Source organism: Cytobacillus solani (assembly GCF_006704205.1).
Classification (GTDB): Bacteria; Bacillota; Bacilli; order Bacillales; family Cytobacillaceae; genus Cytobacillus; species Cytobacillus solani.
Genome location: NZ_CP041305.1, coordinates 2825905 through 2883575 on the forward strand (window position 1 = coordinate 2825905; position 57671 = coordinate 2883575).

At 34.4% G+C, this 57671-nt stretch carries 63 protein-coding genes, 8 pseudogenes and 1 riboswitch (2 of these 72 only partly in view); of the genes and pseudogenes, 47 read left to right on the forward strand and 24 right to left on the reverse strand.

The features are described 5' to 3' along the window. Window positions 1-393, reverse strand: a pseudogene (locus FI644_RS14085) (DUF3231 family protein) (it extends 615 nt beyond the left edge of the window). 94 nt (window positions 394-487) lie between these two features. On the opposite strand from FI644_RS14085, the pseudogene FI644_RS26870 reads away from it, so the two are divergent. Next, window positions 488-646 (forward strand): annotated as a pseudogene (locus FI644_RS26870) (metallophosphoesterase family protein); the annotation flags it as partial. Between the two features lie 546 nt (window positions 647-1192). Beyond that, complete coding sequence (locus FI644_RS14100; RefSeq protein ID WP_380000281.1) at window positions 1193-2065, forward strand: alpha/beta fold hydrolase; 873 nt, start codon at window positions 1193-1195, stop codon at window positions 2063-2065. 113 nt (window positions 2066-2178) lie between these two features. Here the strand turns inward: FI644_RS14100 and FI644_RS14105 are convergent, their stop codons facing one another. Continuing rightward, a complete protein-coding gene (locus FI644_RS14105; RefSeq protein WP_142108525.1) occupies window positions 2179-2553 on the reverse strand; it encodes a TetR-like C-terminal domain-containing protein in 375 nt (124 codons plus the stop codon). A gap of 638 nt (window positions 2554-3191) precedes the next feature. On the opposite strand from FI644_RS14105, the gene FI644_RS14110 reads away from it, so the two are divergent. The 4 genes from FI644_RS14110 to FI644_RS14125 all read left to right on the forward strand — a co-directional run bounded on the left by FI644_RS14110 (window position 3192) and on the right by FI644_RS14125 (window position 7756). Further along, window positions 3192-4022: a glycerophosphodiester phosphodiesterase gene (locus FI644_RS14110; RefSeq protein WP_053474550.1), complete on the forward strand. Its 831-nt coding sequence runs from the start codon at window positions 3192-3194 to the stop codon at window positions 4020-4022. A 682-nt stretch (window positions 4023-4704) separates the two neighbouring features. Continuing rightward, complete coding sequence (gene ltrA, locus FI644_RS14115) at window positions 4705-6033, forward strand: group II intron reverse transcriptase/maturase (RefSeq protein ID WP_142108526.1); 1329 nt, start codon at window positions 4705-4707, stop codon at window positions 6031-6033. Window positions 6034-6264: 231 nt separating this feature from the next. Continuing rightward, window positions 6265-6495 (forward strand): hypothetical protein, encoded by a 231-nt coding sequence (locus FI644_RS14120; protein WP_142108527.1) that lies wholly within the window; start codon window positions 6265-6267, stop codon window positions 6493-6495. Between the two features lie 340 nt (window positions 6496-6835). Next, window positions 6836-7756, forward strand: coding sequence for a phosphotransferase family protein (locus tag FI644_RS14125; RefSeq protein ID WP_053478227.1), 921 nt, complete (start codon window positions 6836-6838; stop codon window positions 7754-7756). 154 nt (window positions 7757-7910) lie between these two features. Here the strand turns inward: FI644_RS14125 and FI644_RS14130 are convergent, their stop codons facing one another. Next, a complete protein-coding gene (locus FI644_RS14130; protein WP_181758122.1) occupies window positions 7911-8795 on the reverse strand; it encodes an IS3 family transposase in 885 nt (294 codons plus the stop codon). Continuing rightward, on the reverse strand, window positions 8792-9082 hold the full coding sequence (locus FI644_RS14135; protein ID WP_142108529.1) for a helix-turn-helix domain-containing protein: 291 nt from the start codon (window positions 9080-9082) through the stop codon (window positions 8792-8794). The genes FI644_RS14130 and FI644_RS14135 overlap by 4 nt, the downstream gene beginning before the upstream one ends. Before the next feature lie 829 nt (window positions 9083-9911). Here FI644_RS14135 and FI644_RS14140 point away from each other — a divergent pair. After that, a complete protein-coding gene (locus FI644_RS14140) occupies window positions 9912-11357 on the forward strand; it encodes an alpha/beta hydrolase (RefSeq protein WP_053474552.1) in 1446 nt (481 codons plus the stop codon). Window positions 11358-11562: 205 nt separating this feature from the next. After that, window positions 11563-11718: a hypothetical protein gene (locus FI644_RS26340; RefSeq protein ID WP_181758123.1), complete on the forward strand. Its 156-nt coding sequence runs from the start codon at window positions 11563-11565 to the stop codon at window positions 11716-11718. Between the two features lie 377 nt (window positions 11719-12095). Here the strand turns inward: FI644_RS26340 and FI644_RS14145 are convergent, their stop codons facing one another. Continuing rightward, window positions 12096-12953, reverse strand: coding sequence for a TetR/AcrR family transcriptional regulator (locus FI644_RS14145; RefSeq protein ID WP_053474553.1), 858 nt, complete (start codon window positions 12951-12953; stop codon window positions 12096-12098). Between the two features lie 120 nt (window positions 12954-13073). Between FI644_RS14145 and FI644_RS14150 the strand changes: the two genes are divergently transcribed. The 9 genes from FI644_RS14150 to FI644_RS14185 all read left to right on the forward strand — a co-directional run bounded on the left by FI644_RS14150 (window position 13074) and on the right by FI644_RS14185 (window position 21342). Beyond that, on the forward strand, window positions 13074-14510 hold the full coding sequence (locus FI644_RS14150; RefSeq protein ID WP_053474554.1) for an MDR family MFS transporter: 1437 nt from the start codon (window positions 13074-13076) through the stop codon (window positions 14508-14510). Window positions 14511-15002: 492 nt separating this feature from the next. Beyond that, a complete protein-coding gene (locus FI644_RS14155; protein ID WP_053474555.1) occupies window positions 15003-15197 on the forward strand; it encodes a DUF4017 family protein in 195 nt (64 codons plus the stop codon). A 113-nt stretch (window positions 15198-15310) separates the two neighbouring features. Continuing rightward, a complete protein-coding gene (locus FI644_RS14160; RefSeq protein ID WP_053474556.1) occupies window positions 15311-15553 on the forward strand; it encodes a histidine phosphatase family protein in 243 nt (80 codons plus the stop codon). Window positions 15554-15781: 228 nt separating this feature from the next. Then, entirely contained in the window at window positions 15782-16624 is an 843-nt protein-coding gene (locus tag FI644_RS14165) for a metallophosphoesterase family protein (RefSeq protein ID WP_053474557.1), read from the forward strand. A 597-nt stretch (window positions 16625-17221) separates the two neighbouring features. Then, window positions 17222-17584: a reverse transcriptase family protein gene (locus tag FI644_RS26875; protein WP_246066943.1), complete on the forward strand. Its 363-nt coding sequence runs from the start codon at window positions 17222-17224 to the stop codon at window positions 17582-17584. Continuing rightward, window positions 17535-18551: a reverse transcriptase domain-containing protein gene (locus FI644_RS14170; RefSeq protein WP_246066950.1), complete on the forward strand. Its 1017-nt coding sequence runs from the start codon at window positions 17535-17537 to the stop codon at window positions 18549-18551. The genes FI644_RS26875 and FI644_RS14170 overlap by 50 nt, the downstream gene beginning before the upstream one ends. A gap of 341 nt (window positions 18552-18892) precedes the next feature. Beyond that, a complete protein-coding gene (locus tag FI644_RS14175) occupies window positions 18893-19093 on the forward strand; it encodes a cold-shock protein (protein ID WP_053474558.1) in 201 nt (66 codons plus the stop codon). A gap of 562 nt (window positions 19094-19655) precedes the next feature. Then, entirely contained in the window at window positions 19656-20252 is a 597-nt protein-coding gene (locus FI644_RS14180) for a TetR/AcrR family transcriptional regulator (protein ID WP_142108530.1), read from the forward strand. 13 nt (window positions 20253-20265) lie between these two features. Continuing rightward, window positions 20266-21342: an alpha/beta fold hydrolase gene (locus tag FI644_RS14185; protein ID WP_142108531.1), complete on the forward strand. Its 1077-nt coding sequence runs from the start codon at window positions 20266-20268 to the stop codon at window positions 21340-21342. A 397-nt stretch (window positions 21343-21739) separates the two neighbouring features. Here the strand turns inward: FI644_RS14185 and FI644_RS14190 are convergent, their stop codons facing one another. Then, entirely contained in the window at window positions 21740-22081 is a 342-nt protein-coding gene (locus tag FI644_RS14190) for a DoxX family protein (protein ID WP_053474560.1), read from the reverse strand. A gap of 117 nt (window positions 22082-22198) precedes the next feature. Between FI644_RS14190 and FI644_RS14195 the strand changes: the two genes are divergently transcribed. After that, window positions 22199-22912, forward strand: coding sequence for a Crp/Fnr family transcriptional regulator (locus FI644_RS14195; protein ID WP_053474561.1), 714 nt, complete (start codon window positions 22199-22201; stop codon window positions 22910-22912). 497 nt (window positions 22913-23409) lie between these two features. On the opposite strand, the pseudogene FI644_RS14200 reads toward FI644_RS14195, so the two are convergent. Beyond that, window positions 23410-24581 (reverse strand): annotated as a pseudogene (locus FI644_RS14200) (IS110 family RNA-guided transposase). A 547-nt stretch (window positions 24582-25128) separates the two neighbouring features. Continuing rightward, window positions 25129-25297: riboswitch (M-box (ykoK) riboswitch) on the forward strand. Between the two features lie 1025 nt (window positions 25298-26322). Next, complete coding sequence (locus tag FI644_RS14205; protein ID WP_053474562.1) at window positions 26323-26760, reverse strand: MerR family transcriptional regulator; 438 nt, start codon at window positions 26758-26760, stop codon at window positions 26323-26325. Window positions 26761-27131: 371 nt separating this feature from the next. On the opposite strand from FI644_RS14205, the gene FI644_RS14215 reads away from it, so the two are divergent. Beyond that, complete coding sequence (locus FI644_RS14215; RefSeq protein ID WP_053474563.1) at window positions 27132-28319, forward strand: MFS transporter; 1188 nt, start codon at window positions 27132-27134, stop codon at window positions 28317-28319. A 530-nt stretch (window positions 28320-28849) separates the two neighbouring features. Here the strand turns inward: FI644_RS14215 and FI644_RS14220 are convergent. After that, on the reverse strand, window positions 28850-30223 hold the full coding sequence (locus FI644_RS14220; protein WP_142108532.1) for an IS1182 family transposase: 1374 nt from the start codon (window positions 30221-30223) through the stop codon (window positions 28850-28852). 321 nt (window positions 30224-30544) lie between these two features. On the opposite strand from FI644_RS14220, the gene FI644_RS14225 reads away from it, so the two are divergent. Further along, on the forward strand, window positions 30545-31072 hold the full coding sequence (locus tag FI644_RS14225) for a dihydrofolate reductase family protein (RefSeq protein ID WP_053474564.1): 528 nt from the start codon (window positions 30545-30547) through the stop codon (window positions 31070-31072). 664 nt (window positions 31073-31736) lie between these two features. On the opposite strand, the gene FI644_RS14230 is transcribed toward FI644_RS14225, so the two are convergent. Further along, window positions 31737-32066, reverse strand: a complete 330-nt coding sequence (locus FI644_RS14230) for a hypothetical protein (RefSeq protein ID WP_053474565.1) — start codon at window positions 32064-32066, stop codon at window positions 31737-31739. A gap of 393 nt (window positions 32067-32459) precedes the next feature. Here FI644_RS14230 and FI644_RS14235 point away from each other — a divergent pair, with 393 nt between their 5' ends. After that, entirely contained in the window at window positions 32460-32993 is a 534-nt protein-coding gene (locus FI644_RS14235) for a helix-turn-helix domain-containing protein (protein WP_053474566.1), read from the forward strand. Between the two features lie 66 nt (window positions 32994-33059). Beyond that, complete coding sequence (locus tag FI644_RS14240; protein ID WP_286676681.1) at window positions 33060-33341, forward strand: tetratricopeptide repeat protein; 282 nt, start codon at window positions 33060-33062, stop codon at window positions 33339-33341. A gap of 149 nt (window positions 33342-33490) precedes the next feature. Here FI644_RS14240 and FI644_RS26345 read toward each other — a convergent pair whose 3' ends face one another. After that, window positions 33491-33634, reverse strand: coding sequence for a hypothetical protein (locus FI644_RS26345; protein WP_156319078.1), 144 nt, complete (start codon window positions 33632-33634; stop codon window positions 33491-33493). Window positions 33635-33738: 104 nt separating this feature from the next. Between FI644_RS26345 and FI644_RS27385 the strand changes: the two are divergent. Beyond that, a pseudogene (locus FI644_RS27385) lies at window positions 33739-34293 on the forward strand (recombinase family protein); the annotation flags it as partial. Window positions 34294-35234: 941 nt separating this feature from the next. Here FI644_RS27385 and FI644_RS26350 read toward each other — a convergent pair. The 3 genes from FI644_RS26350 to FI644_RS27240 form a co-directional block, all read right to left on the reverse strand. Then, a complete protein-coding gene (locus FI644_RS26350; protein WP_172797667.1) occupies window positions 35235-35399 on the reverse strand; it encodes a hypothetical protein in 165 nt (54 codons plus the stop codon). A 130-nt stretch (window positions 35400-35529) separates the two neighbouring features. Next, entirely contained in the window at window positions 35530-35688 is a 159-nt protein-coding gene (locus FI644_RS27150; protein ID WP_075209213.1) for an aspartyl-phosphate phosphatase Spo0E family protein, read from the reverse strand. A gap of 459 nt (window positions 35689-36147) precedes the next feature. Continuing rightward, window positions 36148-36477: a CBO0543 family protein gene (locus tag FI644_RS27240; RefSeq protein ID WP_281176515.1), complete on the reverse strand. Its 330-nt coding sequence runs from the start codon at window positions 36475-36477 to the stop codon at window positions 36148-36150. 283 nt (window positions 36478-36760) lie between these two features. On the opposite strand from FI644_RS27240, the gene FI644_RS14260 reads away from it, so the two are divergent. Then, window positions 36761-37045, forward strand: a complete 285-nt coding sequence (locus tag FI644_RS14260; RefSeq protein ID WP_053474568.1) for a hypothetical protein — start codon at window positions 36761-36763, stop codon at window positions 37043-37045. A gap of 65 nt (window positions 37046-37110) precedes the next feature. Here the strand turns inward: FI644_RS14260 and FI644_RS14265 are convergent, their stop codons facing one another. Then, window positions 37111-37623 carry a DUF3231 family protein gene (locus FI644_RS14265; RefSeq protein WP_053474569.1) on the reverse strand — a complete coding sequence of 171 codons (513 nt, stop codon included), beginning with the start codon at window positions 37621-37623 and terminating at the stop codon, window positions 37111-37113. A 152-nt stretch (window positions 37624-37775) separates the two neighbouring features. On the opposite strand from FI644_RS14265, the gene FI644_RS26355 reads away from it, so the two are divergent. The 4 genes from FI644_RS26355 (at window position 37776) to FI644_RS14275 (ending at window position 39728) form a co-directional block, all read left to right on the forward strand. After that, window positions 37776-37946 (forward strand): hypothetical protein, encoded by a 171-nt coding sequence (locus tag FI644_RS26355; protein WP_156319079.1) that lies wholly within the window; start codon window positions 37776-37778, stop codon window positions 37944-37946. Window positions 37947-37958: 12 nt separating this feature from the next. Further along, window positions 37959-38276, forward strand: coding sequence for a hypothetical protein (locus tag FI644_RS26895; protein WP_246066952.1), 318 nt, complete (start codon window positions 37959-37961; stop codon window positions 38274-38276). Between the two features lie 94 nt (window positions 38277-38370). Further along, window positions 38371-38619: a group II intron maturase-specific domain-containing protein gene (locus tag FI644_RS26900; protein WP_231690019.1), complete on the forward strand. Its 249-nt coding sequence runs from the start codon at window positions 38371-38373 to the stop codon at window positions 38617-38619. A gap of 188 nt (window positions 38620-38807) precedes the next feature. Then, window positions 38808-39728, forward strand: a complete 921-nt coding sequence (locus tag FI644_RS14275; RefSeq protein ID WP_142108534.1) for a phosphotransferase family protein — start codon at window positions 38808-38810, stop codon at window positions 39726-39728. Window positions 39729-39964: 236 nt separating this feature from the next. Here the strand turns inward: FI644_RS14275 and FI644_RS14280 are convergent. Further along, window positions 39965-41204, reverse strand: a pseudogene (locus tag FI644_RS14280) (IS110 family RNA-guided transposase). 655 nt (window positions 41205-41859) lie between these two features. Beyond that, complete coding sequence (locus FI644_RS14285; protein WP_142108535.1) at window positions 41860-43050, reverse strand: multidrug effflux MFS transporter; 1191 nt, start codon at window positions 43048-43050, stop codon at window positions 41860-41862. Window positions 43051-43811: 761 nt separating this feature from the next. On the opposite strand from FI644_RS14285, the gene FI644_RS14290 reads away from it, so the two are divergent. The 5 genes and pseudogenes from FI644_RS14290 (at window position 43812) to FI644_RS14310 (ending at window position 47782) form a co-directional block, all read left to right on the forward strand. Beyond that, window positions 43812-43997 carry a DUF6011 domain-containing protein gene (locus FI644_RS14290; protein ID WP_142108536.1) on the forward strand — a complete coding sequence of 62 codons (186 nt, stop codon included), beginning with the start codon at window positions 43812-43814 and terminating at the stop codon, window positions 43995-43997. After that, window positions 43987-44346 (forward strand): annotated as a pseudogene (locus FI644_RS14295) (DUF1064 domain-containing protein); the annotation flags it as partial. The gene FI644_RS14290 and the pseudogene FI644_RS14295, both read left to right, overlap by 11 nt. Before the next feature lie 269 nt (window positions 44347-44615). Continuing rightward, window positions 44616-45158, forward strand: coding sequence for a site-specific integrase (locus FI644_RS14300; RefSeq protein ID WP_142108537.1), 543 nt, complete (start codon window positions 44616-44618; stop codon window positions 45156-45158). A gap of 39 nt (window positions 45159-45197) precedes the next feature. After that, window positions 45198-45404 (forward strand): hypothetical protein, encoded by a 207-nt coding sequence (locus FI644_RS14305; protein ID WP_142108538.1) that lies wholly within the window; start codon window positions 45198-45200, stop codon window positions 45402-45404. 2177 nt (window positions 45405-47581) lie between these two features. Next, a complete protein-coding gene (locus FI644_RS14310) occupies window positions 47582-47782 on the forward strand; it encodes a hypothetical protein (protein ID WP_053474578.1) in 201 nt (66 codons plus the stop codon). A 108-nt stretch (window positions 47783-47890) separates the two neighbouring features. Here the strand turns inward: FI644_RS14310 and FI644_RS27155 are convergent, their stop codons facing one another. After that, window positions 47891-48019 (reverse strand): hypothetical protein, encoded by a 129-nt coding sequence (locus FI644_RS27155; protein WP_256376261.1) that lies wholly within the window; start codon window positions 48017-48019, stop codon window positions 47891-47893. Between the two features lie 143 nt (window positions 48020-48162). On the opposite strand from FI644_RS27155, the gene FI644_RS14315 reads away from it, so the two are divergent. Next, window positions 48163-48366: a hypothetical protein gene (locus FI644_RS14315; protein ID WP_053474579.1), complete on the forward strand. Its 204-nt coding sequence runs from the start codon at window positions 48163-48165 to the stop codon at window positions 48364-48366. An 81-nt stretch (window positions 48367-48447) separates the two neighbouring features. Here FI644_RS14315 and FI644_RS26360 read toward each other — a convergent pair whose 3' ends face one another. Continuing rightward, window positions 48448-48612, reverse strand: coding sequence for a hypothetical protein (locus tag FI644_RS26360; RefSeq protein WP_156319080.1), 165 nt, complete (start codon window positions 48610-48612; stop codon window positions 48448-48450). 276 nt (window positions 48613-48888) lie between these two features. Between FI644_RS26360 and FI644_RS26365 the strand changes: the two genes are divergently transcribed. After that, on the forward strand, window positions 48889-49524 hold the full coding sequence (locus FI644_RS26365; protein WP_053474580.1) for a hypothetical protein: 636 nt from the start codon (window positions 48889-48891) through the stop codon (window positions 49522-49524). A 190-nt stretch (window positions 49525-49714) separates the two neighbouring features. Next, on the forward strand, window positions 49715-49930 hold the full coding sequence (locus tag FI644_RS14325) for a hypothetical protein (RefSeq protein ID WP_053474581.1): 216 nt from the start codon (window positions 49715-49717) through the stop codon (window positions 49928-49930). 17 nt (window positions 49931-49947) lie between these two features. On the opposite strand, the gene FI644_RS26905 is transcribed toward FI644_RS14325, so the two are convergent. Continuing rightward, window positions 49948-50076, reverse strand: coding sequence for a DUF8096 family protein (locus FI644_RS26905; RefSeq protein WP_231690020.1), 129 nt, complete (start codon window positions 50074-50076; stop codon window positions 49948-49950). A gap of 119 nt (window positions 50077-50195) precedes the next feature. Between FI644_RS26905 and FI644_RS14335 the strand changes: the two genes are divergently transcribed. From FI644_RS14335 to FI644_RS14355, 6 genes and pseudogenes are all read left to right on the forward strand, one after another. Continuing rightward, the gene (locus tag FI644_RS14335) at window positions 50196-50579 is read left to right on the forward strand and encodes a sigma-70 family RNA polymerase sigma factor (protein ID WP_246066954.1); all 384 of its coding nucleotides are present in this window, start codon (window positions 50196-50198) and stop codon (window positions 50577-50579) included. A 199-nt stretch (window positions 50580-50778) separates the two neighbouring features. Then, the gene (locus FI644_RS14340; RefSeq protein ID WP_142108539.1) at window positions 50779-50958 is read left to right on the forward strand and encodes a hypothetical protein; all 180 of its coding nucleotides are present in this window, start codon (window positions 50779-50781) and stop codon (window positions 50956-50958) included. Window positions 50959-51018: 60 nt separating this feature from the next. Then, on the forward strand, window positions 51019-51159 hold the full coding sequence (locus FI644_RS26370) for a hypothetical protein (protein ID WP_181758124.1): 141 nt from the start codon (window positions 51019-51021) through the stop codon (window positions 51157-51159). A gap of 55 nt (window positions 51160-51214) precedes the next feature. Then, window positions 51215-51694 (forward strand): DUF2321 domain-containing protein, encoded by a 480-nt coding sequence (locus FI644_RS14345; RefSeq protein ID WP_142108540.1) that lies wholly within the window; start codon window positions 51215-51217, stop codon window positions 51692-51694. 314 nt (window positions 51695-52008) lie between these two features. Then, a complete protein-coding gene (locus FI644_RS14350) occupies window positions 52009-52401 on the forward strand; it encodes a hypothetical protein (protein WP_142108541.1) in 393 nt (130 codons plus the stop codon). A 61-nt stretch (window positions 52402-52462) separates the two neighbouring features. Further along, window positions 52463-52843: pseudogene (locus FI644_RS14355) on the forward strand (terminase gpP N-terminus-related DNA-binding protein); the annotation flags it as partial. On the opposite strand, the pseudogene FI644_RS14360 reads toward FI644_RS14355, so the two are convergent. Together FI644_RS14360 and FI644_RS14365 are read right to left on the reverse strand one after the other, a co-directional pair. Continuing rightward, window positions 52844-52966 (reverse strand): annotated as a pseudogene (locus tag FI644_RS14360) (hypothetical protein); the annotation flags it as partial. An 11-nt stretch (window positions 52967-52977) separates the two neighbouring features. Continuing rightward, window positions 52978-53307: a YolD-like family protein gene (locus FI644_RS14365; RefSeq protein WP_053474587.1), complete on the reverse strand. Its 330-nt coding sequence runs from the start codon at window positions 53305-53307 to the stop codon at window positions 52978-52980. 104 nt (window positions 53308-53411) lie between these two features. On the opposite strand from FI644_RS14365, the gene FI644_RS14370 reads away from it, so the two are divergent. The 3 genes from FI644_RS14370 (at window position 53412) to FI644_RS14380 (ending at window position 54712) form a co-directional block, all read left to right on the forward strand. Further along, window positions 53412-53630 carry a hypothetical protein gene (locus FI644_RS14370; protein WP_053474588.1) on the forward strand — a complete coding sequence of 73 codons (219 nt, stop codon included), beginning with the start codon at window positions 53412-53414 and terminating at the stop codon, window positions 53628-53630. 2 nt (window positions 53631-53632) lie between these two features. Continuing rightward, the gene (locus FI644_RS14375; protein ID WP_142108542.1) at window positions 53633-53872 is read left to right on the forward strand and encodes a YolD-like family protein; all 240 of its coding nucleotides are present in this window, start codon (window positions 53633-53635) and stop codon (window positions 53870-53872) included. A gap of 552 nt (window positions 53873-54424) precedes the next feature. Then, window positions 54425-54712 carry a hypothetical protein gene (locus FI644_RS14380; protein ID WP_053474590.1) on the forward strand — a complete coding sequence of 96 codons (288 nt, stop codon included), beginning with the start codon at window positions 54425-54427 and terminating at the stop codon, window positions 54710-54712. Between the two features lie 527 nt (window positions 54713-55239). Here FI644_RS14380 and FI644_RS14385 read toward each other — a convergent pair. Beyond that, a complete protein-coding gene (locus FI644_RS14385; protein WP_142108543.1) occupies window positions 55240-56394 on the reverse strand; it encodes a tyrosine-type recombinase/integrase in 1155 nt (384 codons plus the stop codon). A gap of 17 nt (window positions 56395-56411) precedes the next feature. Further along, entirely contained in the window at window positions 56412-57059 is a 648-nt protein-coding gene (locus FI644_RS14390; protein WP_142108544.1) for a helix-turn-helix domain-containing protein, read from the reverse strand. 163 nt (window positions 57060-57222) lie between these two features. Between FI644_RS14390 and FI644_RS14395 the strand changes: the two genes are divergently transcribed. Together FI644_RS14395 and FI644_RS14400 are read left to right on the forward strand one after the other, a co-directional pair. Beyond that, window positions 57223-57411: a helix-turn-helix domain-containing protein gene (locus FI644_RS14395; RefSeq protein WP_142108545.1), complete on the forward strand. Its 189-nt coding sequence runs from the start codon at window positions 57223-57225 to the stop codon at window positions 57409-57411. Between the two features lie 78 nt (window positions 57412-57489). Next, on the forward strand, window positions 57490-57671 hold the 5' portion of the coding sequence (locus tag FI644_RS14400; RefSeq protein WP_142108546.1) for a hypothetical protein. The gene runs 1 nt beyond the window's last position; 182 of the gene's 183 nt are visible here — the first part of the coding sequence; it begins with the start codon at window positions 57490-57492; only part of the stop codon is in view: it crosses the right edge, with 2 bases visible at window positions 57670-57671.

The following is a 57671-nucleotide window of genomic DNA, read 5'->3' on the forward strand; positions in this document are numbered from 1 at the left end:
GGAAGTTAAACACTTAGAGAAGAAGGAGCGAATATCTTCGCGGGCAACATTAGAAATTAGCATACTATAGGTCATTAAACCCATACGGCTCATCCCGTAAACGTAGCTTACAGGAAATAAATCAAAAAACAAAGGTGGAGCTGAAAGATCAATGTCTTCATCGGAAAATCCGTTAGGAATAGGGAAATTCTCCTTTTCAAAAATATTCTTGATTTCATCAATATGTTTTTGTGATATATCTAATGTTAGTTTAATTATGGGTTTAACTTCTTCATTGTTAGACTGTTGCAGGAAATGCTTAGAGAGACAGATTGACAAGCTATCGTTTAAATAAGTAGCCCATAATCCTGCAATTTCTGTTGATGATAAACCTACAGTATGTTTTGTATTCATTTAAAATCTCCTCTTAAAACTGGATTTTCTAATTTAAGTATTACTCATACCAAAACAACTTATTCTTCAATTCATATTTCTGCAGAATAAGCGAAAGAAAGAAAAGTTACGTTCTGACCTTCGAGCTCAATATGCAATTCTTGAAATTGATGAGACGGGGATTGCTGAAGTGAGATTTAAAAAATTTTCCTATGGTGTAAAAAAGAAATTAAAAAACGCTATTAGTAATAAACTTGCTTATATTGACTTATAACGAGAAATGCTTGAGACAGGAAAACGATAAAAGTAAAAAATGGGATTTGGGAGTGGGTAAGGCACTTCTTATTGCGATAATAATAGCTTTTATTATTCGAGCTTTTTTTTACACACATTGTAGTTGATCTTCTTCAATGGAACCCACTTTACAAGACCAAGATCGTATGATTGTAACAAAAATTGGAGAACCGAATAGATCTATTATAGGGCACTATCCTTGAACAAGGATAAGTGCCTATTTTTATTTTAGTGTCAGATTGTTGGATAACATTTTCAAATGTTGGTCTAAGTTTAATGCAGGTCCGAAAGGCTCCAGGATAAACTTAAACTATAATTAAACTTTCCTTAAATAAGATTTTAAAAAAGAGATATAAAATGTTAAATAGTTATTGAAAAAAAACGGTATATCTGATATTACTACTTATTACAGAAAGAGGCGGAAATAGTGAGAACATGGAAAAAGGTAAGATTTTGGCTTTTTATAAGAAATGTTTTATTAATTGTTACAGCGATATTTTGTATTTGGATTATATTTAATCAGATTATGATTGCATATGAACAAAATAAATATCTTCCGTTAGGTCAATTAGTTGAGGTGGACGGTGAGAAAATGCATGTATATACAAAGGGGGAAGGTAAAAACACCATAGTCTTATTAAGTGGCGCCGGTACCGCAGCACCTGCATTGGATTATGAACCTTTAATGAATGAAATGGCGAAGAATAATAGAATAGTAGTGGTAGAGACTTTCGGATACGGATGGAGTGATACCACCAATAAGGAACGAACAGTTGAAAACATCGTAGAGGAAATAAGAGAAGCACTTAATAAAGCCAATATAGAAGGACCATACATATTAATGCCCCACTCCGTTTCTGGCATTTACAGTATGTATTATGCCAATAAATACCCTAATGAAATTAAAGCCATCATAGGAATTGATTGCACTTTGCCTCAAGTGGTGGAGTATTTTAACGAATCTGTCCCAACCATGCCTCAATATTTGAGCATGTTAGCCCCCACTGGAATTGCAAGGTTAGCAGTATATATGAATCCAGAGGAGTACCTTCCAAATGCGAATAAAGGGATTTATTCTGATGAAAATTTAAAGATAACTAAAAGTATTTCTGCCTGGAAATTAGGTAACAAAAATATAGTTGATGAAGTTAATGAAATAAATCATAATATCGAAAAAACGATTGAAATGTCATTTCCTCCAGAGATCCCTGTTATGATATTTACTGAGAAAGATGACAAAGTGACGGAAGATGGGAAAACCATTTTATCTTTTTATCGGACGCAATTAAGCCATGTACCTTCTAATAAGCTCATTGTCCTAGAGGGACATCACTATCTACATTGGTCTCATTCTGAGGAAATAAGCCAAAACGTTAATGATTTTTTAAATGCTTTTTAATGAGTTGAATGTTTAAATATTATTATTGGGTAAGTTTAGGTTGAAAAAATATTATTAAAAAAGGACAATTCCTATTTTTATGGTGTTGTCCTTTATTCTGACTTACTTACTTTTCAAAGCAGCTGCAAAGAGGGGATCATTTTACTGTAATGGTCGATAGTATACGAGCCATGTCTTGAGGAGACTCTTTCCTGCCACATTCTAACCACTACTAAATCGCCCTGATATGGGCAGATGCAATATAAGATGCTAAATAAATCTTCTTCCCTAATAATTGAATTTGGCCTCTCCTTAAATATTGTTTTCCACAAGAAGTTCTTTATTCTTGATTGAAAAGTTAAATTTCCTTTTGGACCAAACATAGCTTTCATAAATCCGTGATTTTTATTTATATACTCAAGCATTGAAATTGCAAATGGGTTTGGTGCTAGAGTTGGTTTATTGGATTCAACTGCCGCCATAAGTCCTGGAAAGTTTTGTTTAGCCATTCGGGTCGGATCAAATAATGAAATTGTAAATTAAATTCGATGTTAAAAAATGTTTAATTTTAGAGATAAGTTATTCGACAATCGGGCGCTATCCTTGAATTAAGTGTAGTGCTCATTTTCCATTTAAGGGCCAGTTTCATGTATGATAAATAATACTTTGGGTTACACTCAGGTCCAAAACCTTCAGATGAACAAAATGTCCAAGCATACCATAAAGGTCGGTATCAAGCAGCCAGGGAAATCGAGATAGAAAATCATAATGAAAAATTAGGTTGAATATTATCGACGATATGAGTGACACAAATTTCTTCTTTTGATTTGGCTGTTCCTGATAAAATAATCTTATTTGATGAAAATAATTACTGCTTAAGAGGAAAAAGCTTCACTCAATTGAGAAGCTTTATACATGAATTTGTCATGATGTTTTATATCACATGTACTATTATTGAGTAAAATGGTGTAGTAGAGTATTTCTATTCTATAAATTCCATTAGTAGATTTGTAAAAAAACGTAAGGAAAAAGATCGGATTTTGTTAACACAATCTTTATTAAGCTATAAATATATCTTCATACTGGTTCAACATTCCTTTCCTAGAATATATTTGAATACATATTTTTTAGATAGGAGATGGAGAAAATGAGCAAAAAATTATTAATTGGTACTGGGGTGGCCTTTTCGTTGTTATTCAGTCCATTCAGTCAGGCGTTTGCAGAAGAACCAACAGTGGGCGAAAGAAAGCAAGTGGATAATGTAGCACACCGTGGTGCAACAGGGTACGCACCTGAAAATACAATTGCTGGTTTTGATCTAGCAGTTGAGATGAAAGCCGATTATATTGAAATCGATGTTCAAAGAAGTAAAGATGGTGAAATAGTAGTAATCCATGATACAACAGTAGATCGTACAACAGATGGAACGGGAAAAGTAGGGGATTTAACATTTGAACAGCTTAGAAGTCTTGATGCAGGTAGTTGGAAAGGGGAACAATTTGCAGGAGAACCAATTCCAACATTTGAAGAGATTCTTGATCGTTACCATGGAAAAGTTGGAATTTTAATAGAATTAAAAGCCCCAGAGCTTTACCCTGGTATTGAAAAACAAGTGGCAGAAGCATTAAAAGAACGAAATCTCGATAAACCGCAAAATGAAAAAATCATTATTCAATCTTTTAACTTTGAATCGATGAAAAAAATGGACCAGCTTCTTCCTAAAGTTCCAATCGGTGTATTAACTTCTAACCTTAAAGATACAACAACGGAAGCTTTACAAGAATTTTCAACCTATGCGGATTGGTTTAACCCAAGCTATGGAATTGTGACAGAAGAATTAGTGAATCAAGTTCACTCTCTTGGTATGCAAATTGGATCATGGACGGTACGAAGTCAAGAAGCAGCAGACTTTCTATTCGATATGAAGGTTGACGCGATCATCACTGATTATCCGGATTATGTAGATCCTAGAAATTAATATTTTTGTAAAAGGGTTTAAGAAAAGGGGTAGTTGCTACTCCTTTTTGGATTCTTGATGTTGTTTTTTTATGCAGAAATTTACTTAATGTAAAGAGTGGTTTAGTTAAACAAGGATAAGGTAGCAAATCATAATCATTATCTTGATCTTCGACAATCGGGCGCTTGTGCGGCTGAGCAAGGTCGTATCATATAACGGGTGGGATTCCCGTCGAGTAAGAACTAGCCATTCGCTCGTAACGAGTCTTGGAGGACTAAAGGTAACTTTAGTTTTTAAGCGTAGACAGTGAGGTGGCGGGCCGAAAGCCTAATGGTTGAAGGGATTGAGCTCCATAATGATTGTAGTTCGAGAGGGCTGATGCTTTAAGCGCTGCAGAAAGCTACATTTTATCTTTCGTTAAAGGCAAGAATGATAAAACCTCTCTGGAGTCATAGACCTTAGCACGTCATACATTGATATGATACGGCAACTCAGGAGACCCTACCGGTCTTTTCTTTTCTTTTTTTTTTAGAAGAGTATGGTGTACAAGCGATAAAAAGCAAGGAAACCAAATGCCGTTGTAGGGAGTCGGATAGCAGCGTAGTACCAATGAAGTTGGGTAATGCCGATGGAGGAAAGGCTGCTACCTAATTATCACCCTTACTAGAGACACATTTACTACACACAGAGGTAGGTATTTTAAATGGAAACAAAACTACTAAGGATAGCAGAATTAGCAAAGTCTGATCCTAAAATAAAGTTTACATCTCTTGCACATCTATTAAACAAGCAAGCACTAGCTCAATGTCATCATGAACTACCCAATAGGAAAGCAACAGGGATTAACGGTACAGCTAAGGAGCAGTACGGTGAAAATTTAGAAGAAAATATAGAGGTGTTAGTAAGTAGACTTAAAAGCAAAAGTTATCGTCCTGTTCCAGTCAGGAGAATGTATATTCCAAAGCTCAATTCAAACAAGAAAAGACCATTAGGAATACCGGAACACGAAGACAAGATTGTTCAAAAAGGCATTACCAAGATACTAAACACCATCTACGAAAATGATTTTCTAGACTGTTCCTTTGGGTTTCGTCCAAACCGTTGTTGCCATGATGCTTTGAAAATACTGAACTTCTATATTGAAAAGAGATCAGTAAATTATGTAGTAGATGTTGATATTAAAGGATTCTTTGACAACGTTGACCACAAATGGATGATGGAGTTCTTAAAACTGCGAATTGCAGACCCTAACTTACTAAGAATAATTGGCAGGTTTCTTAAAGGTGGATATATGGAGGAAGGAAAGAAATACAAAACAGACAATGGCACACCGCAAGGTGGTGTCATATCTCCGATATTAGCCAATGTGTATCTCCATTATGTTCTCGACCTATGGTTTGAGAAAAAGGTCAAGAAACAATGCAACGGACAGGCATATATAGTAAGGTATGCAGATGATTTTGTGTGCTGTTTTCAATATCAGAGCGAAGCTCAGGAGTTCTTCCAATCATTAAAACTTAGATTAAAGAAATTTAATTTGGAAATTGCTGAGGATAAAACCAAAATTATTCCCTTTGGACGGTTTGCGGAGAAATATGCAAAACAAAAGGGGAATAGTAAACCAGCGACCTTTGATTTCTTAGGCTTTACACACTATTGCGGGGAAAGTAAACAAGGGAAATTTTGGGTGAAACGGAAATCGAGTAGAAAAAAAGTCCAAAATAAATTAAAAGAATCTAAAGAATGGATGAAGAAGAATAGAAATAAGAATATCCATATAATCATGGATAGATTTCGACGCTCGCTTATCGGTTATTACAACTATTATTGCATCACTGATAATAGCCTAAATGTCAGCAACTTCAAGTGCAAAATTGAGGAACTACTGTTTAAATGGCTCAATAGAAGAAGTCAAAGGAAATCCTTTACATGGGACAAATTCAGACTATTTCTTGATAAATATCCACTACCTTCACCAAAAATTAAAGTGAATATATACAATTTAAGAAAAGAGATTAGCTACATTCTGTGAATGATGACTAGGAGGAGCCGTGTGCATTAATAGTGCAAGCACGGTTCTGTGAGGGTCTGGAGCACAATTTACCGTAAGGTAAAAAGGCTCCATTCTACTCGACTTCTGAAATAGGAAAGCGCCTTTGTTCATGAAAAGGGCCATTTAACGGAATAAAAGACTAAGTTTCAATTACAACATAATTTAGAAAAACTGGGGTAGAAAGTAACCTATAAGAAATGGGGTGTTAAAATGAATTTGTTACTTTGGATAACGGTTGGTTTTATCGTAGTAGGACTTTTTGTCCTTATGTCAATGAAAAAAAGCATGGAGGAAAGAGTTGCTTTAGCAATAGAAAACAAGGACGGTATGGAAGGCAAACAGACATCAACTAAACCCGTTGTTTGGTGGATAGTAGGAGCCACGGTGTGGGGATTAGCAAGTATGTTATTAATTGTGTGGTCTTTTTCTTTTTATGTATAAATGATGGATGCAATGTAGATAGGCTGAGGGTAAATAATTCATTTTTGTTATAGTCCATATTTAAGCAAACGGGCGCGTTTATTTAGGAACGCGTCTTTTTTATTAAAGGGCCAGATTGTTGAATAAACCCATTATATATATGTTATTAAGCTAAATAGCAGGATGTTGAGTAAAGGTGTAGAATTTGGATATTTGTAATAGTTTTCTGATTGGAGAGAAATACTTTTTTCAAGATATTAAGAGATAAAAAATCATATTTCATGGATTTTGTTTTGATGAATTAAAGGTTGGATTTTATTGAAAGTAGAAGTGCCCATACGAGTAAAGGAGACTAATTTAGATGGATAACAGTATCGAGTATGCTGAGTTTGAGTGGGTTAAAAAAATGATTATGTGTAATTTTAAGAACTTGAAAATTAATCATATAATGCCACTTGGTGAGGGCTGGATGAGTCGTGCCTATCTGATCAATCATGAGATAGTATTTCGATTTCCAAAGGAAAAAGACGGATCTATTGATACAGAAAAAGAAATAAAGGCGTTACCAAGCCTAAAAAAACATATTTCTCTAAAAATACCGGAATTTATTTATTGTGGGAAACAAGATAATGGTTATCCCTTTGTCGGCTACAGATTATTGCCAGGAGTGCCTATGGATGAACAACTATTTTGCTCATTACCATCAGAAACAAAGGACAAAATCGCCCATCAAATCGCCGAGTTTATGGATCAAATCAGTTCATTCTGTGTTGAACAGGCGAAAAACTTAAATATACCTGAAACGAATTTCTATCAATATTACTTAGAGAATTTCAATGAGGTGAAGAAAAAAGCCTTTACTAAAATCAATCAAGATATGCAAACATATATTGCTTTTCGATTCGAAACATACCTAGAAGATAAAAACCATTTCAGATATTCACCTAAGCTCCTTCATGCTGATTTATCGATGGACCATTTATTATTTGATCTAAAGAGGCAAGAAATAACTGGAATCATCGACTTTGGTGACATGAAGATTGGTGACCCTGATTATGAATATTTATATTTGTTGGAAGAGTGTGGGGAAACATTTACTAAAAAAGTGATGGAACTGAGAGAGGAAGAAAACGTTCAACATAAGGACGAAAAGCTCTCTTTTTTCCTGACAGCTGATAACGTGGCACTATTATTAGAAGGACTAAATAGAAATGATAGGGAGATGTTTGAAGAAGCAGTAGAACTCATTCAGTGTGAAATGAATACAAACCACAAAGGATGACCGTAATTATATACGAGTTTTTCTTCAAATGAAGAAAAATGATATTGTGTGAATACGAAAACGACGATAAAGTGCAATAAATTTGAATCTGTTAAGGGCGTAATTCTGCTGCCTGATCTGACCCCTGTCAAGTTGACACAAAAAATAAGCGCAGTTAAACAGCCTGACTTCTATATTCGATAGGAGTCAGGCTGTTTAGCTTGTTTTGAAACCTTTCGTGGTTATAAAAGAGAATGTAGTCTTTAATAGCCCTTCTAACCTCTTGTGAAGTTTTAAAAGAATGCAGGTTAAAACATTCTGTTTTTAAATGACTAAAGAAATTTTCCATACTAGCGTTATCCCAACAGTTGCCCTTTCTAGACATACTAGCTTTCATTTTATTTCTTGTAAGTAGCTGATTATAGTTATGGGACGTGTATTGGTATCCTTGATCACTATGGAGAAGGATTCCCTTTACATTCTTTCCTTTTATGGCTTTTTTTAGAGTATCCAAGACTAGTTTATAATCATTGCGTCTACTAATTTGGTACGCAACAACTTCGTTATTATATAGGTCTTTGATGGCAGACAAGTATAGTTTCTGTCCATTGAAAATGAGGTACGTAATATCAGTTACCCACTTTTCATTAGGGCGAGAAGCGTAAAAATCTCTATTTAAATAATTATTCGAAATAAGATAGGGTTCTTTCTTTCCGTAATAAATTCGTTTCTTCCTGATAATGGCTTTAATACCTAGTTCACTTAGTAACCGTTGAACTTTTTTGTGATTAATGTGAATATCATAGGTCCTCTTTAACCAAATTTGTATTCTTCTATAGCCATAGATGCCCTTATATTTCTGATGGCATTCTATTATTTTCTGCTTTAGCATCTCATCCTCTATCTGCCTTTCCGAAGGAAATGCTTTACGCTTTACCCAATTGTAGTATCCACTTCTTGATACTTTAGCCAGATGGCAGAGCAGCTGTATAGAATGATTTGATAAATCATCAATGATTTGAAATAGAATACTAGGTTCTAAATCAAGTCCCCCTTTCACATCTTTAAAAGCTTTTTTAATAGTTCGTTCTCAGCTTCTAATCGCTTGATTTTCTTTTGAGGATTTTCAATAGTAGATGAAGAGACTTTATCAGACCCACTTTTTCTTCCGCGTTTCTCTCTAAGACCAACAATTCCATCTACATTAAACTGTTTAACCCACCGTTGTATGTTTTTTCGATGAATGTTTAATTCTCTGGAAACAGCTGAATAATTCTTCTTTTGATGATATAAATCCACCGCTTTTTTCTTAAACGATATATCATAAGTCTCTGCTTTTTTCTCCATAAAAAATCCCCCCTCCTAGTAGACAGATTAATGCGCCTTTTTAAATGTGTCTACTATAAGGGGAGCATACCATATCACTGGCTAACCTTTTTTATAGGTTCTTATTATAACGGCAGTCGGGATGGAATGTAGCCCCACGGGACTTGATCCTGGGTGCAAGACGTTTCATCTTCTATTTTTTATAAGCCTGTTTCAGACTGATTGGGGAAAACGAACCCGTTTTGCCGAGTAACTTATTACCATGTTAATGCACACCTTTACCAAAAAAAACAGTATTTTTGTAACACCATTTCATCTTTGCGGTCTGGAGCAGTAACCCTGTCACTAGGCCTATTAAGTATCAAATATTATTGACGAGACAACCATTTTTTTATACAAGGACAAAACATATTTTGTTAATTATCTTGTTGACAAAGAACTGCTTATTAGTTAAACTCCTTTTGTACTCACGTTCAAAAAAATAAACAAAAGTTCATTTAACACATTTATTAACAGGTAGTTATTTAAAAAGGCTGTTATATTAGTGTCTTAATGATGGGGGCTATCATGGCTGTTTTAAACCGAACTAACAATTTTGTCACATCCCTACTTATGTACAACTTTTCTTAGTTGCCTGGTATCGACTACTGAATTTTTCTTTATTTAATTTAAAATCCTTGTGACCAATAATCATTCGATTCATTTTTACTGACTATGGAAACCAACATCAAGGTTTAATGATGGTTCCCCTCATGAATTGTTGCTTTGAAGGAGATTTTTTTGAAAGTAAATTAGTAGGAAGAAATGTCCCCATCGAAATTTACCTACTAAGAGAAAAGGGGAGTTTATTTTGAGGATTTTAGAAATTTTAGTTATTTTCTTTTCTATCGTTTTACTCTTAAGCATGTTTTTATTCAAAAATGAAAAGCGAAATGCGATTATAATAGGCCTCGCTATACTTTATCTTATTGTGGCTCTGCAAATAATTATTGAAGGATATCGATGGCAAATGCTTTTGGGGTATATCGCACCATTAATTTTAACTTTAACAAATTTGCTTTTTGCTATTACCAAAAGCAAAAAAAAGTATTGGAAGTGGGGGATAAGTAGTTTTTCAATTGTTTACATTGTTGTTATGGTAGGATTACCTCTTCTATTTCCTATCTTTTCATTTGAAAAACCAACAGGGGAATACTTTATAGGTACCAAATCTTATCACATAATTGATAAGAATAGGAAAGAAGTGCGTTCTTCAGATAAAGGTAAACATAGAGAACTAATGATCCAAATTTGGTACCCAAGTAAAGAAGCAAATTCCCTTCAATCTGAGCCGTATATTGAAGAAGTAAAGGCAATAACAGCTGGAATTGAACGTGCACTCTCATTTCCGGCTTGGACTTTAAGTCATCTAAATCTTGTTAAAGCTCATGCTCAAAAAAATTTGGGGATTTCCAACGATAATAACAATTTTCCAATACTTATTTTTTCTCATGGAATGACAGGTTTTCGGAAGCAAAATACCTTTCAAATAGAGGAACTTGTAAGCCACGGCTATATTGTCGTTGGGATTGATCACGTTTTCGATGCTGCAGCTACAGTATTTCCAAATGGTAAAGAGGTCTTGTTGGAACCAAATAATTTATCAGGCTTCGAAAGTCTTGATCAGCACATGAAAATTTGGACAGAAGACGTATCGTTTGTCTTAGATACATTAGAAGAGTGGAACAGTGACAAAGATATGGGGTTTTTTCTTAATGGTAAGTTAAATATGGAGAAAATAGGCATGTTTGGTCACTCTTATGGTGGTGCTGCAGCTGCCCAAATGTTGTTAAAAGATTCACGTATTAAAGTAGCCTTGAACATGGATGGAGTCTTGTATGGGGAACCAATCCCAACAGTTGGATTTTCAAAACCTTACATGCAAATGAATGCAGAAAAAAGTATCGATAAGTCCATTTTTGACGCTTCCTTAGATGCTGCCATTTCACTTAGTGGGAGATCACGATCTTCCTATGAATCGTTTTGGAAAGAAAGTCAGGAAAGACGGGAAAATGCCTCGAAGGGTAAAGGATTTACAATGGTTATTTCCAACACATCTCATATGAGCTACACAGACTTCCATCTATTCTCGCCTCTTCTGTGTAATAAAGGTGAGGACATTCGAAAAGTACACAAAATTATTAACGAACTTAGCTTAGCCTTTTTTGATGAGTTCCTCTTAGAAAAAGGAAGTGGTCTTATCTTGGAAAAAGCAAATAATTATCCTGAAATAGGTCTACTCTCTTCAATAGAATGAAAACCAAGTCAAAAAGGTGGATATATAAATGAACAATCAAAATCCATTGAAATTTGAATATTTATGCTCATTTAAAAAAAGATTAGAGCTTTTGCCTAATATTACATTTCATAATATGTAAATACAACCCAAGGAAAAACGATCGGGATTCGACTAGGATAAACCGCTGTAGGGTTTTCGGTTAATGTATGGGAGGCAATGGACAATGAGTAGGGAAGGTAGGAAGGCATTTATTATGTGGTTGCGTGAGTTGGACAGCAGTGAGTTGATTCGGTTGTATCATACAAAGGAGGACTATATAGAAGATGAGTTGAGTGCCTATTGTGCGGATCAGTTGTTACGCTGTGGTTACAATTGGTAGATGGTCTGGGAGATGGGCCCGAGTTTATTCTCGAATGTGGAGAAAAGTCAAATCCACTATTAGTTCTGCTTCACAGAACCTATAGCTGAATCTATCGTGGGAAATTCATACAATTACCTCTCTACAACATCGTGGAGAGGTAATTGTATTCATATACAATACATAAAATATCATATTCAATGATGAACAAAGTAAAAGGGAGTCTCGCTTTTGGAAGTGTTGAATGATTATTGTAAGGTAAAAAAAGAAAAATGTAATAGTGTAATTTTCGGATAATTTTATTAATATTAGCTTTTAATTTCAATATGTCAACAAAGTTATGTGAAAGAACTTTGTTGATACTTTGACCGAAATATGACATTTACTTTTTTAATGAGTTATATATTTTTTTGTTTTTTAATGATGTTAAATACTTCATTAAATAGGTGTTCATAACTTGATTGAGAGGAAGATAGTATTTTTAATTGACGAATAGCTCCTTCACAAACACCCCATCTTATATATGAGTTTTGAGTTTCATCCAAAATAAAACTAATTATTTCTTTTTCTTCTTGTGAAAATTCATAATCATTTATCACTTTATTAAGTAATCTTTGGATTTTACTCTTAGCTTTTTCTTGATTGTCAACTGCATTAGGCGATTTATATGGAAAGAGAATTTGATTAGTTCGCTTTGTTATTTCAATGTTTTTCTCTAAACGTAAAATATTGTAATCTAAAATATCAGAACTATTAATATTCAGCTTCATTTGATCAGAATACCTAAATTGATAACCTAATCCTCCAATAAAATGGGTGGATAAATCCATCGCGCTTTCTACTATTTCATTCCCATAAACCTCTATTAAGCGTTCTGCTAGCCAATTCAGCTCTTTATAATGGCTCTCCGCCATATATTTCTGTAATCCCTCATCATTTTCCCCCAAAGAAATATTATATAACTCTGAAATTTTCTCAGTCCCATAAATGGAGTGTTTTACTCGAAGCTGAGAATAAAAAATTTGTTTATCATAAAGATTTCCTTCTTGTAACAACATGTTTTGCTGCTCTTCAACTTTTGCATCAACTTTTTGAATAATATAAAGAATTAATTGTGATTTCGAAGAGAAGTAATTATAAAATGTACCTTTGGAAACTTTTGATTGTTCCAAAATATCCTGGATTGCAGTTTCATGATAGCCTTTTGTTCGAAACAACTGTTTTGCTACTTCAATGATTTTCTCTTTTTTACTCATAAATTGTTATCTCCTCAAAAAATTATTGACATCTTTATTATACCATATTATCATAAAAATAAACTTGAGTACAAAAAAATATACATTGGTTTATTTTGAGTGAGAGGAATGTAAAAAAACATGGAAAAAATACAAACGCAACCAGTTGATATTAATGGAAATCACTTTAAACGAGCTGGATTTGTACTTGTTTTAATGGTTGGAACATTTTTAACCATTATTAATCAAACCTTATTGGTCACCGCTTTACCAAAAATTATGAGCGATTTAGATATCAGTGCTAGTAATGCACAATGGCTTATCACTACATTTATGTTAATCAGTGGCATAATGATTCCTACTTCTGCATTTTTGTTAAATACAATAACCAATAGAAACTTATTTTTTGCGGCAATGGTTAGTTTTGCAATAGGTACTGTAATTTGTGCACTAAGTACGACATTTAACACACTTCTCGTAGGGCGTATCATTCAAGCTATTGGTTCAGGATTAATGATTCCTTTAATGCAAACGCTAATGTTTTTAGTATATCCAGCTGAACGGCGAGGGGAAGCCATGGGGTTAGTAGGAATTGTTATAGCGTTTTCTCCTGCAATTGCTCCTACTGTATCAGGTTGGATTGTTGATTATTATAATTGGCGTTACTTATTTTATATAATTCTTCCAATTGTTGTGCTTAATTTGTTGCTAGCATTCTTCTATATGAAAAACATTATAAATTTAACTAAGCCGAAGGTTGATTTTTTCTCTATTTTGCTTAGTAGCTTAGGTTTGGGTTCACTTCTCTATGGGATAAGTGTTGCAGGAAATGAAGGGTGGCAAAATATGAATACATGGATTTCTTGCGTAATAGGTATTGTAGTAATAATACTATTTTCCCGTCGTCAATTTAAATTAGCACAAGCATTTTTGGAGTTAAGAGTATTTAAAAGTAGAACTTTTACTTTGTCTACAATTATTGTAGCTATTATTTTTATGACAATGATTGGTTCAGAAATTCTATTACCTATTTATACACAATCAATAAAAGGATTTTCAGCACTTCAATCAGGGCTAATATTACTTCCTGGCGCACTTGTTTTAGGTGTTATCTCACCAATTGCAGGGAAATTATTTGATAAGTATGGTGTCAAGAAAATGTCAATGATTGGCATGTTTATTTTAGCTGTAGCAACATTCCCTTTCTTATTGCTTACTAAGGATACAGCTACTTGGTGGATTGTTTGTCTTTATTCATTAAGGATGTTAGGTATGGGATTTGTAATGATGCCTTTAGCTACAGCGGGGATAAATGCATTGTCTAATGATTTAATAAGTCACGGATCTGCGATTAATAATACTGTTCGTCAAGTGTTTGCTTCACTTGGAGCTGCAATAATGGTAGGGGTTATGTCAGCTACAGTTACTAGATATTCAAATGATTATGAGGGCATTTCTTTATCATCATTGCTGAAGGGACTTAATAATGGCTTTATGTCTGCTTTCATTTTAATAGTGATTGCATTTATATTATGCATTTTTATAAAATCACCAATATATACAAAAAAGGAAGAATAATATCATTCTTGCTAAGAAAAAATTGCCCGAAAGAAGACTTAAATGTTACTGAACTTAAAATGGCTGGAGGCATATGCTCTTTAGAAGTAGCAGAAAGAATATTTTTTTTAAAGAGATATGAAATTTACAATGGATAATGTTTGTGAATGAAGCAGAATTCTGTAAAAAATATTGTACCTATACTTTAATAGTAAAGAGCAACTTTCTTCGAAATTATAAAAAGGGATATAAACTTTTTTAGTATGATGTGAGAAGAATCCATGAGGATAAAAATTTGAAATGTAATAGATGAGCATCATCTGTAGTCTCATAGCGGCTCTAATATCAAAAATATTATTCGGTAAAAAATGGAGGAAGTAGTCCGATAAAAAAATTTGGCTGTTTTCGTAAACTTTGTTGTTTTTGAGTAGTAAAAATAGTGGGCTATAATAAAATATATAAATGAAGTATTCAATAGTTGTTTAATAGTATGAAAGAAAGGAGTGGAGCCTAATGAGAAATATTATTCCGCCATTGTTAGCCTATTTGATTGTTTGTGTGATTGCAGTCTTAATTCCTGCATCAGAAGGCTATAATACGGTAGGTTGGAAATTGTTTGTTGGACAGATTTATGCAATTCCAGTTTTAATCGTTGTAGCTTTGGTCACGTTTTATGTGAACAAAAAACTTTCACACAAAAAAAAATAAACTCAATGGATAGTAATTAGTAATTGCTATCCATTTTTAATACCCTCACGCTATACCCCTTAAAGAATTGAGTTCAAATATGGGGAAATAACTGGAGTGATTTAGACCTTGGTATGGAAAAATTTGAAGATGTAGCAAAGAGAGGAATTAAATTTATAGAAGAAATAAATCGTGTATATAGAGGTAAAAGGGTTTTAGTAGTGAGCCACGGGGCTTTAATTGGTCTGACACTACAGCATTTGCTACCCGAAAGATTTCCAACAACTTATATTGAAAATACTTCTCTTACAATTCTTAAGAATATTGAAGGTAATTGGAATTGCAATCTTTATAATTGTACATTACATCTGAAATAATTCCATTATTAAACAAAATGGAGCTTATCTTCAATATACCAATATGAATGTTGTTCCATAATCGGGCGAATTACTTGAACAGCCGGGCTGCAATAGCAGGCTGTTTGTTTATTTAACGAAAGGGAGTTTAGTTGAACAAATCCCACAAAATCCCACAAAATGATAAAATAGGAATATGAGTTCTATTTTGATTGTACTGTCAATCTTATGGGGAGGAAAATAAAATACATGAAACATAAAATTGCTTTACTAGCAGATGTCCATGGAAATGCAAGTGCTTTAAAAGCAGTTGTCGAAGATTCGGTCAAAGAAAGTGTCACTGACTATTGGTTTTTAGGAGATTTAATCATGCCCGGGCCCGGAGCAAATGATTTGTTTGAAATATTAGATAGTATTAAAGTTACTGCTTATGTTAAAGGAAACTGGGAAGACAGCTTCCTTGACGTACTCAATAAAAAGATTGATTTTGATAACGCTACTGATATCTATGTTTCTAGGTTAGTTCAGTACCAGTGTGAAAATTTGGATAAAAACCATATTAATCTTATTAAGAATTTACCAGTACACCTAACAAAACAAGTTAATAATCTATCTATCAGTATTAGTCATAATCTACAAAATAAAAATTATGGAGGAGAGTTATGGCCTACTAATAATCAGAAAAGTTTTGATCAGTTATTTGAGCATGATTACGATATTGCGATTTATGCTCATACCCATCACCAATTGTTACGCTATAGTAGCAATGATCAATTGATTATTAACCCAGGAACTATTGGACAGCCTTTTTACAGATGGGACAAGTTATGTTCTGACCTACGTGCTCAATATGGGATTCTTGAAATTGACGAGACAGGGATTGCTGAGGTGAGATTTAAAAAAATTTCCTATGATGTAGAAAAGGAATTAAAAAACGCTAGCAGTAATAAACTTCCTTATATTAACTTATATCGAGAAATGCTCGAGACAGGAAAAACTCATACCCATGATATTGAATTATTACAAAAGCTCAATAATAGATTTAATTATAAAGATGAAATAAATAATTTTTTTGAAAAAAACTACTGGTAATTTAAAAGAATAAAATGAACCTTCTTCAACTTACGAGTGCGTTTAGTTTAACAATACATGTACTTATGATCTTCCACAATCGGGTGCTTGTGCGGCTGAGCAAGGTCGTATCATATAACGGGTGGGATTCCCGTCGAGAAAAACTAGCCATTCGCTCGTAACGAGTCTTGGAGGACTAAAGGTAACTTTAGTTTTTAAGCGTAGACAGTGAGGTGGCGGGCCGAAAGCCTAATGGTTGAAGGGATTGAGTTCCATAATGATTGTAGTTCGAGAGGGCTGATGCTTTAAGCGCTGCAGAAAGCTACATTTTATCTTTCGTTAAAGGCAAGAATGATAAAACCTCTCTGGAGTCATAGACCTTGGCACGTCATACATTGATATGATATGGCAACTCAGGAGACCCTACCGGTCTTTTCTTTTTTTTAGAAGAGTATGGTGTACAAGCGATAAAAAGCAAGGAAACCAAATGCCGTTGTAGGGAGTCGGATAGCAGCGTAGTACCAATGAAGTTGGGTAACACCGATGGAGGAAAGGCTGCTACCTAATTATCACCCTTACTAGAGACACATTTACTACACACAGAGGTAGGTATTTTAAATGGAAACAAAACTACTAAGGATAGCAGAATTAGCAAAGTCTGATCCTAAAATAAAGTTTACATCTCTTGCACATCTATTAAACAAGCAAGCACTAGCTCAATGTCATCATGAACTACCCAATAGGAAAGCAACAGGGATTAACGGTACAACTAAGGAGCAGTACGGTGAAAATTTAGAAGAAAATATAGAGGTGTTAGTAAGTAGACTTAAAAGCAAAAGTTATCGTCCTGTTCCAGTCAGGAGAATGTATATTCCAAAGCTCAATTCAAACAAGAAAAGACCATTAGGAATACCGGAACACGAAGACAAGATTGTTCAAAAAAGGCATTACCAAGATACTAAACACCATCTACGAAAATGATTTTCTAGACTGTTCCTTTGGGTTTCGTCCAAACCGTTGTTGCCATGATGCTTTGAAAATACTGAACTTCTATATTGAAAAGAGATCAGTAAATTATGTAGTAGATGTTGATATTAAAGGATTCTTTGACAACGTTGACCACAAATGGATGATGGAGTTCTTAAAACTGCGAATTGCAGACCCTAACTTACTAAGAATAATTGGCAGGTTTCTTAAAGGTGGATATATGGAGGAAGGAAAGAAATACAAAACAGACAATGGCACACCGCAAGGTGGTGTCATATCTCCGATATTAGCCAATGTGTATCTCCATTATATTCTCGACCTATGGTTTGAGAAAAAGGTCAAGAAACAATGCAACGGACAGGCATATATAGTAAGGTATGCAGATGATTTTGTGTGCTGTTTTCAATATCAGAGCGAAGCTCAGGAGTTCTTCCAATCATTAAAACTTAGATTAAAGAAATTTAATTTGGAAATTGCTGAGGATAAAACCAAAATTATTCCCTTTGGACGGTTTGCGGAGAAATATGCAAAACAAAAGGGGAATAGTAAACCAGCGACCTTTGATTTCTTAGGCTTTACACACTATTGCGGGGAAAGTAAACAAGGGAAATTTTGGGTGAAACGGAAATCGAGTAGAAAAAAAGTCCAAAATAAATTAAAAGAATCTAAAGAATGGATGAAGAAGAATAGAAATAAGAATATCCATATAATCATAGATAGATTTCGACGCTCGCTTATCGGTTATTACAACTATTATTGCATCACTGATAATAGCCTAAATGTCAGCAACTTCAAGTGCAAAATTGAGGAACTACTGTTTAAATGGCTCAATAGAAGAAGTCAAAGGAAATCCTTTACATGGGACAAATTCAGACTATTTCTTGATAAATATCCACTACCTTCACCAAAAATTAAAGTGAATATATACAATTTAAGAAAAGAGATTAGCTACATTCTGTGAATGATGACTAGGAGGAGCCGTGTGCATTAATAGTGCAAGCACGGTTCTGTGAGGGTCTGGAGCACAATTTACCGTAAGGTAAAAAGGCTCCATTCTACTCGACTTCTTGAAGAAGGCGTTCTTTTTATATCGGAGCATTTTCTTCAATAACATTTGATAAAGAAATATCTTCATAAGAAATGAGAATTATACTATTTGCTATTTCATGATATGTTTGTTACTCTTAGGAAGAATTATTTTTGTTCTTTTTTCAGATTGAGAATAGATTTTGTTTTTCGTCTAAGGTATTTGAGCAAGGATAGTAACACAATGTGTGAGGCTCACACGAGGAGGCAACAATTATGGAACAAGGTAAAGTTAAGTGGTTTAATGCAGAAAAAGGTTTTGGATTCATCGAGCGTGAAGCAGGAGAAGACGTATTCGTACATTTCTCAGCAATCCAGAGCGAAGGTTTCAAATCTTTAGACGAAGGTCAAAGTGTAACTTTTGAAGTTGAACAAGGTCAACGTGGCCCACAAGCTACAAACGTTCAAAAAGCTTAAATAATATCAAGTGGCAGACCCTAAATGAAGGGTCTGTTTTTTATTTGTACTAAGGGACAGTAGGGTTGCCAATTCCAGATGATAAACGGAACAAGAGACTTTATCAACAGAATGAAAGCCCTATTCAATAAATGAATAGGGCTTATGCAACAATCATGAAACACAATCAGTAATAGTACAAATGGTAGACCAAGTATAACACACTGTAGTAGTAAACCCTAATTTAACATTTTTATGTCGGTTTAAAACATAGTTGTACTGTTTATAAAAAAGATGCACCGTTTTCAAGTTATCCTCTTTTTATTGCATAGTATTTGCGTACTGTTCTGCAAAATGGCACAGTATTCCGCCTGCTACCTTCGTTTCGTCCTCTTCATCCTTAACAAAGAAATTAATCTCCATTAAGTGCTCAGGTATGTGCTGCGTATTAAATTTGGATAACATATTATGAATTTTAATTCAGCTATTTTATGCTAATTCCATTGACTCTCACCAGAGTTTAGTCTTATTATATTTATATTGACTCAATTCATTATAAATAGTCATTAAAGGAGAAGAGCATATGCCAAAGATCATAAGTGAGCAGGAGAAAGAGCAAATCAAAAATGCAATGTATGTCAAAGGAATAGAGCTCATTCGTAAGAAAGGCATGAAGCGAGTTACGGTTGACGATATTGCAGCAGCTGTGCAAATAGCCAAAGGTTCCTTCTATACCTATTATCCTTCCAAGGAAGAATTTCTCTACCACATTTTGAAGCAAAATGAGCAAGCTTTATTTGACAGAATTCTTGAAATCGGAGCTAGCTCGGGGCATTTTAAGGACAAGATTACCCATGCACTTCATGAAATTTACTTGGCACCAGATAGCCTTGCACTTTATGTTCAGCCATCAGACCTGGAATATTTGTTGCGCAAACTTCCAGATCCTATTAACAGAAAGGAACAGGATAAATCCAAAACTAATTTTCAGCGTACAATGAATGGATTGGGAATAGAGGATGCTCAATGTGATTATAGCGTACTAGCGAATTTAATGGACGGCTTGCATTTTATTGCATCTAATCAGAACCAATACGGTGAACAAGGAAGAGCACAAGCATTAAGAATTCTTGTAGATGCAATTGCAGAATATCTAAGCAAGTGTAAGCAGAATAGCTAGAGGAGGCATTCATATGAATCAATTTCTAATTATTTCCATAGTAGCTATTGCCTGTATCAGTATGGCGATTTATTGGTTTCTCTACACTAAGAAGCGTGCAGCATCCTGTCAAATCCATACACCAAACGGAATTGATGAGGGAGAGTATGTGACGATCGGTGGAATCCAGCAGTTTTTATATCATCGTGGTGAAAATAAGGATCATCCCGTCCTCTTATTCCTGCACGGAGGTCCTGGCAGTCCGATGCTTCCTTTTGCCCAAGACTTTCAGTTTCCTTGGGAAGATAAAGTAACCGTCGTTCACTGGGAACAGCGAAACAGCGGTAAAACCTTCTTTGCGAATGATTCCCAGAAAGTCACGCCGACAACAACGATTGAACAAGCATTTCAGGATACATATGAAGTTGTGAGCTATTTACAAAAGAAATATAACAAAGAGCGAATCCTTCTGCTTAGTCATTCATGGGGTTCTATCTTAGGGAGTCTATTCACCTTGCAGTTTCCGCAGATGGTTCAAGCCTATATTGGAGTTGGACAAGTTGTAAATATGATTGAAAACGAACGAATTGGCTACGAGAAAGCATTGGAATGCAGCAGTCAAGTAGGAAACCAGAAAGATATTAGCACCTTACAGGCTTTAAGCCCTTATCCCGAGCCCCAGTTTAGTGATGCCATGATCAAGAAGCTTATGAAACTCCGTAAGTTGCAAGGTAAGTATAAGCTTGCGATGCAACCATCACTCCAACTAGTCACGAGCGTACTATGTTCTCCCTTTTACTCGTTCAAAGATATTAAATACATGTTAATGAGCGATGTACTAGAAATAAAACAGCGTGCTATTTTGGAATCTTTGTTTAAGTCCTATGATCTGAATATGGTAACTTCAGACTATCAAGTTCCAGTATTTTATATCCATGGCGAGGATGACTGGCAAACGCCTTATTCTCTCGCTCGCACATACTTTGATCAAATCAAGGCGCCAATGAAACAATTTTACTCAATACCAAATGCTGGACATGTGACAATGCTTGATCAGAAGGAGCTATTCAACGAAGCTTTATTCGACATTATCGATCAAATCAAACATTAATTTCCAAAGCCATTCCATCATACGCCACCATGATGGAATGGGACTCATATATCTCAACCAAGTCAGTATGCAAAAGCTGCGCATTAAGTGTCTAATGTGAAAAACATATCTCTCTAAAATGATCAAACTTTTTTATGAAAGATTTGGTTGTATCCCGAAAAAAGAATCTATTTTGATCAACCTTTTTTCAAATTAGAGTTTTGGAAGTTACTGTTAGATATGGGTTGAGGGATATTTTTTAATTAATCTTTATTCCAAAGCTACACTAAATGAGCTTAGATATTTTGGGTTATAAGATGGGATTTATATATTCCCTTTTCTTTTTGCTATCAATTCATGAAAATCAATAATTAATCCAGATTTCATCATAATATCTACTGCAAGGATTCCATTAAACTCAGATAATAATAAGCGTAATAGATAAAAGAAGCATTATCACAGCATTAATGGCCATCAGTGGGCTATGCTTTGCACGGAATAGGTGGGCATGTATTGCGCCAATCATCAAAATAGTAAAAAGAACAGCTGCAAATATCAACATTCTTTGAAACCAAAATGCTGCTAATAATCCTAATACACCTGTAAATTCTAATGTAGCAATGACAAACATAAACCACATAGGATACCTATACTCATTCCAATGCTGCACCATCATTGGTTTACGTAAAAATTTGATGGCCGCAGAAAATGCAAACATACATACTAAAATAACCTTAGTAATAATTAAAAGTATCTCCAATTAATAAACACTCCTTAAACAAAAAATTGAAAACTTTTCACTTAAAATTACTATAATTGATAATGTAATAATAATCTGTAGTCTAACCTACCAATTAACGTATTAGGGGGGAATTTGGTGGACAAAATTAAATACTTATCGAGAATCAATTTATTCCAAGATTTGGATATGAAAGAATTACAGCAAATGGAATCCATTGCTCCAATCCTTGTAACTAAGAAAGGTACTTTAATTACCGCTCCCAACAAGAGTCAAAAACGATTGTATTTAATAAAATGTGGGAAAGTGCGTATGTATACCATAACTAACAACGGAAAAGAACTTACGATTGATGTATTAGGAGTGGGACATATATTTGGGGAAATTAGCCTGTTTGCCCCTGGGTCCCACCTTATATACGCTAAAGCTATAGAGGATTCTGTTATTTGTTCAATAGACAAGGTCCAGTTTGAACAAATTATAATAGAAAAACCAGATATTGCACTAAAGATAATAAAAATCCTATCCACTCGTTTAAAGGAAATGGAAGAGATGCTGGAGCTAATGGCATATGGGAGCGTACGAAACAAGCTGCTTTTTCTATTAAACAGATTAACAGAAAAATTTGGGGAACCTTTAAACGAGCATGCTGGTGTGGGACCTGAGTGGATTCAATTAGGGGTGAAGGTTACACATCAAGAGTTAGCTAGCATGATGGGAAGCATTCGTGAAACTGTAACAGAATTATTAAATGAGTTAACTTCTGAAGGAGTGGTAAACAGAACAAGTACTCGTGGTTTTTTTATCATTCATCGTCAACGATTAAAGGAAACCATTGAAAGTACTATGTAAGAGAGAGACAACCGTTGTTCTAATACACCTACCACAGGAGTTGAACGAATCAGTAAAAGATCCAATTATTGAGTTTATCAAATTAGGAAAAACTATTAAAAAAGAGTCTAGGGATTGATACAAATAGCTGAACTGCCCCTAATTGTTAGGTGTGTCTAACTTTAGGGTGCAGTTCATTCTTAAATCTTAAAATTTGCAAAAGCATATATACTTAGTAAGAAAATCTCATGTTTCAGCATAATAAAACCTCATTTACGTATGATACGGTTCCTCACTATTTATACTAAATTACATCATCAACATCTGGCTTTTTGTACAGAGATAATAAAGTTGATTAAAAAATGCCAGTCATGTTATTCAACAAAACCAGCCAATAGTTGTCAACATTTTTCAATAAAAACTCAAAAAAATTCATGTTATACTAAATTTGTGCACGCCAAATAACCTTCCAAATAATATGTTTGGAAAGTATTGGTGTACATGGTTAAATATGTTGATTAAGCTAAATCTTGGAATATAGATTTGTTTTTTAATAGTGCATAAATCCAATGTAAGAGTTTATTAGCAATTAAGGCTACTTTATATGGCTTTCCTTCTTCGCGTTTCTTATCATAAAAAGCACGTAATCGCTTGTTGCGTGGGATGATTTCATCCGTTGTTTTTTGTTTGCGACAGTCACGAATGGCACATTTAACAGCCATATATAGAGTTTGCCTTAGCCTACTAGAACCTCTTTTAGTAATTCGATTTTGAGTACCTTTGAAGGTTCCAGATTCAAAGACAGTAGGATCAATGCCTGCAAAGGCAACTAGTTTCTTAGGGTGATTATACCTTTCGATTTCCCCAATTTCAGAAATAATTGTGGCAGCGATTTTTTCACCTACCCCGGGGATTGAACGGATAATCTCATATTCTTCAATACTTTTCGCTAAAGCATCTATCTCATCTTCAAGCATGGATAGATGTTTTTTGTATTCAAGAAGCATTTTAATATACATATCTAGGCTTAGGATTAGACTAAAATACAAATTCTTCTGAAATGGGTTTTGTGCTGCGGCGGCTAGTAATTTCTCGGCCTGTTTTTTTGCCCATTGCAGTGAACGAGTGTTACAGAATTCTTTTATTTTAGTTGTTAATGTTTCATTATCAGCTTTCAAAACCTCTTCTGAAGTAGGAAATGCTTGTAAAGTTAGTAAAGAAACATCTGAGTATAAACTTCTAAAAACCTTACTGTATTCAGGAAATACTTGATCTAAAACTGCCTGAAATTGGAGTTTGGTTTGCACACTATCTCTGTAATATTATCATGCTGTCTTGTAAGATTGCGTAAATTTAATAACTGAATACCTCGCTTTTTATATGGCTCTAAATCCTCTTTATAGTACAGCTCGCAGAGGTGATTGGCGTCTATAATATCTGTTTTTACTTTACGTAAACTAGAATTCTTTGCTTTATAAGATATGAGTGAATTTACGATAATAATTAAATAACCCCTGTCCTCAAAATATTGAACAACTGGTTTGTGATAGTGTCCTGTTGATTCCATCACAAGAGGGGGACGTTCTCCTGAAATATCTTCTATCTCTTTAATAAAATCTAATAAACTAGCTAACCCATCAAGGTCATGTTTTACTTTGAAACTTTTCTTGTAGGGCTTCTTTCTTTCCAACTATGCTTGAACCTGACTTTCACCTTTTGCTACATCCAGACCAATGACTGGATTCATTCAAATTCCTCCTCCAAAAATAATTGCCGGTAGCCCCTAATTCCTTCCTGTAGTGTCATAGCTTCGCTTGTTATACGAGATCTTAGTCCCAACCAGCCTCAAACATGTTTCTACAAGTAGGGGGTGAACTGTTTTGCGGACGGGATCATGGTCCCACGGGCCATACGTTCTACCCCGGCTACAGTAATCATATATCGATATAAAAAATGCTCAACCAGAAATATCTGGCTGACCTTATAATACGAAGGGCCATATAATTGAACAAGCAATTTATAACATCTTTATAGCGGAAATACCTAAAGGTAAATGAAATACATTGCAAAAAGCCGATGTTTCTTCTAACTGAACCTTGGCTTTTATAATTTATGATAACAAACTTAGTGTTATTTTTAATTATTAAACAAAAGACCATAGATTGCCTAATACTTTAAGGGCTGGAAATATATTATTGACTAATCGTAGTGGTAAGTATACTATATCAATGATAATAATAGATCCTCGTTAGGTGAGGCTCCTATACAAACATAGGCTACTGCCCGGAAACATCGAAAGATGCCAATGGGTAGAACAGGAACTGCCGAATTAAGGCTTTTCATAAGGTAGCTAAGGATTTTTCCTTTACGTTGTATAGTGCCAAAGCTCTACTGTGGGGGAGAAGTATAAGTGCTTTTTTATGTACGCTTATCAAACCCTCTAGGAATCTATCTAGAGGTTTTTTTTATTTTTGAAAGGGGGGAACAATTTACATTGGATAGTCATAGTGAGAGGTGTCGATTATATATAACTTGTATCAATATTCTGTACAGTGAGACTGCAAATCTTAGGTATCTCCAGCATGTTCCCCCTACTTTAGCTTGTATTTATCAACTTATGTAGGACATGTAAATTTAAGAAATACCTATTTAACATGTTAGCGTAACATGGTTGTTTTCGATTTAGCAGCGATCCCTGTTTTCAGGAAAAAATTTTTTTAATAAAAAAATTGTTAATAGATCGAAAGGATGAGAAAACCATGTTTAAAATCCTCTATCTACCTTGTCATTCATATCTTCGCTTGTTATACGGGGATCTCCATGTCCCAACCAGCCTAATCATGTTTTAACAAGTAGAGGGCGAACAGTTTAATTGTCGGGATCAAGTCCCACGGGCGCGAACGTTCTACCCCGGCTACTATCAATCTATAAATTGAATAAAAAATAGTCAACCAGATTTCTCTGATTGACCTTATAATACGATAGGGTGCTTTAGTGGAAAAAGTAGCACCAAAATAATCAAATTTTTTTATAAAAAAGAGTTCTTAAAAATAAAAGAAAGATATCGTATTGATCAATCTTTATTCAAAACGATATCTTTTTATATGCAGTGAAATCAAGAGTTTAGAGTGATTTTTAATCAAACTTTATTCTAAATCAACACAGACAAGCAGAATTTGAATCATTCTGCTTGTTTGTGTCTGTAGACAACTGTCCCTTACTCTACATAATTTATAAGGCTAAGGTCATTTTTAGCCCTCTTTCACGTTGACTATTCATAATAGGGGCAATCCAGTTGATTGGCCCACTTCAGTCTCTTCAGTCAATCGGCATTGGATATCCAGGGAACGGCTGAAAAAGCGAATGATACAAGCAAGTGATAGACTTAAGTTTCACTGGGGACTGTTGCTGTAAAGCGGCTGCGATTCTTTCTATTTCCGGAATACCGGACCACTTCTCGCGTCCTTCCGATCTATTCCCCATTTGTTGGGATTGGTTGTGTCCGGGATGCGGTTCTCCAGAATGGCCTGATAATGGTGAGTTGTTTCTTCCAAATGGGCGACGCGCTGCTTGGCTTCTTCGAGCTGAACAAGTGCCATTTCTTTATACTCCTTCATAAGTGCAAAGCGCTGCGGAACGGTCGAATCACCTTCGAGGCAGAGGTCGACGTACGTTTTGATGTTTTCAATCTGCATCCCGGTCTGCTTGAGGCATTTGATGCCATAGAGCCAGTTGATTGATTCTTCGTCGAACAACCGAATATTGTTTTTATTGCGCTGTACGCTCGGCACCAGGCCTTTATCCGTGTAAAAGCGCACGGCGTGCTCGGTGAGTCCCGTCATCAGGGCAGCTTCTTTAACCGTATGCATGTGAAATCCTCCTAGGAAAAATTTGTTGAAAAAATGGATTGACTTCGTGTAACACGAAGGTGATAGGTTTATTATAATGCAAATCGGCCGTTGGCGAAACCCCCGCTGCGCATCCCGATTCCTGGGATGCGCGGTCGTTTGTTGTTTTAAATTTGAACAATGGGAGGAGGAATTACGATGCAAACTTAACTTTGAAATAACGGAGTAAAAATGCCGATCATCGGATCCGGTTTCTACCAAGTCGTCGATGCTGAAGAATGCGAAAATGCGGTATATGAAGCGTGTTGGCCGGTTACCTAAACTTGGATATTTTGTTTTTCAAGCAATTCATATCACCATATGTATCAATAAACGTTTAAGGAGTGATTTTTTTGTCTAACACTTGGAAAATATACATGTTAGCAATTATCAGTTTTATAGTGGGTACATCTGTGTATGTCGTGGCAGGAATTTCGGATAAAATTGCGGATTCACTAGATGTTTCTTTGACAGCAGCGGGTCAGCTCGTTACAGTTTTCTCACTCGCCTATGCGATTTGTACCCCGATCATACTGGTTTTAACGGCAAAGTGGGGTAGAAGAAAGCTAATAATGTATTCATTAGGACTATTTGTAGTGGCAAATATACTGTCTTTTCTTTCCCCAAATTATGGAATACTGATTGTTGCCCGCATGATCATGGGTATTGGTGCTGGATTAGCTATTGTAACTGTACTGATAATTTCTACCAAAATTGCTCCGCCAGGTAAGCGAGCTAGTGCGATTGCAATAATAACTATGGGATTAACGAGTTCCTTAATCATTGGAGTACCTATTGGTAGGATAATGACAAATGCATTTGGATGGCAATCTATATTTGGAGGAATTGCCCTTCTTGGATTAATTGCGATGGTTGTTATATACCTTACTATTCCGGATATAGAAGGTGATAAACCTGTATCCTTACTTCAGCAGCTAGCTCTATTTAAAAAACGTAAAGTTATCCTTGGTTTATCAATCACCCTTTTCTGGCTTGGAGGATATTCGATTGCATATACTTATCTTTCTCCTTATCTGCTAAATGTATCAGGAATAAGTGACAAATTCCTTAGTACAGCTTTACTTGTTTTTGGAATTGCCAGTCTTATTGGTTCGAAGTTTGGCGGATTCAGTACGGATCGTTGGGGTATTCCATTTACACTTACTAGCACTATGACGCTGCATATCGTTATGCTTATTCTATTGTCACTCTTAACGAATTCAGTGGTCGGGGTTATGATCGTATTAATAATATGGTCGTTTTCAGCGTGGGCCACTGCACCGACACAGCAATATCTCTTGGCGACAATTGAGCCTGAATCGTCAGCTATATTGCTTGGACTTAATCAGTCCATAATGCAATTAGCGATGGCTGCAGGTGCAGGTATTGGCGGCATTGCTGTTGGAAGTGTGTCACTAGCTGCCGTTACTTGGTTCGGTGCATTGGGAGTTGCGATAGCCATAGCGATTACCCTTATCCTTTCGAGCTCATTGTCAAAAAAAGAGGCGCAGGATAATAGTTTAAAGAACGCCAATACCTAGGATGCTAATGGGCTGACATCCGATACTATTAGTGGCAACCAGAACGGCGGACGGGGACCCATCCCCCGCGCCTTCGACTATGAGGTCCCAATTATTATTCAGCGGCCGGTCGCACATTCGGATCGTGTTGTCGCATAGTACGGGCTGTATATCAATTGTGGCTCCATATGTATGTCGTACAAACATGTATAGCCTATCGGAATTTCCTGAGGCTCCGAAAGAATAGTCGCTCCAATATGCCGCAAACCATGGAGGAAGCGACCAATTTAATAACCTTCGCATTATCCACAAAGATGGGGTAGTACTAACGAAGCTGTCACTACCCGCAATAAGGAATAGATGTAGTATTATAAAAAAATTGATTATTTAATACAAAGTTCGATTATTTAAAATAAAGATTGATAATTTATAATAAAGTTGATTAAAAATCCTGTGTTGATGGGGCTGTTGACAAAATGGGAAAAGAGCTTTGCTCCTTTCCCATTTTCTTTTTAAGAGTATATTTATTAGTTTTCTTTATAATTTTTGTCTTAATTCATTACCTTTATAATTCTTTTTAAATTTAATGCCAACGCTGAAAAAAGGCATTGTTCAGAAATTTTTTCAATGCCCCTCTTATATGTTTTATACAGGTTATGCTTAGATTTCAATGTTCCGAAGGAACCTTCACACCAAACTCTTCGGAGCTTTTGGAATGCTTTATATTCACTAGTTTTTGCCCTCTGAGTATTTGCTTCCAACAATTCATGTGCAATTGGTCGAGAAATCGTTCTTTTACTTGCTGTTTCCCCAAAACAACATTCTCGAAATGGACAGACTTTACAGTCTTTACTTTTAGCAGAATACGTTTTTAAATAATTATCAGTTTCTTTTTTTCTTAAATGGGTAAACGTAAGTGTTTTTTTATTGGGGCAAGTATACGTATCAGTGTCAATGTTGTAGGTAAACTCCTTATAAGACGTTGTATCGAAAGGTGTAGTATATCCTATGGGACTAATATAACCTGTGATTTCCAATGTTTTTAAGCCATGATGAATCTTAGTTTTATCATATCCTTTATCAGCTGCCACATTTTTAATGTTTAATTCAAATTTTTCTTGTATCACATTTAATCTATCTATAAAAGGCTCACAATCATTTATGTTACCAGCACTCGGATGAATATCAACTATGATTCCGTTTTTTGTATCAATACTTGCATGTGCTAAGTAGTGGGGACCAGATGGCTTTCCAGGGCGATTTAATAAGCCAGAGTCAGGGTCCGTTTTTATTACAGAAATCTTTTCGGTAGATGAACTCTTTGATTTTCTGCCTCGTTTCTTCTTCCCAGATTCAATTCTTTTATCCTCAAGCTCTTTTTCAATTTTTTTGGCTTCCTTTTCAAGGGTATTCAAATAGTGAGAAGGTGTTTTCTCTACAACTACCTTTTCAGCCTTATCCTTTGCAGCACTAGCTTTAATATGGGTAGAATCAGTAACAATGACTTCACCAGTAACTAACCCATTCTCTATACAAAGATCTATAATATAATCAAAAATTTCTTGAAAGACAGTACTATCCTTAAATCTCCTTCGTCGATTCTGACTAAATGTGGAGTGATCAGGTACAGTGTCAGATAAATCAAGCCCTAAAAACCAGCGATAAGCAATGTTTAGATTGACTTCTTGTTCTAACACTCGTTCTGAATCAACATTATAAAGATAGCCAATGAGTAACATCTTAAATAAAAGTACAGGATCAAGTGATTTCCTGCCAAGTTTCGAATAATATTTTTCCATTTTGTTATATACAAAAGAGAAGTCTATCTTTTCATTAATTTGGCGAAGAATATGATTTGAAGGAACAAATGTATTTAAATCAATAAACTCTAGTTTACTTTGATATTCATCTTTACGACCCATCATAAAAATTCCCCCAATAAAAAACCTGTATAGAATAATTAAATTCTACACAGGTATTGGTAAATCCTATTAGTTTGTCAACAGCCCCTGATATGCAGGATTTTTTCTCATACCACAAACGGTCCAGTTTGTCAAGTTAATCATATTAAAAATTTAAATAGCAAAATATAAGAAAAGCAACATGCGTAATGATATAGTATTATGAGTTTATACAATTCTAAAATCCAAATAGAGAGATAGTTAATCCGTAAAATCATTCTATTCATTCACAGTACTTTTAATGGAGTTGTCACTGGCGACCCACGCGAGGACAAAACCAACTTCATGGTCAGGACAACTGACGCCAGCATGGAGGAAGGTTCTGGGTATCTATTAAATACGTTCGATACAGCTGATACCATTTTGCTTGGCCGCGGAACCTACGAAGACCTCTCTAGAAAGTGGCCGTCTATTAATGACTGGCCAAATATCAGCGATGTAGGTTCACGCCTGGGTGAAAAGATAAACAACGCCCACAAACTAGTTGTAACCTGCGACCGCCCACTCGACGAACTAAAATGGGGAGAATTTGAAGCTCCAAAACAATTGACTGGCAGTAATATTGAAGAGCAAATTAAGGACCTAAGTAACGGTAACGGTGGCGATATGGTTATTTTAAGTAGTCCAACGCTCGTGCGATCACCTGCAAACGCAAATCTTATTGACGAATATAAAGTACTCGTGCACCCGGTGGTGGTAAACGTAGGCGAGCGTTTGTTTGACAATCTTAAGGAACAGAAGGACTTCCATCTAGTGGACGTCACACTTACGGATGGTTCCCTCTTGGTAACCTACGAACCTGCTAAAGATTAGCTCAACCAGGCAGATCATTACTGTCAATGACAACAAAGTGTCTTTACTAATTTAAAATATTTTAATACTGGGTGCTATATGTGAAGTAGGTTAGGTTTAACACTACATATAAATTCAATTTGTTAATATAGAATTTAAGCAGCATATAAATGGGCTTCAATATAGTGAGGTCCATTTTTCTTGTGTGGCTAACGGGGCTGCTTTCATTAAATCACTGAAGGTATGTTAGAGATTTGAATAAATTACTTAAACAATAAGGCTGCAAATGTTAAATAAACAAGAAGAAAAAGCAACAGAACTGTTTGCTGCTCAGTACAACGATACTATTCAATAGAGGATCGATAAAAAGGAAATATTATACAGATAGTTTACCATAAATAGCTAAAGAAGAATATAGAAAAAATGCTTGTGTATCATTTGATTACACAAGCATGCATAGGGGGAGTAATTAGCCATTTAAGTAACATGATGCACTAATTTTTCCGATTAATACTTTTAATTAATAGTAAAGGGGTTAATAGAAATAGAGTAAAAGTTAGTGCTGCCCTAATATACAGATTCTCAAAAAGGAATGTAATTAAAGCTAAACCTACAGTGTAGATTATAAATAATATAAGAATTACATAGCTTTTTTCAATCTAATCATCCTTTACTAGTACAATCTTTATATTGCCCAAGGGTAACTATCTACAAATTGCATTTTTGATCCCGTTGCACCTACCCTTTTAAAAACAAATGATCTTCCTCTTTCAATTTTACCTACAGCAAAACCCATAATAGTACCAACTATCGCACTTGCATAAGGACCAACAATAGGAATAGCTGCTAATACAGCAGCAAGTACTCCTACTCCGCCAATAGAAACCCATTGTAAAGTTTCTTTTGTTAACCCTACCTCCAAGTAAGTTCCATCAGCTAAATCATACATTTGAGCATAGTTTTTCCCACCATCTGAACTTTGAATGGACATTTTGTTATCTTCAAGACTAGGCATTGTCACCACTATTGATAAAATTTATTTATAAAGCCAGCTGGACTTTATCACAAATTTGAAAGATTAATGTTCAAATGGTAATTCAAGGGTGGTAACAACTTCATGATTACTATTTTCTGTTGATACAAAGTTAAGAGATAAGAGCAATCCAAAAGAAAAGATTGTAAGCATTATTCTTCTCTTTCTTCCAAATACCTTCTTAATTGGATGTTTTATCTAATAATATTCTATAACATTATTAGTTATTTGTTTTCTCGACATTCTCTCAAAATACTTATGAAACTACTATAATTTGCCTGTTAATTACATAATTCAAGTCAGGTTATGAAAATAAGAATATTTAAAAGATTAGTTTACTCAATTTGATTCACAAACAAATTGGAGGAAAGCTCAATGAATAATAATAGGATTGGATATGAATTAAGAAAATTACGTAAGAAAATGAAAATTACTCAATCAGAATTATGCAAAGGTATTTGTCATCAATCTATGTTAAGTAAAATAGAGAAAGGTGAAACCTATACATCCGCACCTATTTTATTTAATCTCTCTCAAAAGTTACACGTTGATATGGAATATTTCTTTGTAGATTCCAAGTTCGAAAACTATGATTACATTAAAGAAACCATTAATACAATTCGATTAGCAATAGGAAATAAAGATTATGAAACGGTTAAAGAGCTTGTAATACTAGAAGAAAAAAATCCTGATTTTCAAGCTCATGTTGTATTGAAACAATTTTTACTGTGGCATAAGGGAATTGTTTTACATTATGTTGATAAAAATCCATCATTAGCAATTAGGGAATTGGAGAAAGCACTTATATTAAGTAAACCCATGTCAAAAATTTTTTATATGTATTCAGATAGAGAATTTGAAATTATTAATACTCTTTCTGTTATCCATTCAGAAATTAATGAACATTAAACCGCACTAAACTACTTCGAAAATGCCAGGCTTATTTTAAAAAATCATACCTTAAAAGATGAAAAAATATTGATTCGAATTGAATATAATATGGCAAAAGTATTAACAAGACTTAAACGGTATAGGGATTCAAATAACTTGTGCGAGGAAGGAATTAAAAAATGTATCGAGATTAGCAGTATGTATTTATATGGAGAATTAACTTACCAAATCGGATATAACTATGAGTTAATCGGTAATCGAAAGACAGCGATAAAATTCTATCAAGAGTCATTAGAGATATTTAAAATAAGAACAAATAACCATTTCAATGAATACATAAAAAATAGGATTCAAAATCTTTCATAGAAAATAAAATACCTTTTACAGCAATCCAAATACCCTTTTAAAAATAAAATAGCCAAAAGGAAACAACCACTTTTTGGCTAAATATAATAATAAACTTAGTTATCCTTTTTATTAATATAAATTTTGTAATCATTTTGTACTATACTCAATTAAATGATAAGCTCTAGCTGACCATTGTTATTAATATTCACACGTTCAAAGGTATTTTCAATTGTCTGTTTGAAACTGGTACTAACCCTCATGAAGGAATTAGCAATTTTGTTAGCAATTGCACGAATTCTGGATTCCATCAATACTTTGACCTCTAATTCGCCCCCGACCACTGGTACATATAAATTAAGAAAAAAATAAGTCAATGCTTGAGTAATTCAGATCACCGGCTTTTTTATAAACAATACATACTTATAGTGACAAGGCGAAGTGGTAAAGATATGGAACGTGAGGGATTTCAGAATATGCTTAAAGCTATTCGTGAAGGTGATACCCTTTACATTAAATCTATTGATCGCTTAGGTCGTAACAAGGCACAAATTAAAGATTACTTAGAGTATTTCAAGAAAGAAGGTATTAGAGTTAAAATAATTGACCTCCCCACTATTATGCAGGATGACCAAAAGGTCAAGAATGGGTTATTGATATGATAAACAACATCATCATTGAAGTATATACTTCTATTGCAGAGCAAGAACGTGAGACATTGCTAACACGTCAAGCAGAAGGAATAGCGGAAGCAAAGACAAAAGGTAAGCACTTAGGTAGACCAGTGTTAGAACTACCTAAAGAGTGGGATAAACTTTATAAGCAATGGAAGGAAAAAGAGATTAAGGCTGTTGAATTTATGAAGTTAGTAGAAATGAAGAAGCCAGCATTTTATAAGAAGGTAAAAGAATACGAAGCTAGTCTCAAAAAAAGTTCAGGTCTATCTCTAGCCCCTTCCCTTATAATAAAATGAATTAGGAATAAATAGTAAATAGATTTTGGATGAATTGAAAGTGAATAAATAGTAATAGTTTGAAAGGTAGTCAATTAAAAGACTACCTTTTTGTATTAATAATTTTTATATTTCGAACAATTCCTCATGACAAAGCGGTAACATTTAACTATATGCGTGACTTTAGTAAAGGAGGGATTATTTTGTATAAGAAAGTTTTTATTATTTATTTTCATTTTATTATTACTAGCATCTTGTTCCAAAAATCAGCAAAAAACTTCAAATAATATAAATAACAATCAAACAAATGAGGAAGCAACTGTGTTGGTAAGGTTTTGTTAATCAAAGAATCTTATTATGATGCTGTGGTTGAAGATATAGAAGATCTTAAAGCAGAAGTGAATAAACTAAATTTCTAGTTGCAGATGTGAAGAATGGGTGACGAGCTTGGTGAAAATTGGGTAGATGATGATGGGGTTCTTTATGGAGTATGTTACGAAAACAGGGGCGAAGATTAAGTGAACTAAAGTGATAGATGTGTTTCGCTAAATGAAATAAAAGAGTAAACATGTAACTTAAAAAGCAGACACTACTATGAGTGCCTGCATAGAAGGGATTCTAAATACTTTCAAACTGAGGATATGGCTGTGAAATATAGTATTCAATTTTATTGGATTTGTCCAAGATTAATAAAAAATATGCTTGTTCACTAAATACATTAAGAATTTGTTTATAGGGCAAGGTGCGTTGTAGGTTGATTATCTTAGGATTTTTTGGGTCTTGCTCTGTAGAGCTAGATATAGGGGTAAAAAAAGATAGCTCATTATTCTATAATACCCAAAAACAAAAAATAAACACTGTTCAAAGAACTCATATGAAAAGTATTATGTGATAAGAGATTTGTCTTGCGTGGTAAAAAATCCACATATTTTAAATGTGGTGTTATTTCTAAAAGTAGAGAGTTATCTCTCCCACAAACTTGTCGTATCAATAGGTACTATTTCTAGTCCATCTACCCGTTTATGTATAATAGGGTTTTTAAAAGGGTCATAAATCTTATTGTTAGTCGAAAAACGAGCACGTACATCAACACCTAAAATACTTTTAATATTTTTATTAAAAGACAATTATTTCATCTCCTTGAAATATTATCAAATTTATTATTTGTTCAAGGTAACTAAAAAATTCGGGAACTGTTAGTAATTATTATCTTAATTAGTTAACTTAATTACCTTTTTAAAAATTTAATAAGAATTGCTATTTGCATTTGGACTGGAATCTAATAATTAGTTCATCTAATATCTGACTAAATTTTATCGTCATAGGATCTGTCAAACCTTTCTTTAAACCAGTTTTTATAAGGGCAATTCTATAAAGATGAATCTCTTTCATAAGTTCACAACAGGAACGACACATTATTCTCCTCCTTAAAAGTTAAAAGTAAAGTAATTAGACAATTATTTCAGAAAAAGGGTAATAATTGAACTACTTCGACAATAAAAGATTGTAATCGACAGAAAATGTGTTTTCGAAAAAACAAGAATAATCTAATTAATATAGGAGGGAATAGTAAATGGCAAATAAACAGGGAATGAAAATAAAGTCACTGTATTAAAGAATGAGGATATAGAAAAGTTGCCAGTTCCGCAAAGAGCGAATTTACGAGAAGCACACGAAATAATTGTGAAAAATAGATTAGTCGAAGGTAAGCGCGGATTACCAAAGTATATTGTAATCAATACAGATGAAGTTATTGAGATTTTGAAACGTCACGGTCATTGGGGTTAATCAACTTAATAAGATAAAATACTACCTTGTTGTTAAAAGGTAGTTTAAGCAGATATAACAAAAGATTTACTCATCAATAATAACGGATCACTTACTTGCTTTCTCAGAATGTTTGTTTCGGTAGAACCATTTGTAGTGCAAACGTGATATGTAGTTATTTGTAAAAATAGTGATAAAACTCCAATACCAGGACCATTTTTTATATTTAATAAGCCTAGTGTATTTTACAGCGATCACTTCTAGCAAAGTTATTATTGATGGATATAAAGCGTTATATAAAATCCTTATTATAAATTTACTTTTTTCTGGGTAATGGAGATTATACAAAACACAAAGGGCAGGATAAATAAAGTACTCAAAATCAAAACTTGATTTAATACCTTTTTTAAAGAAAAGGCGATAAGGATATTTTATCAATCCTTTTTCAACTACTATCAGACGAAATAACCAAGTTATTAATTGTTAAAAAGAAATATAACTTGTGCTTCACGTATTCTTTCTTTTGGTACAAATCGAACTAACAATATGGAAGTAATAATCCATGCAGAAATAAGTATAGTTTTGTCTTTTTTATATGCCATTGTGTTATCAGTCCCCATATAAAATAATAATTATTATTTACAAAATTTGGTTTTTATGTAAAAAAAAGAGGAAAATTTTAAAGTAGCTAATTAAGCAATAAGTTAACTAGGGGGAACATATGACGGGTTTTATTGCAAAGCAACCAAACGGATTATATTGTCATTTTTCTTCAATAGTTGATTGTCCTACTCATTACAATATGTCCAGAGAAGATTATCTAAGTAATGTTACAAGAAATGTCAGAAATAGGGATGAAGGGGAGATTATTTTACGAGACCATCTTTATCCTATTACTGAAGTGATTGATCGGTTTATTCCAAGGAATATGACTCAAACTGAATTCGATAAGTGGGTAGTGGATGTAAGTTCTCCATATGACGGAACAGGTTTTAAATGTACTTAATGATAGATGTGTATAAAAAAACAAAGTCCATGAGGATTTGGGAAATGGACTTTGTTCTTAGAAAATTATTTATTTTCAGGTGTTTGTAAGTGTAGTGGCGGTGGGATTAACCAACCTTTTTCCTTGTTAAGTTTTAAGAATTTTGCACCTAGAAGAGCTTTTGCTGTGTGAAATTGACCGAACATTAAGGCGATATCTTCACGAATGTATTGTCCAATTATTTGGCTACATGCTACAAGACCAGCAGCAATATCTTTTGAAATTGAAGCACTAATTTCAGGATCTGCAAATCTTGCTCCTACAGGGATACTTTCGAGATCAGCTGTTGGACGATCTGGGGGTGTAGGAGGGAGTCCTACTCCATTTACTTTCAGAAGCTCTTCGGTTTGGCTAATTTCCTGTTTTAAACCTTGAATTGCCTCTTCAATAAGTTTTTTGAGGTCATCATCACCTGTGTGATTAGCAAAGATTTGGTAGCCAGCATGAAGACCTTTAGCTACAGATAAGTAGCTCCAAGCACCAAAGACTTCACCATAATGCATAGGTTCATTTTGAGGGTTACCGCTTAGAATTCCCATGAAAACACTCCTTAAATTGAAAGACATTATTAGCTTTCTCCTTTTTGTTGGATATTCATATCCACAAGGATTAGTTTTCAACGGTAATTAAAAAATATACCAAAATTTGTTTGATTAGAAATTAATAAACACAAGGTAGGGGGAGTTGCATAGTGACTGAGGAAGAAATAGAAAATGCGAATGGTGATTGCGATTGCCCTCATAAACTATGGTGCCATACACCAAGACAATTCCTTCAATCTGAATGGAGAAAAAGGAATCCTAAATTAGCGATTAAAGATTGTGATTTTTATAGAATGATTGAAGAAAAATTGAAACAATAGGGGGAGTTAATTATGAGTGAAAAGTGGACATTCAATACTGATAAAGATTATTGGGATTTTGGCAGCTATGATTCTAGAAAAGAAGCGATAGAGCAAGGGCGTATTGTTATTAAAGGCGAAGACCCTGACTACTTTTGCGAAAACTCACATTTCAGTGTCGGAAAAATTGTTCCAGTCGCAATGAAGTCAATTGATGCAGAAAATATGATATTGGAACCAATCGCTGAGGATTTATATGGTGATCACGAACAAGGTGGAGTAATATCTCCGTTATTAGCCAATGTGTATCTCCATTATGTACTCGACTTATGGTTTGAGAAAGAGGGCTAGAAACAATGCAAGGGCCAGGAAGAAAGTCCAAGGTAAACTAAAAGAGTCTAAAGAATGGCTCAAGAAGAATAGAAATAAAGATATTCATATGATCATGGACAGATTTAGACGCTCGCTTATAGGTTATTACAACTATTATTGCATAACTGATAATACTCAAAATGTTAGCAACTTCAAAGACAAAATTGAGAACTTACTGTTTAAATGGCTCAATAGAAGAAGTCAAAGGAAATCCTTTACATGGGATAAATTCAGACTATTTCTTGATAAATATCCACTACCTTCTCCAAGAATTAAAGTGAATATATATGATCTAAGAAAAGAGATTAGCTACATTCTGTGAACGATGACTAGGAGGAGCCGTGTGCATTAATAGTGCAAGCACGGTTCTGTGAGGGGATGGAGTACAATTTACCGTAAGGTAGAAAGGCTCTATTCTACTCGACTTCTAAAATAAGGAAAGCGTCTTTCTTCAAAGGTTGGATTTTATTGAAGTAGAAGTCCCCATACTAGTAAAGGAGACTAATTAAGATGGATAACAGTATCGAGTATGCTGGGTTTGAGTGGGTTAAAAAAATGATTATGAGTAATTTTAAGAACTTGAAAATTAATCATATAATGCAACTTGGTGAGGGCTGGATGAGTCGTGCCTATCTGATCAATCATGAGATAGTATTTCGATTTCCAAAGGAAAAAGATGGAGCTATTGATACAGAAAAAGAAATAAAGGCGTTACCAAGCCTAAAAAAACATATTTCTCTAAAAATACCGGAATTTATTTATTGTGGGAAACAAGATAATGGTTATCCCTTTGTCGGCTACAGATTATTGTCAGGAGAGCCTATGGATGAACAGCTATTTTGCTCATTACCATTAGAAACAAAGAACAAAATCGCTCATCAAATCGCCGAGTTTATGGATCAGATCAGTTCATTCTGTGTTGAACAGGCGAAAAATTTAAATATACCTGAAACGAATTTCTATCAATATTACTTAGAGACTTTCAATGAGGTGAAGGAAAAAGCCTTTACTAAAATCAATCAAGATATGCAAACATATATTGCTTTTCGATTCGAAACATATCTAGAAGATAAAAACCATTTCAGATATTCACCTAAGCTCCTTCATGCTGATTTATCGATGGACCATTTATTATTTGATCTAAAGAGGCAAGAAATAACTGGAATCATCGATTTTGGTAACATGAAGATTGGTGACCCTGATTATGAATATTTATATTTGTTGGAAGAGTATGGAGAAACTTTTACTAAAAAAGTGATGGAACTGAGAGAGGAAGAAAACGTTCAACATAAGGACGAAAAGCTCTCTTTTTTCCTGACAGCTGATAACGTGGCACTATTATTAGTAGGACTAAAAAGAAATGATAGAGAGATGTTTGAAGAAGCAGTAGAGCTCATTCAGTGTGAAATGAATACAAACCACAAAGGATGACCGTAATTATATACGAATTTTTCTTCAAATGAAGAAAAAAGATATTGTGTGAATACGAGAACGACGATAAAGTGCAATAAATTTGAATCTGTTATTCAACAAAACCAGCTAATAGTTGTCAACATTTTTCAATAAAAAAATGAAAAATTAGATGATATACTAAAGATGAGTATGCCAAATAACCTTCCTGATTTTCATTATTGGAAGGTTTTGTTTTATGTTGTTAAATATAGTTTTTAAGCTAACTCTTGGAAGATGGTTTTGTTCTTTAAAAGTGCATAAATCAAGTGTAAAAGCTTATTAGCACAAGCAATTATTGCTACTCCTATAGGGTTTACCTTCATCGCGTTTTTTATCGTAAAACTCTCTTAATCTTTTGTTTCGAGGTATAACGGTATCGCTCGTCTTTTGTTTACGGGCATCTCGAATTCCACAGTATACAGCCATATATAATGCTTGCCTTAACCTTCTAGATCCTCTTTTAGTTATGCGATTGTTGGTCGCTGTAAACCTTCCAGAAGAGTAAACACTAGGATCTATTCCTGCAAAGGCAACTAACTTTTTAGGATGATTAAACCGATCTATTCCTCCAATTTCGGAAATGTTTGTTGCCGCAATCTTTTCTCCGATACCAGGGATAGATTGGATAATCTTATATTCTTCAATTTCTTTAGCGAGGGCATCTATTTCAGTTTCTAGTTGTGATAGATGCTCTTGATATTGAAGAACAATGGTAATAAACATCTTTAGGTTAAAAATATGGCTTTCATACAAATTGGTTTGAAAAGGATTTCGTAGTGCAACCTCAATAAGCTTTTGTGCTTTTTCTTTTGCCCACTTTTCTGAACGTCTGGTACATAACGATACAATCTTGTCAGTTAATACGGATTCAGTAGTATTTAGTACATGTTCAGAAGTAGGAAATAAGGAGAGAGTCTGTAAAGAGACTTTTGAATATAAATTACCAAAGACACCTCTATATTCAGGAAATACCTGATCTAACACTGTTAGAAGCTGTATCTTGGTTTGTGTAGAGATACTTGAAATTGTCTCTTGTTGCCTTGTAAGATTACGAAGGTTTAAGAGTTGAATACCTCTTTTCTTATACGGTTCAATTTCTTCTTTGTAGTATAGTTCGCAAAGAAGATAGGCATCGACAGCGTCTGTTTTTACCTTTCTTAAACTTGTGCTCCTTGCTCGATGAGAGATAAGGGGATTCACAATAATATAAACATATTGCTGTTCCTCCAAAAATTGAATAACAGGAGAGTGGTAATGTCCTGTTGATTCTAATATAACCGAAGGTTGCTTACCATCAGCTACTCTTTCAATCTCTTTTAAGAATCCTAATAAATTCTCAAAGCCCTCCACTGTATGTTTTATACTAAAACTTTTACGAAAAGGCTGACCCTTATCCAAGAATGCTTGTACCTGACTTTCCCCCTTAGAAACATCCAGCCCCACTACTGGATTCATCATCATCTCCTCCTTGGAAATTAAGATTAGTCGGTTGTCCCTAGGGCTGCTTGTACTGTCATAGGTTCGCTTGTTAAACGGGATCATTGTCCCAACCAGCCTGAAACATGCTTATACAAGTAGGGAGTGAACAGTTTTGCGGACGGGATCAAGTCCCACGGGCGCTACGTTCTACTCCGACTACCGCTATAATAAAACTAAATAAAAAAAATTCAACCAGTAAAAACTGGTTAAACTTATATTACGATCGGACGTGAATCTGCAGCAGGAATTATGCTATTTCTTTATGAATTTGGCCAGATTGTTTATTAACACCTTTTAAGAAAAATAGGTATTTATGTTTCTCTTTTGCTACAGAAAGTAATTTGTACTATCTAGTGTACCTTTAAAATAAAGATTGAACAAAAATACCATGAAAACCCAGATTTTACGATAAATAAAAAGAATCCATTTTGAAAAAAGATTGATCAAAATGGATTCTTACCAAGTAGATTTAAGTTTAGTTTTTATAAAAAAGTTCAATCTCTTTCGAGGTGCCTAAAGTTTATTTTCGACTGGGCTTATAAATGATATAGTGACCCCTATTACGTAGCGTGAGGGTTAAGCATTTATCTTTTTTAAAGCGGTGCAACTTTTTAAAGCATAGCTACATTATTCAAAACACCGCATCTTTTTTATAAAGTAAGGGTAAGCTTATTAAAAGCATAACAATCCCTAGTGCTAAAAAATATAGTGGCATCGCAAGGACTGTTCCGTTATGGAAAACGCTCATTCCATAGATTATAGCGCTAACGAGTAAATAATAACCTAAGCTAAATATCGCACCTGCAGAACCAATGACGTCTTGAAAGTCAATGAGCGCTAAGCTTAAACAGTTTGGTAAAGCGGTACCTGTACCAAATAAAATAATGAACACACTAACAATCATGGTTAGCATTTGTAATGAAATCGGTAAAAAATGTACCGAAGTAGCGAGCAATGTACCGATAAGCATAATGGCTAACCCGCGTACGATAATCTTTTCAGGTTTTGTGTGGCTAACGAGTCGTTTAGATAGCATTGCACCTGCGATAGAAGCTAGCGCAACGATAATGCCTAAAAAACCATACATCGCACTTGTTAGTGTAAAGTATTGCGTAAAAATAAACGGTGCTTCGGTATAATAGCTAAATAATACACCGTTAATACCGCCAATTAATACGCCGTAGCGCCATAGACGCGCATTTGTAATCATGCGCTTTACTATTGGTCGTAGAGGCTTCATTTCGATTGTAGCAAGCGCTGTTTCAGGTAAGCGTAAAAACGCATAGTAAAATACAATTGCGCTCATAGCGACTAACACCAAAAATACGACTTTAAAACCAAAATAATAATCGGTAAAGCCACCGATTAACGGGCCAATGGCAGGTGTGAAGGCAAGGGCAGCTGAAATTTGAGCGAACAATTTATGGCGCTCAACGCCAGAAAAGCTTTCGCGTAAAATTGTTTGTGTCACGACAGAGCCAACACTTGCACCAAACGCTTGAATAAAGCGCGCAACTAATAAAACCACCATTTCATTTGCTACTAAACAAAGTACGTTACCAACTAAATATAAAAACAGCCCATAAAGCATTGCCTTGCGACGACCGATTTTATCGGATAAACGCCCAAAGAAAAATACCCCGAAGGCAAAAGCGATAAAGTACACACTCATCGTAAGCTGTGCATCACTCATAGAAGTCTCAAACGCTTCTGCGATAGAAGGTAATGATGGGCTAAAAATAGTTTCACTAATTTGTGGGAAGCCTACTAATACAATCAGTAATAATAAGCTAGGTGTTTTGTTTCCGATGTTTTTCTTCAAAATAATCCTCTCCTAGATATTTATAGGTTTGAAAGAAAAACATCGTAGCTTGGGAAATGGCGGCTTCACGAGTTTAATTTTTTCTAAATCACTCATGAATTCACTTCCTTCTAATTAAAAATACATAGAATATTATACAATCCAAAGGGGTGAAATGGTACAACTTATTTATAAACGGTATAACTTTGTTTAAAACAGTACATCTTTTTAATAAACGGTACGACTTTATTTCAAACCTACATCTACGTTTGCCCTCATTAATAAGTTTAGATTTTGCTATCAAGTAATCTGTTTCTGTAGAGTAAAAGACTTTTAAATAAGAAGTGTTCATATTAAAACCACTTAAAACTTCTCCTTTTAACTTTTAATGCTTTGTTCAGTGAACATTTTCATACCTTTTCTCAGCAATAAACTCCTCAATTAAAAATCTTACTAACATAAAAAACCACTCCTCATTAGAATATAGAGTAGTGGTTAGCAAAGTTTTAATTAGTTAGCTATTAAGGCTACTACACAAAATACTTCTTAATAAGCTACAAAACGTTGATATAATAGCCTGTATGGAGCATAGGGGGCTCGAACCCCTGACCTCAGCAGCCACGCCAGTTAAAGAAAATTGCTTATGCATTGACTGAGTGGAAATTAAAAACAGTAGTGGAAGCGCACGAAGAACGTGGATGGGTGCAGGCAAGTGAATTTAAAAAGCACGGATATGGCCTTGGATGCTTAATGATCTGGGGCAAAGATAGGGAAGTGCAGCTATGAACTGTCCGGTATGTAATCGCCCGTTAAAGAGCAAAAAAAGTCTATCTAAGGGAATCGGTCCAGTATGCGAAATTAAAGTGAAAAAGTTGGAAAATAGTCCTCCAGAGGGTCAAATAACAATTGATGAACTACTTGATAAGCAGTCAGTAAAGGATGAAATTTATGCAAAGGATGTCGCATAAGCAATATCGCAAAAAGAAACAATCAACACCTAAGTACGGAAATAAAAAAACAGTGGTAGATGGGATCACATTTGATTCACAAGCAGAGTCCATCTACTACAACCAACTAAAATACTTAAAACATACTAAGCAAATTAAGGATTTCAAGTTACAGCCAAGGTACCTACTTCAAGATAGTTTCAAAAAGAACGGAAAGACTTATCGGAAGATTGAGTATATTGCAGACTTTGAGATTACTAATTTGGACGGTAGTACTCAAATAATTGATATAAAAGGTGCAATCACAAAGGAATTTGCAATCAAGCAAAAGCTTTTTGAACTAAAGTACATGGATTCAATTACTCTCTTGAAATATAAAAATGGTCAATTTGTGGAGGTGTAAAGAACAATCCGATGAATGCCCAACACTTTAAAGAGTTGATTAATTCAGTTTGTAAGACCACTAATTTTCCAAAATATAAGGTTGCTATTTTTATGGGTATTGCCATACAGACTATTAATAAATGGGAATGTGAAGGTGTTCCAGTTCGGATAAAACCATATGTAATGTCTGTGTTAAGAAAAGTCTTATTTGCGAAAAAGAGTGAGATTCACAAAATTAAATAAGGAGTGAGAACGTTGAAAACCGTTCAGCCAATACGTGACATTGCAATGATTGCGGCTATGAAAGATGTTCTGATGAAACAACATTATCGCAACTATTTCTTGTTTGTATTAGGCATTAACACTGGACTACGCATTAGTGACCTTCTCGCATTAAGAGTAGGAGATGTAAGGGGTAAAAGCCATATCATCATTACTGAGCAGAAAACAGGGAAGTTAAAACGGTTTAAGATCAATAACGAGCTCCAGCAGCATATCAGCAAGTTTACGATTAACAAGAATACGGCAACATATCTTTTCCAGTCAAGAAGGGGTCAAGATCGCATACACAGGGTTCAGGCATGGAAGATACTCAACGCCGCAGCTCAAGAGGTCGGATTGAGTGAGATAGGTACTCACACCCTTAGAAAGACATTTGGATATCACTTTTACCAAAAGTACAAGGACGTCGCGGTCTTACAGCAGATATTTAACCATAGTAGTCCTGCGGTGACAATGAGGTATATCGGGATTAACCAGGACATTATGGATGAAGCTGTTGATGGGTTTAGTTTATAGATTTTGTATTATGTTTCTTATAAATTGGAGGGAATTAAAATGATCAAAGTTGTTATTCGGCATGTTGCTTGGGAAGAGGGAGTCGAAATTGGAGAGTTTCCACCAAGTGAAATTAAAAGCTTAGTAAAGTTGGTAGAAGAGTTTGGCATATTTACTGAAGAAGGGAATGAGGATTTATTAGACTATTCTTATGAAAGTTCTAGACTAGATATAGATCAACAATTTTTTGAAATTGCTGTAAGTTAGAGAGTATTCATAAAATTCAATAAAATGAAAGATTTATATTGAGGATTAGAATACTAAAGTTCATTGCTATCACAAGTATCTCCATGAAACGCATAACTGTTTTAGCACCTCTTCCATTATGATATTAAAATTTGAACTGTCTTTTTGTTTTCTAAACTAGCTCAGAATATTTATCTATATGAGTGTATCAATATAACTTAACAAGATTCTGACTACTACCTTAACTTTTCATTAACAATTATTGTAATAGGTAAATCAGGAGTAAGGTTCTTGTGTTAAGATATTTTTGGAGAATTTTGGATAAAGACACTATACTTTTTATTTTGGAGGCGAATAAATTGTATTTACATATGTTAACGTATCTTTTCCCTTTGTGCTTTCTGCTGTATCAAATTATTATAGATTTTGTTCCACTTTTTCCGTTCAATGATGTTCAATCAAGGGATAAGAGACTTCGAAAATTTGAGGTATTAGGAAATTATCCACCAGTTCTACTTATTACATTTTGTTTTTACTTCAACCACAGTATTAGTCTATGGATTGGCTATGTCCTTGTTTTAATTACTATGCTCATGCATGTATTTACATGGTGGATACCGTATTTATTCGGATTTCCAAATTCCGTTCGGTCAGACTACCAAAAATATTTCTCTAGAACATACAAGTTCTTACCACCTATAAAAAATCATATTATCCCTGATGCTGAGCATGTTGGTGTGGGACTATTATTACTTATCATTATTATTGTTCAGAGCATATACATGTTTTGGGTGTAATTGCTAACAAACATTTAGTTTTGAAAAATTAGAGGGGAGTCGTAGAAAAAACGATATCGTTCTGATTTTCTAGATAAGTGATTATATATTAATACTTTTTTAAATAAAGAGCTCTAGGATCTATCATTTTTCCTCAACAGTCTGAAACGTTCTTTTCGGTTTAATGATTACACTGCATATAATAAATCCCTTATATGAAACTAAAGAGTAAAAATGTAAATTAAAAAAAAGAGCCATTTACGGCTCGGAAGCAAACTGATTGGCAAAGGATATTCTGTTCAGATTATTATATGTAGTTTTCCAAGAAGTGATTAAGGACAAGCTGGCAGAAAATTTTTGTACAAGGCAAGCTTTGTTGTTAAAGGATTTGGGTAATTGCTGACTTGCCTTGTTGAGCTAGTTATAGGGGATTGATAGATAGCTCATTAATTTAAAATACCCAAAATCTAAAAAAGAAATACAGTTAGAAAAATAATATTGAAACAACTTAAGCAAAGGTATTCGTAAAAAGTTTATGAAATTATTTATAACTACAATAACACCCTCAATTGGGTGCTATCGGAAAGGTGTGAATTTTAATGACACACCATAATAATATGCGCAAAAAGGAATAAATGTGTAGGCGATTTTGAAAACATGTTAAGCAGCGAGTTGTGCGCCCATAAGGGCAGCTAAAAATTCACTGTTTGGCAACAGTGTAGGTTAAAATTCACAGTTTAAAACCTATCATCACCCACCTTATCCGAAAAGGAAACTGGACGGGGAGTGTAGCATGGTGTGGAAAGCCGTAAGTTGACTAGTGTCTAAGTCACGACTGAATGGCTAGATGAAAATTGTAAACAAGGAAGAAAGCTAAACTGCTTGAACGATAGTCTAAGAGCGATGATGCTTGCGTGTAGCGAAAGGATACTGAAACGCTATATGGGTAAAGGCGAAATAATGAAACTCGGTATGGAGCCAAGTGAATTTTATCCACTCAACTGCCATAAGCAGAAACAGACGAAAGTCGCTTCCGACATTACAAAAGCTATGTTTTTATCTGTCTAAATGGGGATTACCTAAGTTGGAAAGCCTTTTGAGGCTATGATAGTTGTATCTGAATATCCAATAGGGTAACGGAGTTTCCGTAGTAGTCCGAGATAGGGAAAGCCTATTACATGGCAAAGGGAAACAGCTTGTCTAGTTTAATACAACAAAGGTTAATGCGTGAGGCATTATAAAAATCTTTAATAAGTATTAAACACTTCAAATTGATTGACAAGTGGAGAGCCGTATACATTGAGAGGTGTACGTACGGTTCGGAGGAGAGCGTTTGGAAACCTATCATAGTAATATGACAAGGCGCTGGGCGCTTATCCTACTAGTAGTTGACTGAAAAAGAGTTATAAGGAGGAAATCGTATTGGATGCGAAAAAAATGAGTGAACTATTGGAAGGATATGAACAAAAAGCATATGCAGAAGGATTTGGGCAAGATTGGCTTACTGACGTAGGTGAAAATCTTAAAATTTATATGATAGATTGCCAAAACAACGGGGTACAACCAAGCTTTGAAGGTCTAATGAAATGGATTACTGATTTACATGTTAAGGCAATGGCTTAACGAAACTGGATGATAGACCAATTAATTTAAATTGAACAAGGCAGAGTTGAATGAAATATTGGTTAGATTCCCGCCTTATTCATAACTTAATTCTAAATCCTTAAAACATTAGTATTGAATCCAACAATTATGATCCCTACACTCTAAAGGATTTACTTCACCGGCAGCTGAAGCAGGAGAAACAATTGATACCGTAAGTATGGAAACTAACCCAAGTCTCACAAACCATTTTTTCATGATTTCACCCCCTTTGTATAAATCTGTAATTATATTAACAGGAAAAGGAAGTTAGATATAGTTAATTATGTATATTCTGAAAAAACGGTTATTTATTACTATAAGTAAATAAAAGATAGATCAGTTGATAAGGAGGAAAGAGGATGTTAAAAGTTGTAATTCGACATATTGATGAAGAAGAAGGAAAAGCATTAGGTGAGTTTTCTCCTGAAAGAGTAGACGCATTGGTTGAATTAGTGAAGACCTATGGAGTATGGGAAAATGGTTCAGAACAAGAAGAAAAGTATGAGTATTGCGATTCACAATTCGAAGTGTCAACTGGCGTTTTTGAAATCATATACCAGTAAATAAACACAAGGTAGGGAAGATGATTACGAAGAACCTTCCCCTTTATGTGAATCTAGAGCGTAATTACACCTATGTTAATACTAAATCAGTTTACGCTTTTTTACTTCTGATTCAAGTGTCATTAATAGAGTTTCAGTTTCGTGTTGATTAGTATTTTTACTAGATTCCCGATATCTAAGAACGCTTCTATACATGTTAAGAACAACTATATCTGAAAATTCTTTGATATATTCAGTAATCTTCATATTTAAACTACCTCCTTCCTTACGGGGAAGGTTCCTCGAAGATCATTATAAAGGTAGTGGAAGTCTAAAAATGAAGTAGGAGACTATTTAAAATCAGACCAGTTGGAGGCGTTAGACGGATTTGTTAAAGAGCATTTTAAAGGTAACCCAGTGGTTTTGGTTACACCGAAATATTAAGAAACAAACGGTAGGTTCTGTATAAATGTAATAGTCGTCCAATCCTTATTATACTCACAAACATATTTTATAAGATGAAATGTTTATGAGGTGATTGATATGGCTCACAATAACCAACCTTTTCAGGGGTGCTGTCCACTTAGTCCGGGTTCAAAACCGCCAAAGCTGCCAAGATTAATTGGTCCTCCTGGTCCACCAGGACCACAGGGAATACCGGGACCACAGGGAATACCGGGAATACCGGGACCACAGGGAATACAAGGTATTCAAGGTATTCAAGGTCCTGCTGGACCAGGATCGACTCTTTTTGTTACTGGTGAACAAGGGGGTTCTGTTGAAATACCCCCTGACGTTGATGATTTTTTTATTATGGATGTACAAGTAACTACGACTGAAGCTAATCAAAGGGTTAAATTAGATGCTACAGTGACCACTAATGTTACAGCTATTCCAGCCGCTACAAGCATAGAATATGGTTTGACTTATAATTTGATTAGAGACCCATCTGACACATTAACAGTTACCTTTCAGCAAGGAAACTACGTAAGAACACCAGGAGCTACTCTAGCCAGATTTTATCAGTGGCACCCTAACTTTACTTACGTCGATGTGCCTGGTGCTGCAGGTAACTATACCTATCGAGTTTCAGTTACTGATAATTTTGATCGTGTTGGTGTATCAGCTATAAATGCTATTAACCTCGGGCTCACTGCAACTGTTTTTCCTCCTGCGTAAGTTTTGAGACAAGTTTAAATTATATTAACTGCAAAGCTGTGAAGATAATCTACAAGTTGTAGTGGCTGATAAAACGGTGATGAAATAAATTATTATAAATATTTAACGGGGATTTAGTGAAACACAAGATAGAAAGTGTTAATTTGCAGTTACTATATTTTCCGATTAATCTAATATCGGGTGATAAAAAATGAAAAGTGAAAAAGATATCATTACGGAGCTAGAAGATTATATTTTTGAAAAAACAGAGGAATTACATGAAGAAGTTAGAGAGATAAAAAGGAGTTTTAAAGGTAATTCAGATAAATGTCTTGAAGATTATGTCTATATTAATAACTATGGAGAAATTCATGCATATGTAAAGATTTATAGCCTGCTACAAAAAATGAAAAAAGATAATGATTAAAAAAGTGAGGAGAAAAGTTAAATACTCTTCTTCATCCCACAATTACGGCACTCTCTAATTAATTTACCTTCACTAACGGAACTTTTGAAGTGTCCTTTATCACAATTGTCACAACGACCACTATTTTTATCTGGATATTCATTCATATCATAAATGATAGATGAATCAAATTCTTTTTCTATGATGATCCCGCCTTTAATCAAAATAAAAAAGCCAGGACTCCTCCTGACCAACCCACTCAAATTATACCATGGGAGGGGTCCATTTGAAAGAAGCTGCCAGGCTTATAAACGTATCAGAATTAATTCGTGATTATCGCATGATGAAAAGAGAGATTGAACGCCTCCAGAGAATTATATATGGCCAATCGGTACCAATGCGCGCTTGGGGAGTAGCACAATATGGAATTGAAGCTACATTACCAAAAGGTTCATCTGGTAAAAGTCAGGTTGAATTAAGAGATATGGATATTAGAGAACAAAAGCAAGTTGCAAGATTAGAAGAATATCAAAGAAGAGTTTATGCAATTGAAAGTGCTGGTGATTACTTAGACAGAGAAATCCTTAAATTAGTGTATGATTGCATGCTTAGTGGAATGACAAGGCAAGAGATAGCCATTCACCTTGAAATCTCACGTGATTCAGTATGACAAGCTTCGTTCCGACATAAAGGCGCAAATCGGCACAAATACGACTTTTTCCAAACTTTTGCATGGCGAAAAATGCGCAGTGTAAAATGGGAGGCAGGATCGGCGCGGAAAATTTCTCGCTGTCTGTTAAACTATTCTCCCTTCTTGAGCTCCACTCTTGCGGTGGAGTTTTTTTATTTCTCGAAAATAGGTGATGCACATGAAAATTGCTGATCATCTTTCTTCTGCAGACTTACATCAAGTGAATAACTTCAAGAATAAAGATAAATCCTCTAAAAATAAATCAAATGAACGATTATCTAGTCGTGACCTTGCTGAGTTGATGGGTACTAATCGACCCACTTATAAAAGGGTACGTGGTGCAATTAGAAATAAGTAAATTTGTTGCAGGAATTTGCTCAAATCTCCCGAAATATGTATGTAAAAAGGAGATGAGGCAATGGAGCAGGTTATTGAAAAATTGATTTGCTCGAATTGCAGCATAGAGATTACAGATGAGCGTGAGTACTTAGATAATGACGGGGTGTGTGATGACTGTTACAGCATACCCATAAAGAAAAAGCTTAAATTAAAATTGTGAAGGAAAATATCTCCTTTTGTCGAAATATGTACCTTTAGAAGGAGTGGTAAATAATATGTCAAGCTTTGATATTGCGCAAATATGTTTAAATGGACATGTAATAAATGATACCTATGTAAAGTATCCTGAAACTAACCAGAAATATTGCGATAAATGCGGTGAAAAAACAATTATATCTTGTCAAAACTGTCATACTGATATACGCGGGTATCAATATTTTGAGAATGTAATCAGAATGAGTATGGTAGAACCACCAAGTTTTTGCCACGAGTGTGGAAAACCGTATCCTTGGACAGAAGAAAAAATGGCAGCTGCTATGGAATTAGCTGATTTATTAGATGAGCTAACCGAACAAGAAAAAGACGATTTAAAAAAATCATTAGACGAACTTGTTAAGGATGGACCAAGAACCGTAGTTGCAGCAACAAAATTTAAACGTATTCTATCCAAGACTGGACCAGAAATAGCAACCGGCTTTAAAGATATTTTGGTTGCTGTAGTAAGTGAGACAGTAAAAAAATCTATTTGGGGTTAGTTATTTGCGACTTTAATATTTTCAGATTAAGGAGGAACATTAATGAAAGATCCAGGTGGCGGAGGTTATAAAACATCAATGGACCCAGGTACAGGTGGGCATTAATTATTGAAGCACTCATTTTTATGGGTGCTTTTTATGTTAATAGGAAAATAGTTGCGGGAACATAGCTCCTTATGTCGAAATGAGTGGATAGGAGGAGTGGTTATGAATATTAAGTCAGTAAAATTTAACAATCAATCTTCGAGGCTTTACCTTTTATTCATGAAAGCGAAGGGGATTATACATTTCAAGTAGAATTAATAATAACAGAAGTGGTAGCCCTAAAATATGAAAACGAAAAAGAGATTGAAGTATTTATTGAGTCTACTGATTTTAAAGATTTATCTTTTTTAATGACAATTGATCATATCACAGAGGTTGGAAATGCGGAGTTACCAGAAATATTTTTAAGTGGACCAAGTATAAACCCTGATGAATTTAAGGATTTTAAGATTGTTAATTGGGACACACCAATAGATGAATTTCCACGTTTAAAAAAAGAAGTAACAATTGAAGAAGTGAGGGCAGTTGAAATGCCTTCAAGAGAAGTTGAAATTACTGCAGAACTTCCGATAGATCTTGCTGAATGGCTTGAATGGAATAAGCATGACGATGATTTGTTAAAGGAATTTTTATACATGTACAAAACGAAAGCATCCAAATAATTGGGTGCTTTTTCTTTTGCCCAAAACAACTCAAATATCCGGGGGTGGCAGGTGATGTAGTGTGGCTGAAAAGTATATTCTAGCTGAGAAAGATTATATTAAAGGCATGAAATACAAGGACATTGCTGAAAAATATGAGGTGTCCATCAATACTGTAAAGTCATGGAAAAAACGATATAGTTGGAATCGGGATAGGGGTGTACCCAAAGAAAAAAGTGTTCACACAAAAAAGAGGGGAGCGCCAAAAGGGAATATCAATGCAAAAGGAAATACAGGTGGGGCACCTAAAAAGAATCAAAACGCTGTTACTCACGGCTTCTTCTCAAAGTTTCTACCAGCTGAAACCTTAGAAATCATTAAAAGTATGCAGGAGCGTTCCCCAGCTGATCTTATTTATGATCAAATTGAAATACAGTTTGCAGCCATTATTCGAGCTCAACAGAACTACAGCAAGGTAGCATGTGAGGGGATCCAATCCTAAATCAACAGCTGCTACACTTGCATAAAAACTTTTCATATCGATACATAAGATTTGTCGCTCGGGAAATTGAGAGTAGTCAATCATGATGTATTACCTCACTCTGGTTGTATGTTAACTAAATTTTTAAAAGGAATGTGATGAAAATAACCTTTAGCATCTTGAACAATAATTTGGCTTTTCATGCTGTTTATATAGTGGACATTTCCAGTAATTATATTTGTGAAACCATTTTCAAAAACTTCAATGTTCAATGATTCATTGGATTCCATTGCTTCACAAATAATCAGTTCAAATTCATCTATTGCTTGTTCGTCTAATTCAGGTTGTTCGATTCTATGTTCATCTACCAGTGCATCTTTCAAGCTCTGCACATGCTCTGGCAGCATCATTGCAGTCCACTTTATAGTTCCACGGTCTTTTATCATTAATTCCATCTCCTTTTCATATATTATATGCGAACATTAGTTCTTTATTCAACTTGAAATCGAATGAATGTTCGTATAAAATAAAAGTAAAGGAGGTCAGATTGATGAAAAGTTTATTATTAAAGGCGGCAGCAAGTGGCGCATTATTAGAAATGATATACCAGGACTGTAAGGGAAATATTAGCCAGCGTAGAATTAAGGTGTTATCAGTAAATGAGGAGTCATTAAAAGCCTATTGCTATATCCGAAAACAGCAGAGGACCTTTAAAATAACTAACATCTTATCAGTCGGGCCAGTAGGAAACCTAAGGAGAGGTGCATAACAGTGGCTAAAATTAAGAGAAAACGACCAACAAGGGATGAATTCGAGTTAGAGGAGATTGGAAATACACTTGTAGAGGCAAATGATGAAAAATCAGAAGTAATTTTAGATGTTTGGAAAAAAGGGACCGTTCAGGGGAATATTATAAAAATGGATAGTCGTACAAGATTAATTCATATCGATAAGGATTCAAAGGTTACTAAAGTTCCGTTTATGGACATAATGAAAGTTTCTGTATTATAAAGTGAAGCTCCTCTCATTTGAGAAGAGCTTAATTTATTCCACCAAATTTCGCCGTGAATTTTCCACTGTATCATTTAGTGACCTTTCGATTCATAGCAGATGCAACATTCATCTCCAATAACCTCCATAACGTTATTGAAAATTGATTACAAACAATCCAAGGCAAAAATTTTCAAAATATCAAAAGATATAAAAAGTTATCCACATATAATCCACAGTTTGCACTTATTCGGGTGACAAACACACCTTATCGGAAGAAAAAGCTTCAGAAGATATGTGAAGGTGTGAAAAACCCAATCTGCCTATAGGAGGTGTAAAGATTATTAAGTTGTAAAATTAACAATAGAGTCGTTTAAAAAGTTAATAAATATGAATCATTCTATTCCACAATAGGGCCAGGTTTGTTCAATAAGAACTCACAAAAGGAAGAGCATTTACTGTAAAATAAGATTAGACGTATTAATGTCTAATAAAAATGTAATGCAAAAAAAATTGAGATGATGCACATTTATATTATTACACGACAAAAATAAAAATATATGGAGGTTAGTAATGTTATTTATGATATTTGGGGTTATTGCAATAGTAGCAACTTTTATAAATCTTTATATGTATAAAGTAGGAAAGGATTATAAGCTTGCTATGGCGATAGGATTATCATTTACAGCATTAACACTTTGTGCAGAATACAGTCTTGTATCGGTGTGGGTAGAAGTGAAAGATTGGGCAGCTTTAGAGGATGTAGTACCTGGTATGGAAAGAGCATTATGGTTTTTGACAATTGTTTCTATCTTACTAAATATAGCACCTATACTTTTAGAACGAAAAGGTAAGAAATAATGACTTATTGTCACATCATTTATATAATACGCAATTAATGTGTAAGTCTTTATGTATAACTAACGTGAGCTTTAGTTCAATAACGATCTTCAACAATCGGGCGCGATTGTTGAATAAAACATAGATTTTTAAATGACCATGATTCAAAATGCAGGACTTGGTTATGTGCTTATTCAAGTTTCTCCATTAATATTAAATGTATTAAAGCAAGTTGAAAATGCGGTGTAAAAATAGCAAAAATTATATTTCGTCAACAATTCGTCAACAAATACAAAATTTTTATGTTTAGATAAAATAAAAAACCCTTAGAACCTATGTGGCTCTAAGGGTTTAGTTATGGAGCATAGGGGGCTCGAACCCCTGACCTCTACGCTGCCAGCGAAGTTCTTTAGTATTATTTAATCACTTTTAAGTTTAATAAATCCCTTTAAATCAATGTTTTCTGTTGTTTAATCCTAGTGGGTTTTATCTAATTATAAATAATTTGTTACCGATTTTGTTCCCAATTTATAATTATATGCGACTACCTAGAAGTTAAGACCATCTAGTTTAGATGTTACTTGTTTTTGCATTGATGGTAATAAATGGCTATAAATTGAAAGCGTAACTTTAATGTCTGAATGCCCTAACCTATCTGAAATTAATTTGATATTTTCGCCCATTTCTAAAAGCATTGTTGCGTGACTATGACGGAGCCCGTGAAAAGAAATACTAGGAACACCCGAAGCTTTAATTAATGGCTTGAATGATCTATTTAATATATTAGAGGGATTGTAAGGAGTGCCGATAGTTGTACAAACTACCAAATCGTTATCCACATATCCATCACCATGTTTTTCTTTTTCTGATTCAATTAACATCTTATGTTCTTTTAGTTTCTCAATCGTTTTATTATTAATAATAATTTTTCTATTACCAGCTTCGGTTTTAGCACCTTCATAAAATTCTTTTGCATCATGAGAAAGAACTTGTGCAATTGTTATTTCATTTTTTTCAAAGTCTATATCTTTCCAACGTAAACCGAGCAATTCTCCTTGTCTGCACCCTGTCATTAATGCCAAGTAGTATAGAATATACAATCTGTCATCTTCAGCATGTTTTAAGAAAATCTCCATCTCTTCTTTAGTCCAGACTTTAAGCTCTTCCTTCGAATCTTTCTTTTTAGGTAAAGTAGCACCTTTGGCAACATTTTTAGGAATTAATCCACTCATAACAGCATATTCCAAAGAAGCCTTTACGATATCCATTGCACGCTTAATAGTGGAAGGTGCGTATCCAATTTGCTTAACCTGATCTTGTTTGTCTTTAATGGGATGAGTATGCATTTTTTCGATGAAATTTTCTACGTGCTTTAATTTTAGATTACCTAACGTTACTTTATTATCAAAGAAAGGAATTATATACTTGTCTATATAGATACGTGTTGTTTTTGCACTTCTAGGAATACTCTTCTTTTTAATTTCGTACCAATCATTAATAAATTTTACGAAGGATTCTTTAGACGGTTCAATATACGTCCCTTTATTAACTTCATTTTCTGCTTCAATAAGAGCAGCCTTTGCTTCACCTTTAGTTTTAAAGCCTCGTTTCTTTTTCTGTTTTCTTTTACCATTTTCATCATAAATAGTTAGCATATAGTACCATTTTTTAGAATCTGGATCTTTATGAACTGAACCAGCCATCCTCTTCTCCCCCCCCCTTAAAATGGCGGTCTTTCACCAATCCATCCCTTTTCTATGAGCGATTTATCATATTCTTCTTTAATTAATTCTATAATTCTTTCCTTGCTATCTTCACTAAATTCAGTAAGGTCACGTTTAAAGAGATTGGTAAAAAAAACATAATCCTCTCTACTCTTACTCAATGTCATTACCATTGTGTGTAAATTGTTAATCACACCTGTAAAAGTGTCCAAATTCTTATCAATAAAAAAAGTTAATTCTTTATTAATCTCTTCATTCTTTTTGTGTAAACCATGCTCTATTGATTCAAGCCATTCCATTTCTCGCTCATACTGCTCAATTTGCATCTCAAGTAAGTGTTCTTGGTAATCAGGGTCTTGTGCATTTTCAATTTGTTGTCTAGTCCAAGCTTCTTCCGCTTCAATTTGATCTGGGGTCGAAATGTTATAGGTACTAAATAAAAAATCGTCTATATACTCCCTTCTGTGACCTAAATGCTTAAATATTTCAACCAATGTTTTAGGATCAGGATTTTTAATTAGTCCTCTTTCAAGTTGGGATATATAAGTTGGTGCTTTTTCAATTAATCTAGATAATTCCCTTGATCCAATTCCTCTCTTTGTTCTTAATGCTTTAATATCTCTTGCTAAATTGGGCTCATTCATACTTTACCTCCACTACTTTCTACTATACCTATGTGTAAATTCTATCACGCTACAATTTACATGACAACATCGTAAATTAATTAACAATATTTCGCTTTATCTATTTACATGCTACATATTACATGCTACAATCAATTTACACCAAGTGAAAGGAGGGGATTTAGTGACAACTGATATTCTAAATAAAGAAGTGTTGGATGTTGAAGATATTCAGAAATACCTTGGTATTAGTCGAAATTCAGCATACAACCTAGTAGCTTCAGGTGAACTATATGCAGTTAAGATTGGTCGTAGATGGAAGATTTCTAGAAAAGTACTATTGAACTGGCTACAAGGAAATGATCGGAAATAAATACATATATTAAGAATTTCGTAGATTTACATACTTATAGCATTACATAATCTAAATATTTTCTGGAGGTACTGCCATATGCAACAAAGTAGTTATGCTAATGACATTATAAATTTACAAAGAGTCATGATTTTAAGTTTATTTATTTTACAAGAGAACCTAGAGGAGCAGTACCTTTCATATTTAAATCGTCTGCAGATAAATGAAGAATTGTCTGATTTTAGTCTAGTTATCCAAGAAACAATCGAAGAATACAAATA

Coding starts and splice junctions, on each gene's coding strand:
- FI644_RS14370 (WP_053474588.1), top strand. CDS start 53,412: ATGAAAAGTTTATTATTAAAGGCGGCAGCAAGTGGCGCATTATTAGAA.
- FI644_RS27150 (WP_075209213.1), bottom strand. CDS start 35,688: ATGTGTCGTTCCTGTTGTGAACTTATGAAAGAGATTCATCTTTATAGA.
- FI644_RS26360 (WP_156319080.1), bottom strand. CDS start 48,612: ATGAAGATTACTGAATATATCAAAGAATTTTCAGATATAGTTGTTCTT.
- FI644_RS14145 (WP_053474553.1), bottom strand. CDS start 12,953: ATGAGTAAAAAAGAGAAAATCATTGAAGTAGCAAAACAGTTGTTTCGA.
- FI644_RS14345 (WP_142108540.1), top strand. CDS start 51,215: ATGTCAAGCTTTGATATTGCGCAAATATGTTTAAATGGACATGTAATA.
- FI644_RS14235 (WP_053474566.1), top strand. CDS start 32,460: ATGAATAATAATAGGATTGGATATGAATTAAGAAAATTACGTAAGAAA.
- FI644_RS14265 (WP_053474569.1), bottom strand. CDS start 37,623: ATGGGAATTCTAAGCGGTAACCCTCAAAATGAACCTATGCATTATGGT.
- FI644_RS26365 (WP_053474580.1), top strand. CDS start 48,889: ATGGCTCACAATAACCAACCTTTTCAGGGGTGCTGTCCACTTAGTCCG.
- FI644_RS14340 (WP_142108539.1), top strand. CDS start 50,779: ATGAAAATTGCTGATCATCTTTCTTCTGCAGACTTACATCAAGTGAAT.
- FI644_RS14290 (WP_142108536.1), top strand. CDS start 43,812: ATGAACTGTCCGGTATGTAATCGCCCGTTAAAGAGCAAAAAAAGTCTA.
- FI644_RS14155 (WP_053474555.1), top strand. CDS start 15,003: ATGAGAAATATTATTCCGCCATTGTTAGCCTATTTGATTGTTTGTGTG.
- FI644_RS14150 (WP_053474554.1), top strand. CDS start 13,074: ATGGAAAAAATACAAACGCAACCAGTTGATATTAATGGAAATCACTTT.
- FI644_RS14185 (WP_142108531.1), top strand. CDS start 20,266: ATGAATCAATTTCTAATTATTTCCATAGTAGCTATTGCCTGTATCAGT.
- FI644_RS14120 (WP_142108527.1), top strand. CDS start 6,265: ATGAATTTGTTACTTTGGATAACGGTTGGTTTTATCGTAGTAGGACTT.
- FI644_RS14110 (WP_053474550.1), top strand. CDS start 3,192: ATGAGCAAAAAATTATTAATTGGTACTGGGGTGGCCTTTTCGTTGTTA.
- FI644_RS14275 (WP_142108534.1), top strand. CDS start 38,808: ATGGATAACAGTATCGAGTATGCTGGGTTTGAGTGGGTTAAAAAAATG.
- ltrA (WP_142108526.1), top strand. CDS start 4,705: ATGGAAACAAAACTACTAAGGATAGCAGAATTAGCAAAGTCTGATCCT.
- FI644_RS14225 (WP_053474564.1), top strand. CDS start 30,545: ATGGTCAGGACAACTGACGCCAGCATGGAGGAAGGTTCTGGGTATCTA.
- FI644_RS14175 (WP_053474558.1), top strand. CDS start 18,893: ATGGAACAAGGTAAAGTTAAGTGGTTTAATGCAGAAAAAGGTTTTGGA.
- FI644_RS14230 (WP_053474565.1), bottom strand. CDS start 32,066: ATGCCTAGTCTTGAAGATAACAAAATGTCCATTCAAAGTTCAGATGGT.
- FI644_RS14205 (WP_053474562.1), bottom strand. CDS start 26,760: ATGCATACGGTTAAAGAAGCTGCCCTGATGACGGGACTCACCGAGCAC.
- FI644_RS14220 (WP_142108532.1), bottom strand. CDS start 30,223: ATGATGGGTCGTAAAGATGAATATCAAAGTAAACTAGAGTTTATTGAT.
- FI644_RS26370 (WP_181758124.1), top strand. CDS start 51,019: ATGGAGCAGGTTATTGAAAAATTGATTTGCTCGAATTGCAGCATAGAG.
- FI644_RS14160 (WP_053474556.1), top strand. CDS start 15,311: ATGGAAAAATTTGAAGATGTAGCAAAGAGAGGAATTAAATTTATAGAA.
- FI644_RS14100 (WP_380000281.1), top strand. CDS start 1,193: ATGATTGCATATGAACAAAATAAATATCTTCCGTTAGGTCAATTAGTT.
- FI644_RS14380 (WP_053474590.1), top strand. CDS start 54,425: ATGTTATTTATGATATTTGGGGTTATTGCAATAGTAGCAACTTTTATA.
- FI644_RS14315 (WP_053474579.1), top strand. CDS start 48,163: ATGTTAAAAGTTGTAATTCGACATATTGATGAAGAAGAAGGAAAAGCA.
- FI644_RS14305 (WP_142108538.1), top strand. CDS start 45,198: ATGATCAAAGTTGTTATTCGGCATGTTGCTTGGGAAGAGGGAGTCGAA.
- FI644_RS14125 (WP_053478227.1), top strand. CDS start 6,836: ATGGATAACAGTATCGAGTATGCTGAGTTTGAGTGGGTTAAAAAAATG.
- FI644_RS14325 (WP_053474581.1), top strand. CDS start 49,715: ATGAAAAGTGAAAAAGATATCATTACGGAGCTAGAAGATTATATTTTT.
- FI644_RS14105 (WP_142108525.1), bottom strand. CDS start 2,553: ATGGCTAAACAAAACTTTCCAGGACTTATGGCGGCAGTTGAATCCAAT.
- FI644_RS26905 (WP_231690020.1), bottom strand. CDS start 50,076: ATGAATGAATATCCAGATAAAAATAGTGGTCGTTGTGACAATTGTGAT.
- FI644_RS26900 (WP_231690019.1), top strand. CDS start 38,371: ATGGACAGATTTAGACGCTCGCTTATAGGTTATTACAACTATTATTGC.
- FI644_RS27155 (WP_256376261.1), bottom strand. CDS start 48,019: ATGAAAAAATGGTTTGTGAGACTTGGGTTAGTTTCCATACTTACGGTA.
- FI644_RS26340 (WP_181758123.1), top strand. CDS start 11,563: ATGAGTAGGGAAGGTAGGAAGGCATTTATTATGTGGTTGCGTGAGTTG.
- FI644_RS14385 (WP_142108543.1), bottom strand. CDS start 56,394: ATGGCTGGTTCAGTTCATAAAGATCCAGATTCTAAAAAATGGTACTAT.
- FI644_RS14390 (WP_142108544.1), bottom strand. CDS start 57,059: ATGAATGAGCCCAATTTAGCAAGAGATATTAAAGCATTAAGAACAAAG.
- FI644_RS14135 (WP_142108529.1), bottom strand. CDS start 9,082: ATGGAGAAAAAAGCAGAGACTTATGATATATCGTTTAAGAAAAAAGCG.
- FI644_RS14260 (WP_053474568.1), top strand. CDS start 36,761: ATGACGGGTTTTATTGCAAAGCAACCAAACGGATTATATTGTCATTTT.
- FI644_RS26875 (WP_246066943.1), top strand. CDS start 17,222: ATGGAAACAAAACTACTAAGGATAGCAGAATTAGCAAAGTCTGATCCT.
- FI644_RS14365 (WP_053474587.1), bottom strand. CDS start 53,307: ATGATAAAAGACCGTGGAACTATAAAGTGGACTGCAATGATGCTGCCA.
- FI644_RS26895 (WP_246066952.1), top strand. CDS start 37,959: ATGAGTGAAAAGTGGACATTCAATACTGATAAAGATTATTGGGATTTT.
- FI644_RS14165 (WP_053474557.1), top strand. CDS start 15,782: ATGAAACATAAAATTGCTTTACTAGCAGATGTCCATGGAAATGCAAGT.
- FI644_RS14180 (WP_142108530.1), top strand. CDS start 19,656: ATGCCAAAGATCATAAGTGAGCAGGAGAAAGAGCAAATCAAAAATGCA.